The following is a 56651-nucleotide window of genomic DNA, read 5'->3' on the forward strand; positions in this document are numbered from 1 at the left end:
GAGCCGCACGCCGTGTTCCCGCACCGTGCCACCTACGTCTTCTCGAACTTCGAGGAGGCGATCTCGATGGACTGCTACTGCGACGAGGGCGCCGACCACTTCGGCGTCTACCCGTTCTACGACGAGGTCATCAAACCGATCATCGACGATCTGACCCGACGCGTCCGGCGCCGGTTCGGGAAGGAAACCCCGTGAACACCGCACACCCCACCACCCCGACCACCGCCCGGCACCGCACCCGCCGGACCGCCGCGACGGCCCTCGCCGTCGGGCTGCTCGCGGCGGGCATCGCCCTGCCGACCTCGGCGGCGAACGCCGATCCCATGCCCACGTCCGCCGAACCGACGGGTTCCACGATGACCATCTCCCACGACGGTTCCCGTCCCGCGGCGTCGACGGCACAGCTCGACACCATCGGCACGCTCATCCTCCGACGGCTCGAGCTCGCCGACCCGGTGGCGGAGTCGAAGTGGCTCAGCGGCAAGCCGGTCGCCGACCCGGTGCGCGAACAGGCCGTCGTGGACGAAGCGGTGACCCTGGCGGAGCAGCAGGGCGTCGACCCCGTGCTGGTGACCCGGGTGATCCGCGCGCAGATCGCCGCGAGCAAGGTCGTCCAGCGCGGCCTCATCAACCACTGGACGCACAACCCGTGGACCGCCCCCACGACGGCACCGGACCTGACGACCATCCGGCCCCAGCTCGACGCCATCGACACCGACCTGGTGACGGCGCTCGGCCAGGCTCAGACCGTCGCCCAGGACCACCGATGCGCACACCTGGTGGACGCGGAGCGGAAGCACCTCGACGTCGGACTCGACTCGCTGCACCGGAAGGGGATCGACGTGGCCTGGCACACGTTCTGCGCCGCCTGACGCGGGCAGGGGACGGGCCGTCATCATGAGCGGCCCTAAGATGTGGTGTTCACTGATCGCTCAGCTCCGGGCGAGGAAGGACACCGCGCCAGATGAACCAGCGGCAGCTCGCCATGGAGGCCTCTCGACGAGCCATCATCGACGCCGCAGGGCAGCAGTTCGCGGCCTTCGGCTACGAGGCGACCACGTTCTCCCGCGTCGCCGAGGCGATGGGGAAGCCGAAGTCGGCGATCGGGTACCACCTGTTCCCGTCGAAGAAGGACCTGGCGACGGCGGTCATCGAACTGCAGCAGCAGCGCTGGCGTGCACTCTTCGACGCACTCCCCGCGCAGCCGGGCATCGAGCGACTGACGGTGTTCCTCCTGACCACCGGGATGGACGTCCGCCGGGGCTCGGTCGCGGGCGGCGCGGTGCGGCTCCTGCACGAACTCGGCAAGGCCGGCGTGCCGGTGCCGCGCGGCTTCGACTGGTTCGAGATGACGCGGGGCGAACTCGTCAGCGCCGGGGTCGCGGCGGCGGACGTCGACGCGGCCGCGGTCCAGCCGTCCGTCCTGCTGCTCCTCAACACGACGCTGGGCATGGTGGACGGTTCGACGCAGCTGACCGACGACGAACTCGTGGCGCAGCTCAAGGCGCTGTGGGCACCGCTCTTCACGTCGTTCGGCATCGCCGGTGCATCCGAGGTCATCGCGGCGGCCCAGCCGTACACGCCGGCCACTTCGTGAGCAGGAACGGTCGAGTCCGTCTCGGGGACTCGACCGTTCCTGCTCACGAAGTCGCACGGAGCTGACGCGCGACGGACGGACCCCTGCGCGCACGCCGGCCGGAACGACGAAGGGCCCCGGTGGATTCCACCGGGGCCCTTCGTCGTTCTGCTTGCCTGTGCGCTCGAAGGGACTCGAACCCCCAACCTTCTGATCCGTAGTCAGATGCTCTATCCATTGAGCTACGAGCGCGTGGCCTTGCGGCCGTGGAAGACTCTACAACAGGTGCGGCCCGGGCGCCAATCGAGGCGCTCCGGCCCCCGTGCTCGGCGTGTCGCGAACGGTCTCCGACGGCCGCACCGTCACAGCGCCGCGGGCTCCTCGTCGAACACCTCGGCCAGGAACACCCGGAGCGCCTGCCACGACCGGCGGTCGGCACGCTCCTGGTACTGCGCGCCGTGGTCCGGAGCGTCGGTGCCGGGCACGGCGAACGCGTGCATCGCACCGGAGTACGTCACGACCTGCCAGTCGACGTCCGGCGCCGCCCGCATCTCGTCCTGCCACGCGTGCACGGCCTCGTCCGGCACGACGGGGTCGGCGCCCCCGGTGAGGACGAGCAGCTTCGCCCGGATGTCCGCGGCGTCCGAGGGGTCGTGCGCGATGAGGCCGCCGTGGAACGCCACGGCACCGACCAGGTCGGCCCCGGTCCGTGCGAGTTCGAGTGCGGTGGAGCCGCCGAAGCAGTACCCCATGACGACGACGCGGGCGGGGTCGACGTCCGGGTCGGCGAGCAGTCGCTCGAGCCCGGCGGTGGCGCGGGCGCGCAGCAGGGGCAGGTCCTGGTAGAAACCGCCGGCGACCTGGGCCGCGGTGTCGTCACCGGGGCGGACGCCGGCTCCGTAGATGTCCGCGCCGAACGCGACGTAGCCGAGCCGGGCGAGCATCGTCACCCGGGCCTCGACGTGCTCGTTCACGCCGTGCCAGTCGTGCACGACGAGGACGGCCGGACGACGGCCCGCGATCGCGGCGTCCTTCGCGAGCACACCGAGCAGTTCGGTCCCCTCGTGGTCGTAGGGGACGTCGTCGACACGGATGTCGGCGCCGGCGGGTTCGGGAACGGTCTGCAGGACGTCGTCGGTGGTGTTCACGTCGCCCGACGCTACGCCGCCGCTCGGGCTCAGGCCTCGATGTTGTCCCAGCCGTCCGGGCCGACGGACCCGGCGGCGTACTCGTCGAGGGGAGCCCTGCCGGCCTTCCACGCGTCGAGGAACGGCCCGACGACCTTCCAGCCCTGCACGGCGCTGTCACCGCGCACCGACAGCGTCGCGTCGCCCTCGAGCACGCCGGCCAGCACCTCGCCGTAGGCACTCAGGCGCCCGGGGTTGAACGTCACCTCGAGGCTCGTGTGGTCGATCGTGTACGGGTCACCCGCGCCGTTGACGTTGAGCTCGAGCTGCATCTCGTCCGGGGCGATCCAGATGCGCAGCCGGTCCGGCAACTCGGTGCCGGTGAGCCCCTCGGGCACGTGCGGGGAGTCCTTGAACGTGATGACGATCTCGCGGCGCTGCGCGGCGAGCGCCTTGCCGGAGCGCAGGGTGAACGGGACGCCTGCCCAGCGCCAGTTCGCGATCTCCAGGGTGAGCTGGGCGAGGGTCTCGGTGCCGAGCGACGGGTCCACGCCGTCCTCGTCGACGTACGACGGCAGCTGGCGGTCCCCGACGGTGCCGGCGGTGTACCGGGCGCGCTTGCCCGCGGTGACGACGTCGCCGCCCCACGGTCGGACGGCCCGCAGCACGAGCTCCTTCTGGGTGCGCAGGTCGTCGGCCTTGATCGAGGCGGGTGCCTCCATCGCGACGACGGCCATCACCTGCAGCAGGTGGCTCTGGATCATGTCGGTGAGCGCCCCGGCCTTGTCGTAGTAGCGCGCCCGGCCCTCGAGCCCGAGGGTCTCGTCGTAGACGATGTCGACCCGCTCGACGTGCTGCGACGAGAGCAGCGGTTCGATGATGCGGTTGGCGAAGCGCAGCCCGAGCAGGTTGAGCACGGTGGAGCGGCCGAGGAAGTGGTCGACGCGGTGGATGCGCTCCTCGGGGATGAACGAGTGCAGCAGGTCGTTCAGGTGCGAGGCGCTCTCGGCGTCGGTGCCGAACGGCTTCTCGAGCGCCAGGCGGGTGCCGGCGGGCAGGTCGAGGTGGGCGAGCTGCTCGCAGCTCTTCTCGGTGACCGCGGGCGGCAGCGCGAAGTAGATCGCGGGGTCGTGCTCGCACGCGGCGAGCAGTGCGCGCAGGTCGTCCGGGTCGGTGACGTCGGCCTTCCGGTAGGTCGAGGCGTCGACCACGGCCTGCAGTCGGTCCGGCAGCGACGTCGCACCCGAGGCGCCCTCGTCCTCCTCGTTCTTCGACGCCTGCGCGTTCTCGAAGGACTCGCGCACCTGCGCCTTCCAGTCGGCGTCGGACAGGTCCTCGACACCGGCCCCGACGAGCTGGACGTCCCAGTCGTCCTTCACCTGGAGCAGGGTGGCGAGGCCGGGCAGGAGCAGGCGCTTGGACAGGTCGCCGCTGGCTCCGAGGATGAGCAGGCTGGTCTGGAGGCTCGACATGCAGCAGACGGTACTCATCGGCCCCGGTGGATGACCGGGCCGCTACGGTGGTGTCATTCCGGCGCGAGGGAGCACCATGAGCAGTGGGTACGAAGGGCGACGCCTCCGTGTCGCCGTGGTCGGGACGGGCATGATCGCCGGCGTCCACGCCCGGGCGGCCCGGGCCTCCGGTGCCGAGGTCCTCGGTGTGCTCGGCCGGAACGCCGCCCGGTCCGAGCAGGTGGCGGCGCAGCTCGACCTGCCCCGTGGCTACGCCTCCCTCGACGAGGTCATCGCCGACGCCCCCGACGTCGTGCACATCTGCACCCCGAACGACCAGCACCACCCGCAGGCGCTCGCGGTGATCGCGGCCGGCATCAACGTGGTGTGCGAGAAGCCCCTGGCGATCGACCCCGCGCAGGCCGCCGAGCTCGTCGCCGCCGCTGCCGAGGCCGGTGTCGTGGCCACCGTGCCGTTCGTGTACCGGTACCACCCGATGGTCCGCGAGATCCGGGCGCGCATCGCCGACGGGGAGCTCGGCCGGCTGCTCGCGGTGCACGGCCACTACCTGCAGGACTGGATGCTCGACGAGGACGCCTCGAGCTGGCGGGTCGACCCGACCTCGAGCGGGCTGTCCCGCGCGTTCGCCGACATCGGCTCGCACTGGTGCGACCTGGTCGAGTTCGTCACGGGTGAGCGCTTCGCCTCGGTGTCCGCCGCGACCGACATCGTCTACCCGACGCGGCCTGCGGCGTCCGGTCCGTCGTTCTCCGGCTCCCCCGACCCGGACCCGGTGGCCGACGCGGCCGAGCGTGCCGAGGTCACCACCGAGGACACCGCCGTCGCCACCTTCCGCACCGCCACGGGCCGCATCGGGAACGTCGTGATCTCGCAGGTCGCGTCGGGCCGGAAGAACCGCCTGTGGTTCGAGGTCGACGGCACCCGCGGCAGCGCGGCGTTCGACCAGGAGCAGCCCGAGTCCGCGTGGTTCGGCAACGAGCGCGGCGCCCAGATCGTGGTCCGCGACCCGTCGCAGGGGTACCCGGACCAGCGCCGGCTGGCGATCGTGCCGGCCGGGCACCCGCAGGGGTACCTCGACGCCTTCGCGGCCTTCGTCGCCGACACCTACACCGCGGTCCGCACCGGAGTGGCCCCCGACGGACTGCCGACGTTCGCGGACGGCGCCCGCTCCGCCGACATCATCGAGGCCGTGATCGGCAGCGCGGCCGAGACGACCTGGCGGGAGATCCGGTGAAGCTCGGCATGCTGACCGCCTGCCTGCCCGGCTGGTCGCTCGACCGGATCGCCGGGTTCGCCCAGCAGCAGGGCTACGAGCGGCTCGAGGTCGCCGTCTGGCCGGGCACCGGCGGCCGCGACTTCGAGGCGGCGCACCTGCCGGTCGCCACGTTCACGGACGAGGACGCCCTGGCCACCCGCGCCCTGCTCGACCGCACCGGCCTCGAGGTCTCGGCGCTCGCGTACTACGAGAACAACCTGCACCAGGACCCGGAGCACCGGGCAGCGGTGCGGACCCACCTCAAGCACGCGATCGACACCGCGCAGACGCTCGGCATCCCGTACGTCGGCACCTTCATCGGGCGCGACACCACGAAGTCCGTCCGCGAGAACATGGCCGAGGGGAACCGGGTCCTGCCCGAGCTCGTCGACTACGCCGGCGAGCGCGGCGTGCGGCTCGTCATCGAGAACTGCGTGATGGAGGGCTGGCACCCCGACGGGTACCCCGGCAACATCGCGTACTCCCCCGAGCTCTGGGGCTGGGTCACCGGTCTGGGCTTCGGCCTGAACTGGGACCCGTCGCACCTGACGTGGATCGGCATCGACCCGGTCGAGACGATCCTGCCGTTCGCCGAGCACATCGTGCACGCCCAGGCGAAGGACCTGGAGCTGTTCCCCGAGCGGCGCAACGAGTACGGGTTCTTCGGCAAGGTCGACAAGGGCGACGACCCGTGGGACATGGGCTGGTGGCGGTTCCGGGTGCCGGGCCGCGGTGTCGTGGACTGGCCGCGCGTCGTCGACCGCCTCTACGAGGCGGGCTTCGACGGCACGCTGAGCGTCGAGCACGAGGACCCGCTCTGGGGCGGCACCGACGACCGGGTGCTCGAGGGGCTGCGCATCGCGCACCGCACGCTGCGACCGTTGATCGCGCAGGAGCAGTAGCCGACACACACCGGGCACTGGCCTGGAGGCCCGGATCACGTGACCGACGTCGGTCACGTGATCCACGCCTCCAGTCCGGTGCCTGTGAACGGACCCGTGCGCGCCCGCGCACGCTGGTGCCATGAGCACGACCGTGAGCGACTTCGTCATCGACCGCATCAAGGCGTGGGGGGTCTCCCGCGTGTTCGGGTACCCCGGCGACGGGATCGGCGCCTTCGACGGCGCGCTCGGCAAGGCGGCGTCGAAGGGCGACGGCCTGGAGTACGTCCGCCCGACGCACGAGGAGATCGCGGCGCTGATGGCGACCGCGCACGCGAAGTTCACCGGCGAGGTCGGGGTCTGCGTGGCGACGTCGAGTCCCGGTGCCTTCCACCTGCTGAACGGTCTGTACGACGCGCAGATGGACAACCAGCCGGTGGTGGCGATCGTCGGCCAGCAGGGGCTCGCGGCGATGGGGTCGTTCACGCAGCAGGAGTCGAACCTGGAGCGCGTGTTCGCCGACGTCGCCTGCTACGTGCAGACGGTGGCCACGCCCGAAGCCGTCGGCGTGGTGCTCGACACCGCGTTCCGCACCGCGTCGCTGCGCAAGCAGCCGGCCGTCGTCGTGCTGCCCCACGACGTGCAGGCGATGGCGTACGACGCACCGCCGCTCGAGCACTGGGCCTCGCGGTCGAGCGACGTCCCCGCGTCCACCCGGATCACGCCGCCCGCCGACGAGGTCCGGAAGATGGCGGAGATCATCAACGCCGGCTCGAAGGTGACGTTCCTGGTCGGTGCGGGTGCGCGCGGTGCGACGGCCCAGGTGCTCGCCGCCGCCGAGAAGGCGGGTGCGGGGATCATCACGGCACTCCGCGGCAAGGACGTGATCCCGTCCGACGTGCCGTACCACTCGCAGCAACTCGGGCTGCTCGGGTCGCTGCCGTCGCTGCACCAGATCCGCGACTGCGACACCCTGGTGCTGCTCGGCACGAACTACCCGTACGGCGAGTACATGCCGAAGACGGGGCAGGCCCGGGGCATCCAGGTCGACATCAAGCCGGAGCAGCTCGGCCTGCGGTACCCGACCGAGCTGAACCTGTGGGGCGACGTCGGCTCAACGCTCGACGCGGTGCTCCCGCTGCTCGAGCAGAAGACCGACAGGTCCTTCCAGCAGACCGTCGCAGAAGAGATGCGCGAGTGGGAATCGGAGATGCGCGCCCAGTCCGAGGTCGCCTACGACGACGGGGTGAACCCGCGCCGGGTGATCCAGGCCGTGAACGACCGGCTGCCCGACGGCGTCACGGTCACCGCGGACGCCGGCACGACCGCCGACTGGTACGGCCACCACATCCGGCTGCGCGAGGGCATGCGCGGCGACATGTCCGGCCGCCTCGCGACGATGCTCGCAGCCATGCCGTACGCGGTGACGGCGAAGTTCGCGTTCCCGGACCGTCCGGCGGTGTGCACGATCGGCGACGGGGCCTTCCAGATGCTCGGCATGAACGAGCTGATCACCGTGAAGAAGTACCTGGCGGCCTGGCCGAACCAGCAGCTCGTCATCGTGGTCATGCACAACGACGACCTCGGTCAGGTGTCGTGGGAGATGCGCACCGAGGACGGCAACCCGATGTGGCGCGGCTCGCAGGACGTCGAGTCGATCGACTACGCCGGGTACGCGACGCTGCTGGGGTTCCAGGGCATCGCGGTGCACGAGGACTCCGAGGTCGAGGCGGCGGTCGAGCGGGCGTTCGCGCACCAGGGAGTGACCCTGATCGACGCGTACGTCAGCCGGAGCGTCCCGCCGCTGCCCCCGCACATCACGAAGGAGTACGCGATCAACACGGCGAAGAGCCTGCTGAAGGGTGACCCGGTCGAGTTCGACGTCGTGAAGGACTCCGCCAAGGCGATGGCGACCGAGGTCACCGAGCGGGTGAAGGGCGCCCTCGGCCGCGATTGAACCGGGTCGGGCGGGCGGAGGGGACGGCCGTGTGAACGTCGTGTGACGACTTGCGCAGGGGTCTGGCGAGTCGCCTGTGCGTCTTCGTAGGTTCGACGGCGATGAACACTTCCCACACCACCGGAACCGCCGGTGCGACGACCCGACGACGCCTCGGCGCCGGCGCGGCCCTCGCCACCGCCGGGGTCCTGGTCGCGCTGTCCGTCCCGTCCGCAGCCGTCGCCGCCGAGGGCGACACGACGATCGACATCATCGACGTCAACGACTTCCACGGTCGCATCGAGTCCGAGGGCACCGCCGCCGACAAGGCCGCCGGCGCCGCGAAGCTCGCCGGCGTCGTGCAGTCCTACCGCGAGGCCAACCCGAACACGATCTTCGCCAGCGTCGGCGACAACGTGGGCGCCTCGACCTTCACCTCGCTCATCCAGCAGGACTCCCCCACGATCGACGCCCTGAACGCCATGGACCTCGACGTCAGCGCGATCGGCAACCACGAGCTCGACAAGGGCCAGGACGACCTGACCGGCCGCATCGAGGACCGCGCCGACTGGCCGTACGTCTCGGCGAACATCGTCAAGGCCGGCACCACCGACCCCGCCTTCACGCCGTACTCCATCGTGGAGAAGGGCGGCGTCAAGGTCGGCTTCATCGGTGCCACCACCGAGGACCTCATCCCCGGGCTCGTCAGCCCCGGCGGGGTCGAGGGCCTCGCGATGGCCCCGATCGTCAGCCAGGTCAACCGGTACGCCGAGCAGCTCACCGACGGCAAGGACGACAACGGCGAGGCCGACGTGCTCGTCCTGCTCGTGCACGAGGGCGCCACCACGAGCGCGCTCACCGACGCCACGGGCACCGGCGCGTTCGGCAAGATCACCTCGGGCGTCTCGTCGAAGGTCTCGGCCATCGTGTCGGCGCACACCCACGCGACGTACAACCACTCCATCGCGGGCCCCGACGGCACGAAGCGTCCGGTGATCCAGGCCGGGTCCTACGGGGTGAACCTCGGACACCTGCAGCTCACCGTGGACGCCGACAAGCAGCTCACCGGCATCACGTCGTCGGTCACCTCCGTCAACGAGGACAAGCGTGTCCCCGCCGACACCACCTCGGTCAACGCCGTGAGCGACATCGTGACCGCCGCGAAGGCCGTCGCCGACGTCAAGGGCGGCGAGAAGCTCGGCGAGATCACGGGTGACCTGCGTCGCGCCGTGCAGTCCGACCGCAAGGCCGAGAACCGCGGCGGCGAGTCCGTCCTGGGCAACTACATCGCCGAGGTCCAGCGCAGCGCCACCGAGCGGAACGGCTCGCAGGTCGCCTTCATGAACCCGGGCGGTCTCCGCACCGACATGGTCTACGCGTCCAGCGGCGCCGGCGACCCGGACGGCACCGTCACCTACAAGGAAGCCGCGCTCGTCCAGCCGTTCGCCAACACCCTGGTGACGAAGGACATGACCGGCCAGCAGATCAAGAACGCCCTCGAGCAGCAGTGGCAGCCGGACGGCCTCGAGCGTCCGTTCCTGAAGCTCGGCGTCTCGGACGGCTTCGCGTACACCTACGACCCGTCGAAGGGTCGCGGCGAGCGCATCACCGGCATGACCCTCGACGGCAAGGCGATCGCGCTGACCGACACCCTTAAGGTGACCGTCAACTCGTTCCTGTCGACCGGTGGCGACAACTTCGCCGCCTTCGCGACCGGCACGAACGTCGCCGACTCCGGCCAGGTCGACCTGCAGGCCCAGGTGGACTACTTCCTCGCCAACCCGAAGGTCACGCCCCCGGTCGACCAGCGCGCCGTCGGCGTCACGGTCACGCCGACCCCGGCCGGTGGCTTCCAGCCCGGTGACGCGATCGAGCTCGACCTGTCGTCGCTCGTGTTCAGCAGCGAGGACCCGGCGAAGGCCGGCTCCGTCTCGGTCACCGCGGACGGCAAGGAGCTCGCATCGTCGGCGATCGACCCGACGATCACCGACAAGAACGACGAGCAGGGTCGCGCGACCCTGACCGTCACGGTCCCCGAGATCGAGGCGCCGGCCGCACGCGCTTCCGCCCGCACCGCCGGCTCCGTCTCGCTCGCCGCGGTGGCCGAGCCGGTCGCCACGACGGACGCGCCGCTCGTCGTCACCCTGCCGGGTGGCCAGACCGTCACCCTCGCCGTGACGATCCCGGTCGCCGCAGCGGTCGACCCGACCGACCCGACGGACCCGACCGACCCCACGGACCCGGTCGACCCGACCCCGGCTCCGACCCCGAACCCGGGTGGCGGGGTCATCCCCGGCCCCGGCGCGGGTGACGGTGACGACGCCGGCATCGGTGGCGTCGGCGGGACCGACGACGACCCGCGCGCCGGTGGCGACCTCGCCTACACGGGTGCGGACCTGACCGCTCCGGCGATCGCGGCGGGCCTGCTCCTGCTCGCCGGGATCACGGTACTCGTGGTCCTCCGCCGCAACCGCGCACGACGTGCCGCTACGGTCCTGACGGACTGACCCACAGCCTGCGGGCACACACGCGAACGGGCCGTCTCACCCTGGTGAGGCGGCCCGTTCGCGTCGGTCAGGAGGCCCGGAGCACGTCCGGCGCACACCTCGCGCGACCCGGCGGTCACGGTTGCTGTCCCATCCCGGTCGATCACTGCGGATCCGCGGATCCGCGGGGTACTCTCGGGGTTGTCGCACCGCGACGCGTCGTGCCGGGTCGCTTTCAGCAAGTCGACGGTGGTTCCGTTCGGCGAGACTCCGCGACGCGGGCGTCCTCCGCCTCCAGGGAAACGGCGGAGGGCGCCCACCCTTCCGGGTCAGCGACTCAGGTCAGCGGAACAGCTGCTCGCCGATGTACGACCCCTTGCGCGGCGCCGGCGGGACGGCGAACACCGCGGAGCCGATGTGCGAGACGTACTCGTTCAGCCGGTCCGAGGCGCCGAGCTTCCGCTGCAGCCGCGTGAAGTGGTCCGGGTCGTTCACGTAGGCGATGAACAGCAGCCCGGCGTCGAGCTGGCCGTACTCGTTGAGCCCGTCGGTGTAGTTGTACGGCCGGCGCAGGATCTTCACGCCGCCGTTCGCCTCGTGCGCGGCGAGGGCGATGTGCGACGTCGCGTCGATCTTCGTCGCACCGTCGTCGTCCTTGGCGTGGAAGTCCGGGGTGGTGTGCTCCTGCCCGCCGGAGAGCGGTGCGCCCTGGATCTTCGTCCGCCCGAACACCCGCTGCTGGTCGCTGACGACGTCGGCGTCCCAGGTCTCGATGTTCATCCGGATCTTCCGCACCACCTGGTAGCTGCCGCCGGCCATCCACCCGGCGTCGCGGTCGAGCCAGACGAACCGGTCGTGGTCGGCGTCGGTCGTGATGTTCCGGGTGCCGTCCTTGAACCCCATCAGGTTGCGGGGCGTGCTCTGGTTCGGCCCCGCCGATGCTCGGCCGAAACCGAGCACGGTCCAGCGGACGGTCGCGGTGCCGCGGGCCATCCGCGCCAGGTCGCGCACCGCGTGGTACGCCACCTGGGGGTCGTCGGCGCAGGCCTGCAGGGACAGGTCCCCACCGGTCAGGCCCTCCTGCAGGTTGTCGCTCGGCAGCGTCGGGATGTCGGCGAGCGAGGCCGGACGGCGGTCGGCAAGCCCGAAGCGCTCGTCGAAGACGCCGGGTCCCAGGCCCACCGTGACGGTCAGGGACGCCGGCCCGAGGTCGAGCGCCTCGCCGGTGTCGGCACCGACCCCGTTGCCGTGCGCCGGCTCGACGCTGCCGACGGTCTTGCCGGCCTGCAGCTGGGCGATCGCGGCCGACCAGCGGGCGAGGAGCACCTGCAGCTCGGTCGTGACGGTCGTCGACAGGTCGAACGTCATGTAGACGCAGTACCGCTGCGGGGTGGTGCGGATCCCGCCCTGCGGCTGCCGTGCCGCGGTGGCGTAGAACGGCTGGCTCTGCGACAGGTCGATCGACTCGTCGCCGTTCGTCGCCGCCGTGAACGGGTTCACGCCGGTCGCCGCGGTGGCACCGCCGATGCCCGCTGCCGCGCCGACCCCGGCACCGGCCACGGCCAGGCCGGCGCCGAACAGCCCACGGCGGGAGACGTTCGCCCGGGGTGCCTCGTCCGGCTCGGTCACGCGGTCGCGACCTTCTCGGCCAGACGGGACAGCGGGTCCTGCAGCGCCTGGATCTGCTGCGAGATCGTGTTCGCGTCGGACTTCTTGGTGGCGGCGTCCCACGTGGCGAAACCACCCAGGTCGTCGGCGTCGCGGTAGCCGTCCATCATCGTGTTCGTGGCGTCGAACTGCTTGGCGATCTGCTTCGTCAGGGTCGGGTCGAGCTTGGTCAGCCCCGGCTTGAGGTACGCGAAGGCCTGACGGGCGCCCTCGACGTTGGCGGCGAGGTCGACGAGGTCGATGTGGCTGTACGCCTCTTCCTCGCCGGTGATCTTGTTCGACTGCACCTCTTCGAGCAGGCCGGCGGCACCGTTCGCCAGGTCCTCCGGCTTGTAGTCGAGCGTCGGCACGAGCTTCGCGAGCAGCTGCACGTCCTCGGTCAGGTCCGCGGCGGTCCGCTTGGTCGACGCGGTGATCTTCCCGGCCTGGAACAGGTCCTTCTCGACGGCGTGGAACCCGCTCCAGCCGACGGCGGGGTCGAGGTTCGAGGCACGCATGTCGATCAGGTAGTCGAGGTTGCCGGCGTTGTCGGTGGCCTTGAAGCCCTTCTTGACGAAGCCGTCGACGTCGCTCTCGACGTGCTCGTAGAACGGACGGGCGTTCGCGTAGTCGGTCTTCGCCGCGTCGAGGTCGCCGGCGTCGATGTGCTCCTGCATCTGCTCGACCGCGGCGACCATGTCGGTGACCTGGCCGTCGACGTAGGTCGCGTAGCCCTTCGTCCCGTCGCGGAGCAGGGTCGAGGCACTGCTGTTCGCGGTCGACGCGGCCTTGCCGGTGACGGTGAAGTCCGTCAGCTCGGTCTCGGCACCGGGGCAGTACACCTGGTACTTCCCGCCGGTCAGCGTGGCGGTGAAACGGACGGCGTCGAGGCCGGGCGCCAGGTTCTCCTTCTCGCCGAGGATCCGCTGGTCCTGCAGCAGCTCGACCTCGGTGATCGCGGTCGACGACTCGTTCTTCACCGTGAAGGTGACGGGGCCCGCGGGGACCTTCGTCGAGGACACCGCGCAGGCGTCCTGCCCGTCGTTGGTGAGCGTGATGGTGACGCGGGAGACCTTCGCGTCGCCGGAGCCGGAGCCGTCGGCTCCGGTGGACCCGCCGGCGCACCCGGTGAGTGCGAGGGCGGTGACGGCGCCGAGGGCGCCCAGGGTGATCAGGGGTCGGACGGGCTTACCGAAGGACATGGTCGGTGCTCCTTGCAGGGTCCGCGGCCGGAGGGCCACGAGCGGGGACGGGTTCGGGGGTGGGGGTGGTGGGGAGTCGCCGGCGACGGCGGTCACGGAGGGCCAGCAGCGCCTGCGCGGCGGCAGCGATGCCGAGGGCGATCGGCAGCCAGGCCTTCCAGAGCAGCAGGTCGGCGGACCGCGAGTCCGCTGCGGCCACCGAGGCGGCCGACCGCTCGACGCGGGCGTCGGGGACGGACCAGACGGTGCGGTCCAGGGTCGTGGTGCGCGCGGACGGGAGGCCCCCACCGCTGAGCGTCAGCACCTCGCGTTCGTCGCGGGTCGCGTCCAGAACCCCACCGCGGACGGTCCACAGGGTCACCGTGTCGCGCACGGCCCAGCGCGCCGCGAAGGGGCCGGGGTTCGTCGACGGGGAGACCCCGACGGGCAGGCGACCGAACAGGGTGACGAGGTCGTCGAGCGTCAGCGTCGACGGACGGTCGGCGCCGCTCCCCTGCTCAGTGGTTCCGTCCTGCACGACGCGCCACCGGTCGGCAGCCACGCCCGCGCGGGTGACGCGGCGGTGGGCCGACGTCGGCAGGGTGATCCGGGCCTCCTGGCCGGTTCCGGTGCCGGCCACGCGGAGGACGCCGGACGCACCGTCGACGCTGGCCGAGACGGAGCTGGCGTCGCCGCTGACCGCGGTGGTGCGGGGCAGGTCGACCCCGCCCGTCGGCACGGCGATCGCGAGTGCCACTGCCGCCACGGCGAGTGCGCCGGCGACGACGGCGCGCACCCGGGGCACGCGGTCCGGCGACGGACGCCAGGCGCGCGGCCAGAGCGTCAGGGCCAGCACCGGGACGACGTAGAGGAACCAGCCGAGCACCTCGATGACCCGCGGGTCCGGCGGGATGCCGAGCACGCCGGTGACCAGGGCACCCTGCACCGAACCGTTCGGCGCGAGCCACGCCAGGTCGACGGTGCGCTGCTGGCCGATGACGATCCAGCCGGCCTCGTGCGCGCGGCGGAGGACGGTCAGCACCAGGCCGCCCGCGACGAAGACCAGGAAGACCCCGGTGCCGGTGAAGAACCGCGACAGGTTGAGGCGGACGCCACCGGTGTAGATGCCGAAACCGACGACGACCGCGGCCGCGATGCCGATCACTGCACCGAGCGCGGCGAGGCCGGTGTCCGACGACGCCTGGAACGTGGCGAGGAGGAACACCGAAGTCTCGAAGCCCTCCTTCAGGACGGCGAGGAACGCCATGCCGGCGAGGGCCCAGGCGGTGCCGCGGCCGAGGGCTGCGGTCGCACTGGCCTCGAGGTCGGCGGTCAGGGTGCGCGCGTGCGTGCGCATCCAGACGATCATGCCCGTGACGAAGACGACGGCGACGATGCCGATGACCGCCTCCATGCCCTCCTGCTGGGCCTGCGGCAGTGCCTGCTCGACGGCCTGCAGCCCGAAGCCGACGGCGATGCTGAGCAGCACCGCGAGCCCGACGCCCGACCACATCGGGGTGAGCGGGACGCGGTTGCGACGCAGGAACGCGGCGATGATGCCGACGATGAGCGTGGCTTCGAGGCCTTCACGAAGACCGATGACGAGAGTGGCGAGCATGACGAAGGTGAGGCTAACCTAACCGCCGAACGGCCCGCCAGTCGTGCGACGTGATGTTTGATGGTTCTCATGAACCTGCTGTCCGTCGACGGCCTGGCGTCGGTCACGAACGTGCTCGACCTCGCCGGGGTCTTCGCGTCCGCCCTGCTCGGCGGCTCCATCGCCCGCGCGATGGACTTCGACCTGTTCGGGTTCCTGGTCGTCGGGTTCGTCTCCGGACTCGGCGGCGGGATGCTCCGCGACACCCTGCTGCAGAACGGACCACCCGTCGCGCTCGTCGACCCGCTGTACGTGCCGGTCGCCGTCGCCGGGGCGCTCATCGCGTTCCTCGTGTCGTTCTCCGAGCTCACCTGGGACCGGCTGTTCACCGTGCTCGACGCCGCCGTGATCGGGTTCTGGGCCGTGGTCGGCGTGCAGCGCACCTACGACGCCGGGCTCGACTGGCCCGCCGCGATCATCATGGGGACCATCACCGCGGTCGGCGGCGGGGCCATGCGTGACCTGCTGCTGCGGCGGGTGCCGGCGGTGTTCGGCGGGAACGCGCTGTACGCCACCGTGGCCGTCGCCGCGTCGGCCGTGATGGTGATCGCCTCGGCGCTCGGGTCGCCGTCGCTCGGCATCCTGCTCGCGATCACCCTGTCGCTCGGGCTCCGCTGGGGAGCGGTCCGGCGGGGCTGGGGGCTGCCGAACGGCCGTGACTGGCAGCCGAAGTCGACCCTCGGTTCGCTGCTGCGGCGGGGTCGGAGCCTGCGGCCGGACGCGCTCCGGTTGCTCCGGCGCCCGGGCCGTCGGACCGGTGCCGGCAGTGTCCGAGAAGAGCACGAGGACTGAGGGGCTGTCCTCCGCGGCCCCGCGACGCTACGATCAGTACCGCCGGGTATCGTCCTGGCAGTTCTGCCGGGGATGATCCCGGTGAACGCTGTCCGCACAGCACCGACGCGACCCGAACGCGCCGGTTCCGAGCAGACGTGGGGATGGGGGCTTCGCTGATGCCGCGCGGGATCAGACGCGCGGCGCGGCAGGTCTCCACCACGATGCTCTCCCCGACGACCACCAGCACAGGTCGGAGCAGCAACCGATGAGCGACGACGCTTCCCCCACCCAGCGCATCCCGCGCGCCGAGGTCCGGGAACGCCTGCTCGCCGCCGGAGCCGCGGTCTTCGCCGAACAGGGTGTGTACGGCGCGCGGCTCGACGACGTCGCCGCGCGCGCGGGGTTCAGCAAGGGTGCGGTCTACTCGAACTTCTCGTCCAAGGAAGACCTGCTCGCCCAGGTCATGCAGCGGTCCACGAACGTCGTGCTCGCCTCACTGCAGGAACTCGTGCACGCGGACATCGCCGCCGTCGACGTCGGGGACGTCCTGCGCGCCGCGTTCGGGCAGAACGACCAGAGCGAGCAGTTCGCGCTGCTCTCGGCGTTCCGCGGGTACGCCGTCCGGCACCCGGAGCTGCTGCCCGAGTTCATCCGGCAGCGCCGGATCCTGCAGGACGGGGTGCTCGAGCTGGTGCGGCTGTGGCTCGGTGCCCACCCCGAGGTCGAGGTCGGCATGACCCCGGAGGAGTTCGCGACCGTGCTCATCGGGGCGAACGTCGGCCTGGTGTTCGACGCGCCGGCGCTGCCCGGCGTCGATCCGGGCGAGCTCATCGCGACCCTGGTCGAGGCCGTCATCCGCCGGCGCTGACGCGGGGCGCCCCGCTCGAACGGTGCGAGGTTCCGTAGTCCGTGCGAGGCCGCGCCGGTCGCACGGAGTACGGAACCTCGCACCACTCGGCGCACCCTCGCGCCCGCGTCAGGCCGTGCGACGATCCCGACGGCGGGGCTTCGGCCCGTCGTGGGACCAGGCGGACGACGGCAGCAGGCTCGGCGGCAACAGGCGCGACCGCACGACGCGCACCGTGGGGACCGAGGCGTCGAGAGCCCCGCGAGCGTCGCGGACGTGACGTTCCAACGCCGCCGTGTCCACCGATGCGGCCCCGTCGGCGGCGAAGCGCTCACGATCGACCGCATCGACCGCGGCCTCCAGGTGCGGCACGACCGACTCCGGCAACCCGGGCCGCAGGCGTCCGAGCACGGCTCGGGCGGTCCGGGCCACGGCGGCGGCGTCACCCGGCGGCGCGAGGCCCGGGGCGTACCCGTGGTCGGCGACGTCGTCGAGCAACTCGCGCCACGCCTGCACGGCAGGTGAGCGCCCGGCGGCGATCGCCGACAGCCTCGACCGACGGCGAACAGCACGCACGAGGCCCGGGGCGACGAGGACCGCGAGCACGAGCAGCAGGCCCACGAGCAGCCCGACCGGTCCTCCGCCGCCGCCGGTGCCGGAGGCACCCGTGGCACCCGGAACCGGGGACGCCGACGGGGTCGGTGACGCTGACTCGTCCGCCGGGGTGGTCTGCTCGGGCGCCGGCAGCGGGGTCTCCGGTGCCGCCGCGGTCGGCGAGGCCGAGGGCTCCTCGGACGGCGCGGCCTCGTCGGAGTCGGGCGTCGGCTCGAAGGCGACCCACCCGGCGCCCTGGATGTAGAGCTCCGGCCAGGAGTGCAGCTGCCGGTTCGACACCGCGTACTCGCCGTCGGGCTGCGGCGACCCGGCACGGTACCCGACCGCGATGCGCGAGGGGATGCCGAGCGTGCGGGCCATCACGGCCATCGCGGACGAGAAGTGCACGCAGTACCCGTCGCGGACCTTCAGGAACGTCGAGACGACGTCCATGCTGTCGCCGTCGTAGCCCTGCTCGACGGGGGCGGTCTCGGAGTACGTGAACAGGTCGCTGCGGAACCACTGCTCGAGTGCCCGCGCCCGCCCGTAGTCGTCGGTCGCGGCGGCGGCGACCCGGGTCGCGGTGGTCGAGATGTTGGCGGGCAGGTCGTCGGGCAGGGCGAGGTCGGTGCGCAGCTGCTGGCGGCTGGGCTCCCGGAAGCCGCGGCCGTCGGAGCGGGCGAGCACCCCCGAGGCGGCGACCGCGTCGAGGTAGTCGTTGGCGAACGTCGAGGCCCCGTACACCTCGTACATCGCGCCGCGGGCGGTCGCGGCACCCGTCGACCGGACGGTGCTCGAGTTCCCCATCCACCGCCACTGCGACAGGTCGAGGTTGGTGGACTGCGACTCGATCGACACCGCACCCGACGGCACCGGCAGGTAGGTACTGGACAGCCCGGTGATCCGGACGGTCACGTCGCCGCGGCTCGCCAGGCGCGGGTTGACGCCCTCGGCCCACTGCTGTTCGTCGGCGGTGTCGGCTTCGGCCGCGTTCGTCACGGTCGGCACCCAGTCCCCCGTGCCGAACTCGTCGAGGTCGGCGAGCTTGAGGTACTCAGGCTGCCCGTCGGACGAGCGGTACCGGAACACCTCGAGCTCGCTCGGACGGCGCAGGTCGTTGCCGAGTTCGAGCAGGGTGCCGGGCCGTCCGGGCTGGATCGGCGACTGGATCGCACCGGTCACGCCGGACAACCAGCTGGCGTTGAGCGGCACGATCGTCGGCAGCCCGATGGCGACGACGAGCCCGATCGCCCCGACGACCGCGGCCGGCAGTGCACGCTGCACCGGGCGCACGGACAGCCAGAGCAGGGCGAGGAACGCCACCGCCGTGGTGATGACGAGCGGGGTGCCGGCGGGCTGCCCGGTGATGACACCCGGCACGATCAGGATGACGAGGGCCGGCGCAGCGGCGAGCGACGGGATCCGCGCGATGGCGGCGAGGAACAGCGAGACGGCCGCCACCCAGCCGATCGACGCGGTGACGACGAGCCGGATCGCGTCGGTCTGCGGCAGTGGTGCGGGGTTCAGGCGGATCGCGGCGAGCGTCTCCCCGAGAGCCCCGTCGGCGTCGAGCCACCCGAGCGGTTGGATGTCGTTGACGAGGGCTGCGGCGCACGAGCAGGCGATGACCGTGCCGACCAGGACGACGAAGCGGATGCCGGGCGTCTGGCGGCGCACCGCGAGCATCACGGCGACGAGCACGGCGACGACGACGACGCCCGATGTCCACCAGGCGATGCCCTGCACGAGCGGCCGGATGGCGAGGGCAGCGAGGAGCACGGGCACCGGTGCGAGGGCCACGACCCAGGCACTCGGGACGTCACGCAGGTCGTCGTCGCGGTCGAGGATCTCGCGCACGTCGGCACGGCCACGCGCCGGTGCGCTCACCCCGGTCACCGGGCGGCTCCGGACGGCGTCGCGCCGACGACCGGCACCACGAGGGTCCGCCAGCCGCCGCGGTCGAGGATGCCCCGCACGGCGGGGTCCGGCGGCACGATCGTCGCCAGGATGCCGCGGCTCGACCCGCTGGTCGCACTGACGAGTTCGGCGGCTTCCTCCGCGGTGCAGGTGCCCGTCACGACGGCGGTCATGCCGTGCACGTCGCGGCCACGGACCTCGGGCAGGACGTCGGTGACTTCGCGGGCGTCGGAGCGGAGCCGGACGTCGGCGAGCCCGACGAGCACGTCGGTCAGCCCGCCGACGTCGCCCGCGTGCCGGGTCGCGCCTTCGGGACCGTCGAACACGAGCACGACACGAGAGGTCCGGGCGGCGAGCGCCCGGGCAACGCTGGCGGCCACCACGACGGCGTGCTCGAAGGCCTGGTCGCCGCCCAGGTCGGAGAGCTCGGCGAGGTCCTCTCGACCGAGCCGCTGGTAGGACTCGCGCCGGACGTCGAGGGCGATCACGGCCTCGGGCGGCTGGGCCTGGGTGGTCTGGCGGACGTGGAGTTCCCCGCGCCGTGCGCTCTGGGCCCAGTGCACCCGGCGGATCGGGTCGCCCGGTCGGTACGGGCGGAGTTCGCTGTCGTCGGCGGAGCCACCCTGTCCGACCCGGCCCTCGTCGGCCGAGACCGCACCGGCGAGCGCCCCGGCGTCGATCGCCCCGAGGGGTGCCGAGGCCGGGACGACGACGACCTCTTCGGCCGGGACGACGGGACGGTCGATGCGGAGCAGGCCGAACGGGTCCTCGACCCGGATCGTCACGGGTCCGACCAGCGAGCGGCCACGGTGCATCGCGAGTGCCTCGACGTCGAGCACTGCCGGCGGCAGGTTCGGCCCGACCTCGGCGTAGGTCTCCGCCTCGGCCAGGCTGGCGAAGGCGTCCTCGAGTTGTTCGCGCACGAGCAACGTCGCCCGCGGGCCGATCGGCAGGCTGGTGCTGCCGAGGGTGATGCGTTCCCGGTAGACCTCGCCCACCTGCACGATCGCCCGTGCGGTGCTGCGGCTGCCGCGGAGCGGGGTGGCGACGACGAACGCCATCACGATGCCGAGCACGACCAGCACGAGCAGCAGCAGGCCGGCCGTGACGGCCACGCTCGTGGTGCCGACCAGACCGCCGCCGACCAGGCCGATGCCGACGGCGATGACCGTCCAGCCCCGGATCGTCGGGCGCGGGAACGGGGTGCGTCGGGCCAACGACAGCCCCCGGCGGCCGAATCGTGCCGCCGTGGACCGTGCGGCACCGACGCGTCGCAGCAGCGACGGCGGTGCCGATGGACCGGCCATCAGGAGCGGACGGGGGTGGCCGTGAACGGGATGGCGGTGTCGGAGACGATGCGGACGACGATCTCGCGCACGGTGTCCTCGCCGGTGCCGCCGAGCCCACGGGCGACCGGCACGAGCCGGTGCGCGAGCACGATCGGGGCGAGCGTCGCGACGTCGTCGGGGGTGACGAACGGGCGGCCGAGCAGGGCTGCGTGCGCACGGGCTGCCTGCGCCAGGTGCAGCGTCGCGCGGGGGCTCGCACCGAGCACGAGGTCGGGGTGAGTGCGCGTCGACCGGACGATCGCGATGATGTAGGCCTCGACGTCGGGGGCGATGTGCACCCCGGCGACGGTCTCGATGATCGCCCGCAGCGTGGTGACGTCGACGATCGGCCGCAGGCGCGACAGCGGGTCGCTGCCGCCGCGGTTCGCGAGCATCTGCCGTTCGGCGTCGACGCTCGGGTAGCCCATCGCGATGCGCGCCATGAAGCGGTCGCGCTGCGCCTCGGGCAGCGGGTACGTGCCCTCCATGTCGATCGGGTTCTGCGTCGCGACGATCATGAACGGCCGGTCGAGCGGACGCGTCACACCGTCGACGGTGACCTGCGACTCCGCCATCGCCTCGAGCAGGGCCGACTGGGTCTTCGGGCTGGTGCGGTTGATCTCGTCGCCGATGACCACGTTCGCGAACACCGGGCCGGGCGAGAACCGGAAGGTGCCGGACGACTGGTCGAAGATGTTCACGCCCGTGACGTCGGACGGCAGCATGTCCGAGGTGAACTGGATGCGGTTCACGGATCCGCCGACCGAGGCGCCGAGCGCCTTGGCGAGCACGGTCTTGCCGACGCCGGGGACGTCCTCGACGAGCAGGTGCCCCTCGGCGAGCATCACCGTCAGGGCCGTGCGGATGGCTTCCGCCTTGCCGTCGATCACCGTGGCGACGGAGGCCACGATGTCATCGCCCACCGCCCGCACGTGTTCGAGCGGGAAGGCGGGGTGGGTCGGCTCCGGCACGCAGGGCTCCATCGTCGGGGACAGGTGTCGTGCATGCTACATCGGGCCGGTGACAGCACCCGGTACGGGTGCACGGACTGGTCGTTCCGCGCACCCGTGGCCGATCCGCGTGTGGTGGGGCCGGGAGGCACGGCCCACCACACGCCGATCCGTCACCCGGTGCGCGGAACGGTTCACGGGCCTCCAGACAGTGACCGGGTCGGCTGACGGACCGTCAGGACCGGGGCGCCAGCGCCGCGTCCGCGGCGCGCAGCACGCGTGCGGCGACCGCGACCCCTTCTTCGCGCCCGAGCTCGGTGTCCTCGTGCTCGATGTTCACCCACATGTCCGGGTCGATCGCACGCAGGGCCTCGAGGAACGTCGTCCAGTACGCCTCGTCGTGGCCCTTGCCGAGCGCGACGAAGTCCCACGCCGACGGTTTCGGCCACTCGTTCGCCCACTCGTCGCCGCCGAGGTTCGTCCGTGATTCGTCCGGCGACAACCGGCGGAACGAGTTGTCGAGCACCCCGTTGATCGCGGCGTGCGGGTTGATCCGGACGTCCTTCGCGGCGGCGTGGAACACGAGCGGGCCGAGGTCGTGGGCGACCGCCACCGGGTCCATCTGCTGCCAGAACAGGTGCGAGGCGTCGAGCTCGACCCCCACGTTGGTCAGCCCGCCGCGCTCGACGAGCTCCCGGATCGACGCCGGGTTGAACACGAGGTTCTGCGGGTGCAGCTCGAGTGCGACCTTGACGCCGTGCTCCCGGGCCAGGGCGTCGATCTCCTGCCAGAACGGCACCGCGACGCTCCACTGGTGCTCGAGGACGTCGAGCGCAGCCGAGTTCCAGGCGTTCACGATCCAGTTCGGCCGCGTCCCGCCCGGCTCCCCCGCCGGCAGTCCGGACATCGTGACGACGCGGTCCTGCCCGAGGCGGGCCGCCAGGCGGATGCTGCGCCGGACGTCCTCGGCGTGCGCGGGACCGATCGCCGGGTCGGGGTGCAGCGGGTTGCCGTTGCAGTTGAGCCCGGCGATCTCGACGCCGGTCCCCGCGAACTGCGCGAGGAACGCGTCACGCGCCCCGTCGTCCTGCAGGATCGCGTCGATGTCGGGCACGTGCACCGGGGGCAGGAACCCGCCGGTGTTCAGCTCGATGCCGGTGAGGCCGTTGGCCGCGATGACCCGGAGTGCGTCGGCGAGGGGCCGGTCGTGCAGGATCGCGTTGTAGAGACCGAGCTTCATGCGCGGACACCACCCTCCGTGGTCGGGACGACGGCGTCGGCAACGTCGACGGACGTGCCCCCGGCCGCGGCGGACCGTGCCACCGCGTCGAGGACCTCCATGTTGTGCACGCCGTCGTCGAACGTGGCGTTCGCGGGCAGGGCATCGGGCACGGCGCCGGACAGCCCCGCGATCTCGTCGAGGAACGCCCGCGCCTGGTACTCGAACATCTGGTTCTGCCCCCAGCCGACGCCCGGGGCGTCCATCGCCATGCCACCGGCGACGTAGGGGTGGTCCGGGCCGAGCACGACCTGGCGGTACCCACCCAGACGCGAGCCGTCGGACTGCAGCGCGAGGCCGATCTCGGAGGCGCGCTCCTGGTCCCAGCGGGCGGCGCCGCGCTCGCAGAACACCTCGATGACGAGGCCGTTCGGGTGCCCGGCCGCGACGCGGGAGGCCTCGAGCGACCCGACGACCGTGCCGTCGCCGAAGCGTGCACTGAACGTGGCGTAGTCGTCGTTACCGACGGCCGCGGTCTCTCCGGTGAGCGGGACGGCCTGCCCCCGCAGGGCGTGACCGGCCGCCACGGGTCGCTCGGTGATCGACGTGGTGAACGTCCCACCGCTGACGCTCCGGACCGGGCCGGCCAGGAACTCGGCGACGTAGGACAGGTGCGAGCCGACGTCGGCGAGCGCCCCGGAGCCGGGCGCCCCCGCGAAGCGCCACGAGAACGGGACGTCGGGCGAGGCGCCGTAGTCGGTCCAGTACCGGCCGGAGACGTGCAGGACCCGGCCGAGCGTGCCGTCCTCGACGAGCTCCTTGATGGCGGCGAGACCGGGAGCTCGGCGGTAGGTGAACCCGATGCGCCCGAGCACCCCGCGCTGCTCGGCCTCTGCCGCCGCGGACGCCATCGCGCGGGCATCGTCGAGCGAGTCGGACATCGGCTTCTCGCACAGCACGTGCTTGCCGGCGGCGAGCAGGCCCTCGACGATCTCGCGGTGCAGGGTGTTCGCGACGACGACGCTCACCACGTCGATGTCGTCCGCCGCCGCGATGGCTCGCCAGTCGGTGTCGTGCCGCTCGTAGCCGAAGCGCCGTGCGGCCTCGGCGGCGAGGGGCTCGTAGACGTCGCCGACCGAGACGAGCCGGACCGGCGGCAGCGTCGAGGTGAAGAGGGAGGGTGCGTTCCGCCACGCAGCCATGTGGGCCTTGCCCGCCATGCCCGCGCCGATGACGGCGACGCCGATGCTGTCGCTCATGTTCTCTCCTTCGAGAAGGTCGCTGGATCCTGATTCTGGAACGTTCCAGAACGTGTCGGTAGACTGTAGCCGCACCAGCCCATGTCCTGTCAAGCACCGTGCCGGAAAGGCTCAGCGTGACCCCTCACCCGCCGACGATCATCGACGTCGCCGCACGCGCAGGCGTCTCGAAGTCCCTGGTGTCGATGGTGCTGCGCGACGATCCCGGGGTCTCCCCCGCCCGCCGCTCCGCGGTGCTCGCCGCCGTCGCGGAGCTCGGCTACCGCCCGAACCGCGCCGCCGCCATCCTCGCCGGCACCCGGACCCGCACCATCGGGGTCATCGTCGACGACTTCCGGAACCCCTGGTACGTCCCGATGCTCGACGGCATCCGCGAGGCCCTCGCCCCGCACGGCCTCCGCCTCACCCTCGCCGACACCCGCGCCAACGCCCACCTCGACTCATCCCCGTTCGACGACCTGGTCTCCCTGCGGGTCGACGGCGTGGTGCTCGCCGCCGAGGGCTTCCCCGACGTCGTCGTCCCCGCCGACACCCCGGTCGTGGTCGCCGGCGCACGCGAGGACGTCCCCGGCGGACTCGACGTGGTCGCCTCCGACGAAGCCGCCGGCGGGCGGTTGGCAACGGATCACCTGATCGACCTGGGTCACCGCCGCATCACCCACGTCACCGGCTCGGGAGGACCGGCTGCACTCCGCCGCGACGCCACCGTCGCGCAGCTGGTCGCGTCCGGCATCGAGCCGCTGGTCTACGGCTCCGGCCCGACCTCGGAGACGACCGGCTACGAGGGCATGCAGCTCGCCCTGCGGGAGCACCCCGACCTGACCGCGGTGTTCGCCGCGAACGACGTCATGGCGATGGGGGCGATCGCCGCCGTGCAGGAAGCCGGACTCCGCGTACCGCAGGACGTCTCGGTGATCGGTAACGACGAGACCCCACTCGCCGCGTCACCCCTACTGCGCCTGACGACGGTCGACCCGCACAACGACGAGGTCGGGCGCCTGGCGGCTGCGCGGTTGGTCGAGCGGATCGGCGCGGATGCAAGGGCGCCGGCAGATCCCATCCGGACGCTCGTGCCGCCGACGCTCGTCGTGCGGTCGACAACGGGGCCGCCGCGCGCCTGAGGGGCGACCGCCCCGGGGCCGACGCCGGCGGGGCGGAGGTGTGCCGGGCCTCCAGGCCGGGTGCGAGGTGACCCGGGGTGCTGATGGGGGCGTTCGGGTTCGCGACCGTGCCGGCCCTGCAGACGCGGGTGATGCAGTACGCCGACCACGCGCCGACCCTGGCGAGCGGGGCGAACATCGCCGCGTTCAACCTCGGCAACGCGCTCGGGGCCTGGATCGGCGGCCTGACCATCGCCGCCGGGCTCGGGTACACGTCGCCGATCTGGGCGGGGTCGGGGATCACCCTGGCGGCCGTGGTGCTGACGCTCGTGGCGATGGGCGCGGTGCGTCGGGGGCGCGCGGGAGTGCGGACCACGACGACGGGGAGCATCGCGACGGTCTAACGCGGGCGCTTCGGTGCCAGCAACGACGAAAGCCCGGTCCGATCGGACCGGGCTTTCGTGGAGTGCGGAGACGGAGGGATTTGAACCCTCGGTCCCCTCAAAGGGGACTCCACCTTAGCAGGGTGGTGCACTCGGCCGGACTATGCGACGTCTCCAAGCACTCTCGCGAGCGCTGCGACCACCATACAGGAGGACCGCGCCACTCTCGACCCGACGCACACCCGCGCGTGGCATGACGCGTCGCACTCGGTCCCCCGAAGTGGGGACACGGTGGGCTTGTCGGGGCGTACCCCACTGCATAGCATCATCGGGACGCGGCAATCACGTTCCGGGGCTCGTCCCCGTCGTCGCGACACAGCACCCGACGTCGTTCCACGTGCGGGCCCGGCGCGCCCGATCGCGTGGCGCCCGGCGGGGAGCGACTTCCCCTGGGGGCGCGGCCCACCACCGCGCCCCCGTTTCCGTGTTCGGGGGCGGGTGCACTGCTGACGTTCGGGCGCGCGAACGCACGCACGGCAACGGTCGGGCCCACGATAGCGACACTGCGCCGCCGAGCTCGGCCGTCACGGGCGCCAGGGCGACAGAGTGCCGCGAAGGTTCGGCGGCAGTCTGTCGCTTTCGCGGAAGGGGGCAGGGGCGGGAGGCGGCAAGCAAGCGACCGTCCGTCCGCCCGCGCCTCAGTACCCGAATGCCTTGGAGCAGGTCTGCTGGTCGGCGGACTGGCCCTCGAGCCCGTCGATGGTCTCGGGCGTCGCCGAGGGGGTACGCGGCGCAGCGGACGACGGCGCCGCCGGTGTCGCGGGCTCCGGCGCAGCGGCCGGCGACGACGGTGCAGCGGTCGGCTGCTGCGGACTCGGCTGCGTCGGGTTCGTCTGCGTCGGGTTCGTCTCCGACCCGATGCCCGTGCTGTCCGCCCCGAGGGAGAACGACTGGTCGGCCTTGATCTTCGCGAACAGCCGGTCGGCCAGGTACGTGGTCGGTTCGACCTTGCCCTCGTAGACACCGGTGCCGCCCGTGGTGCCCGGGTACTGCACGAAGTTCACCTGCGCCAGCGGCAGGTCGCGCAGCGCAAGGCCCATCTGCACCATCGTCCCGATGTCGTTCAGGCTCTGGGACAGCTGCATGTTCGACGCCGCCGCCCGGGCCAGCTTGTACAGGCGGGCCGGCGAACCGAGGGTGTCGTTCGACTTCACGGTGCGGAGCAGCGACGACAGGAACACCTGCTGGCTCGAGATCCGGCCGAGGTCGGATCCGTCACCGACCCCGTGCCGGGTGCGCAGGAACGCCAGGGCCTCGTCGCCCTGCAGGGTCGAGGTGCCGGCGGGCAGGTTCAGCCCGGTGTACGAGTCGGTGATCGGCTGGGCGACGCAGACCGGCACGCCGCCGATCGCGTTCGACATCTCGATGACGCCCTTGAACGACACCGCGGCCGAGTACTGGATGTCGAGCCCGGTCAGCCCGGCGACGGTCTGGGTGACGCAGTTCAGGCCGCCCTCGCCGAACGAGGTGTTGATCGGCTGCGCCGCCATCGCCGGGGCCGTGCCCGTGCCGTCGGTCTTCTTGCAGGCCGGGATCGGGGTGACGAGGTCGCGCGGGATGCTCACCGCGGTCGCGTTGGTGTGGTCGGCCGAGACGTGCAGCAGGATGTTGACGTCGTTGAGGGTCGCATCACGCTCCCCGAAGGCCGCACTCTGCTCGGGGTCGTTGTCGGTGCCGACGACGAGCATGTTGAACCCGCCCTTGAAGGCACTGATCGGCTTCGCGCCGCCCTTCGCCTGCGGTGCGGGCTGGCCCTGGATCTCGACGCCGTCACCGAGGTCGTCCGTGACCTGCTTCGCCGCGATCGCCGTGACCGAGACCGAACTCACCAGGGCCACCGCGACGACCGCGGAGACCGTCTTGGCAGCGGTCGCGAAGGGGCTCGAGCGCCGCAGACGTCCGTGCCGTGCGATCCCGGACGCTCGGTTCAAGCGGTGGGATCGATCGCGGACGTCGTTCACGGGCACTCCTGTCGTCGGTGGACACGCCGGGGACGGCAACCGGTCAAGGCTGCCACGACGTTGCCTGACGATCCAGTGCGAGGGACACCGGTGGCGCCCACTGCTCGGTGCCGCGACCTGCGGATCCACGGCGGTCCGCGCGGACCTGAGCGGATCCGCAGCCGAGGTCCGTTCAGGCGGACACGACCACCCGGAAGCGGTCCGGCAGGGCGATCAGGGCGGACGACAGGTCGAGGAGCGCGGCGGCACAGTCGTCGAGGGCGTCTCGCTCAGCAGCGGCCACGGCCCGCTCGACGATCTCGACCCGTCGTCGCCGGTCGACCACGGCATCGATCCCGTTCGCCAGGGCGACGTCGTCGGTGAAGAACATGTCGAGCACGATGCGCTGCGACAGCAACCAGTCGCCACTGACCGACGACCCGCGGCGCCGCAGGTACCAGGCGCCGAGTTCGACGAAGGCACCGGCCTCGGTCCAGCACTCCCGCAGCCACACCTTGTCGAACCGGTCGTGGTACCCGACGGAGTTCGACGGCGGATCGACGAGCAGAGCCTGGGCGATCCGCAGTCGCTCGATCATCTGGTCGACCGACCACTGCGAGATCACGACACCGACGTAGCGCTGCACGCTGGCCAGCTGCAGGGACTCGAGTGTCACGAGGGCTTCGCGCACCGGTGTGCGCGACACCCGCATGTCCGATGCCAGGGTGTCGAGCCGCAACCGCTGCCCGCGGCGGTACTCCCCCCGCAGGACGTTGTCGAGCAGTCGCAGGAACACCGCGTCGCGCAGCAGGCTGCGACGCAGGCCGTGGGGATCGAGGCCGCCGGCACCGGCTCGGATGGGGGTGTGCTCCATCAGCCCAGGCTCACGCACGGACGGCACCCCCGAGGCGAGGGCGGTCGCTGCCGTGGATCGTGGTCGCCGGTGTCGCGCTGTGGAGGAGTGCCATGCAGGCACAGTGACAGCGCTGCGACGGCGGCGCTAAACACTCTGAATACAGAATGTCAGGCCGCCGCCGCAGGGCTCACCTCCGGTCGGACTTCGCGTCCCCGGTGAGCACCGAGAGCGGTTGGGTGACGTCCTCCAGCCCCTTCCGCGCGGCGTCGACCCCGAATATCAAGGCCACCACGCCGCCGCCGATCATCACCGCGGATCCGAGCAGGTACCCCCAGAACAGCGGCTCCCGCGACGAACCGTCACCGATGAAGGCACCGTAGATCGCCGGCGCGACCGCACCGAAGATCTGCGCCAGGGCGAAGAAGTACGAGATGGCCTGCGACCGGAGCTCGAGCGGGAAGATCTCGCTGACGGTCAGGTAGGCGCTCGACGCACCGGCCGAGGCGAAGAAGAACGAGACGCACCAGAACGCGACCTGCACCGTCGCCGAGATCGCGTCCGCCCGGAACAGGAACGCGGACGTGGCGAGCACGAGGCCCGAGACCAGGTACGTCAGGAAGATCATCTGCCGACGACCCCAGGTGTCGAAGAAGCGCCCCAGGATGATCGGGCCGAGCAGGTTGCCGATCGCGAACGGGAAGAAGTAGACCGCCGTCTCCGCCGTCTTCAGGCCGAAGAAGTTCGTGAGCACCAGGGCGTAGGTGAAGAAGATCGCGTTGTACAGGAACGCCTGCGTGATCATCATCGTCGCGCCGACGAGCGTTCGGGTCGGGTACTGCTTCAGCAGCACGCGCGCGATGGCCAGGAACCCGACGCGGTCGGTCGGCGTGACGGTCATCGCCTTCGACTGGTCGACCTCCGGCAGCGGCTTGCCGGTCGCCTTCTCCACCGACGCCTCGATGCGGGAGACGGTCGCCTCGGCCTCTTCCTCGCGCCCGTGCGTCATCAGCCACCGCGGACTCTCCGGGATGTGGCGTCGCAGGAAGATGATCGCGATGCCGAGCACCGGGCCGAGGAAGAACCCGATGCGCCAGCCGATGTTCTCGGCGAAGTAGGACGTGTCGAGCAGGTAGATGTTCGCGAACGCGCCGAGCGCGGCACCGCCCCAGTACGTGCCGTTGATGGCGATGTCGACGTGCCCGCGGTACTTCGCCGGGATGAGCTCGTCGATCGCCGAGTTGATCGCCGCGTACTCGCCGCCGATGCCGAGCCCCGCGACGAACCGGAAGGCCGCAAGGAACCAGAAGTCCTGCGCGAGGCCCGCGATGCCCGAACCGATCAGGTAGATCGCGAGCGTCAGGATGAACAGCTTGCGCCGACCCAGCCGGTCGGACATGCGCCCGAACACCAGGGCACCGACGACCTGGCCGACCAGGTAGATCGTGCCGAGGGACGTCACCTGCTGCGTCGACAGGTTCAGGTCCGCCTGGAAACCCGCGTTCGAGACGATCTGGATCTCGAGACCGTCGAGGATCCAGGACACGCCGAGTCCGACGACGACGCTCCAGTGGAACCGGGTCCACGGCAAGCGGTCCATCCTGGCGGGCACCAGGCTCTTGATGGTTGCGTTCGCGCTTCTCACGAAATGGGACCGTACGCCGAGATCGCCGATGTGGTTCAGATGCGGAACGAGCAACCGGGGGCGGAGCCGGATCCCCCTACTTCGAATCCGGCTCCGTCGCCGGGATCTCAATGATCGCAAGTGCGATGGAAACCCACAAGCGGACGGGAGGCGCGGTGCGGGCCCGCCACGCGCCTCCAGTCCGACCCTGGTCGCCGTCGCGAACGCGGCGTAGCGTCGGAGAGGTGACCCGACCTGACATCCGCACGGTCGGCGAGCTCCGCACCTCTGGTCACGTCCAGAAGACGGTCCGCGCCGAGATCCGCGACAACCTGCTCACCGCCCTGCGCCAGGGCACCGATCCGTGGCCCGGCCTGCACGGCTTCGAGACCACCGTCATCCCCCAGCTCGAACGCGCCCTGATCGCCGGCCACGACGTCGTCCTGCTCGGCGAGCGCGGCCAGGGCAAGACCCGGCTGCTCCGCACCCTGCAGGGCCTGCTCGACGAGTGGACGCCGGTCATCACCGGCTCCGAGCTCGGCGAGCACCCGTACGAACCGATCACCACCGCCAGCATCCGGCGCGCCGACGACCTCGGCGACGCCCTGCCGATCAGCTGGCGACACCGCGACGACCGCTACGTCGAGAAGCTCGCGACACCGGACACGAGCGTCGCCGACCTGATCGGGGACGTCGACCCGATGAAGGTCGCCGAGGGCCGCAGCCTGGGCGACCCGGAGACCATCCACTTCGGACTCGTCCCCCGCGGGCACCGTGGCATCGTCGCGATCAACGAGCTGCCCGACCTGGCCGAACGCATCCAGGTCGCGATGCTCAACGTGATGGAGGAGCGCGACGTCCAGATCCGCGGCTACGTGCTGCGGCTGCCGCTCGACGTGCTCGTCGTGGCGAGCGCGAACCCGGAGGACTACACGAACCGCGGCCGGATCATCACGCCGCTGAAGGACCGCTTCGGCGCCGAGATCCGCACGCACTACCCGATCGAGCTCGACGACGAGATCGCCGTCATCCGGCAGGAGGCCCAGCTGACGGCCGAGGTCCCCGACGCCCTGATCGAGATCCTCGCCCGGTTCACCCGCGCACTGCGTGGTTCGAGCGCCGTCGACCAGCGCAGCGGTGTGAGCGCCCGGTTCGCGATCGCCGGTGCCGAGACGGTGTCCGCGGCCGCCGTGCACCGCGCAGCACGCCAGGGCGAGGACGAGGCGGTCGCCCGGCCGATCGACCTCGAGACCGCGGTGGACGTCCTCGGCGGCAAGATCGAGTTCGAGAACGGCGAAGAGGACCGGGCCGACGAGGTCCTCGAGCACCTGCTCCGCACCGCGACCGCCGAGACCGTGCGCTCCCGCTTCAAGGGTCTCGACTTCGCGGTGCTCGTGGACGCGCTCGACGGCGGCACGATGGTGACCACGGGCGAGCAGGTCAGCGCCCGGGCGTTCCTCGAAGGCCTGCCGTCGATCGGCGAGTCCGACCTGTACGACCAGGTGTGCGACCGGATGGGTGCCACGAACGACGGCGAACGGGCCGGCGCGATCGAGCTCGCCCTCGAGGGCCTGTTCCTGGCCCGGCGCATCAGCAAGGAGTCCGGCGGGGGCGAAGCCGTCTATGGCTAGGCAGAACCGGCGCCTGACGCGCGACACCCGGTACGGCCGGTACACCGACGGACCCGACCCGCTCGCCGCCCCGGTCGACCTGGCCGAGGCGCTCGACGCCATCGGGCAGGACGTGATGGGCGGCACGTCGCCCGAGCGCGCGATGCGGGAGTTCCTGCGGCGCGGCGGCCGGACGCAGCGCGGTCTCGACGACCTGGCCCGCCGGGTGGCCGAGCGACGCCGCGAGCTGACGAGCAAGAACAACCTCGACGGCACCCTGCAGCAGGTGCGCGAGCTCCTCGACCAGGCGCTGCTCGCCGAGCGGGGGGAGCTCGCCCGCAACGTCGACCTCGACGACGGCGACCGTGCCCTGGCCGAACTGCAGCTCGACAGCCTGTCGCCCTCCCCCGCCGCCGCCGTGCAGGAACTCGGCGACTACGACTGGACGAGCCCGACCGCGCGGCAGAAGTACGACGAGATCAAGGACCTGCTCGGCCGCGAGGTGCTCGACCAGCGCTTCGCCGGCATGAAACAGGCGCTCGAGGGTGCCACCGACCAGGACCGGGCCGCTGTCAGCGCGATGATGCAGGACCTCAACGCCCTGCTCGAGGCGCACGCCCGCGGCGAGGACACCCAGCAGCAGTTCGACGACTTCATGGACCCACACGGAGAGTACTTCCCGTCGAACCCCGCAAACGTCGACGAGCTGCTCGACGACCTGGCAGCCCGCGCGGCCGCGGCGCAGCGCATGCGCAACTCGATGACCCAGGAGCAGCGGGACGAACTCGATGCCCTCGCCCAGCAGGCCTTCGGCTCCCCCGACCTGATGGGGCAGCTGTCCCAGCTCGACCGTACCCTGCGCGCACTGCGTCCCGGCGAGGACTGGGGCGGATCCGAGCGCATGGAGGGCGAACAGGGGCTCGGGCTGGGCGACGGCACCGGGGTGTTCCAGGACATCGCGGACCTCGACGCCCTCGCCGACCAGCTCGCCCAGTCCGGGCCGGGCTCGGAGCTCGACGACCTGGACCTCGACGCGCTGTCCCGGCAGCTCGGCGACGAGGCTGCGGTCGACGCGAAGACCCTGCAGCGCCTCGAGCAGGCGCTCCGGAACTCCGGGGCGATGCGCCGCGGTGCCGACGGGCAGCTCCGGCTCACCCCGAAGGCGATGCGGCAGCTCGGCAAGAGCCTGCTCAAGGACGTCGCCCAGCGGATGTCCGGTCGCCAGGGCGCGCGGGACCTCCGTCGCTCGGGCGCCGCGGGCGAGCCCTCGGGGGCGTCGCGGCAGTGGGCGTTCGGCGACACCGAGCCGTGGGACATCCCCCGCACGATCACGAACGCCGTGGTGCGGACGGCGGCGAGCGGACGACAGGGTGCCGGCGTGCGCCTGAGCATCGAGGACGTCGAGGTGCAGGAGACCGAGGCCCGCACCCAGGCCTGCGTCGCGCTGCTCGTCGACACGTCGTTCTCGATGGCGATGGAGGACCGCTGGGTGCCGATGAAGCGCACCGCCCTGGCGCTGCACACCCTGGTGTCGACCCGGTTCCGCGGCGACGACCTGCAGCTCATCGCCTTCGGTCGCGAGGCCGAGGTGATGGACGTCGAACAGCTCGTCGGTCTCGACGCGATGTGGGACAAGGGCACGAACCTGCACCACGCCCTGCTGCTCGCCAACCGGCACTTCCGCAAGCACCCCACGGCCCAACCGGTGCTCCTCATCGTCACCGACGGCGAGCCGACGTCGCACCTCGAGCCGAACGGGCAGGTCTGGTTCGACTACCCGCCCGACCCGGTGACGATCGCGCTGACCGTGCGGGAGCTCGAGAACGCCGGACGCCTCGGCGCCCAGACGACGTTCTTCCGGCTCGGCGAGGACCCGGGGCTCGCCCGGTTCATCGACGCGATGGCGAAGCGGGTGGACGGCAGCGTCGTGGCACCGGAGAACGACGACCTCGGGGTCGCCGTGGTCGGCTCGTACCTCGGCTCGCGTCGCGGGGCCGGCGGCGCGCTCTTCCGCGACGACTGGGGGCTCTGAAGCCCACACGAGACGGACGGGAGGCCCGTGGCGGGACCGCCACGGGCCTCCCGTCCGTCCATGGGTGCGTCTAGAACAGCGGCCAGGGCACGGCGGGGCCGTGACCGGGCGGCGGCGGGAAGATCCCGACGGCGCGCAGGGCCGCGCAGCGCGCCCGGAGCGTGTCGATCTCCTCGTCCGTCAGGTGCTCGGCGAGCTCGTCGCCGAGACCGCCGCGCAGGGCGTCGGACACCCGGTCGAGGCCCTCGAGCTCGTCCGGCCCGAGCGGCTCCCCGATCCAGCCCCACAGGACCGTCCGGAGTTTGTGCTCGACGTGGAAGGTGAGCCCGTGGTCGACGCCGAAGCGGTGGCCGTCGGGCATCGCGAGCACGTGCCCGCCCTTGCGGTCGGCGTTGTTCACGACGACGTCGAAGACGGCCATCCGGCGCAGGGCCTCGGAGTCCTCGTGCACGAGCGTGACGGGCTGGTCGTGTTCGTCGATGGCCTCGAGCACGGGCAGCCAGGGCGAACCGTCCGCCTCGGCGAGATCCGGCGCCACCAGGTCGACGGCGTCCTGCTCGGGGTCGACGTCCTGCCAGCGCTGCACCATGCCGGGCCCGAACGGACCGTCCCCCATCCACGTGGGTGGGACGACACCCCAGCCGAACGCCTCGGAGACCAGGTGCGCGGCGATCTCGCGGCCGGCGAGCGTGCCGTCCGGGAAGTCCCACAGCGGGCGCTCGCCCTCGATGGGCTTGTAGACGACGGTCGCGCCGTCGAGTTCGGCGAGGAAGGTGGCGTTGGACGCCTCACGGATGCGCGCCCGGACGGAGAGCGAGCCGTCGCTCATGCGTCGCCGGGCGGACGACCGGCGGCGACGACCTCGCGCGTGCGCTCGACGAAGGCCCGGGCGGTGCCGACCGGGATCTTCACCTGGAACAGCTCGGCGGGCTCGGGGATCTCGACGACGGCCTCGATCTCGATGCCGTCCTCGCTCTCCTCGGACACGATCTCGACCTCGTCGTCGATCGGGTACGCCTCGATGACGACCTGCGCGGTGGACGGGTCGAAGCCCAGGCTCAGGGCCCCGGCGCGGAACTCGGCCTCGACGGGCTGGTCGAGCGGCTCCGGGTCGCGGAGTTCGACCGGCACCGACGGCGGCACGCTGAAGCGGTTGTCGTCGACGGTCGCCACCTCGTCGAGGAGCTCGTCGATCTTGTCGGCGAGCACGGCGGTCTGCTCCTTCTCGAGCGCGACGCTGGTGACGCGCCGACCGGAGCGGGCCTGGATGTAGAAGGCGCGCTCACCCGGACGGCCGATGGTGCCGACGACGAGGCGGTCCGGCCAGTCGAAGCCGTGGACGATGGGGGGCATACCCGCATTGTAGGAGCGCTCGGCTCCGGCCGTTCAGGGTCCGGCAGGACCCGCGGGCGCGTCGGGCGCCGGACGCCCGGTGCCGGTGTGCGCATCGGGTTCCGGATGGCCCGCGCCGCCGCCGACCGCGGCGTCCCCGCTGGGTGCCGGGGCGGTGCGCAGCCAGGACAGGTCACCGGACTCGGTGTTCGTCGCGACGACCTCGGGGCGGTGCTCGCCGTAGCGCACGACGGACACCGAGGCCGGGCCGACGCCGATGCGCTGGAACAGGTCCAGGTGCATGCCGAACGCGTCGGCGAGGACGCTCTTGATGATGTCGCCGTGGCTCACCGCGACCCAGACGGCGCCGGGTCCGTGCTCCGCCTCGACCTCGGCGTCGATGCGCCGGACGGCCGCGACGGCCCGGGACTGCATCGTCTGCATGGACTCACCGCCGGGGAACACGACGGCGCTCGGGTTCGCCTGCACCGTGCGCCAGAGGGGCTCCTTCGCCAGGTCGGCGAGCTTCCGGCCCTGCCACTGCCCGTAGTCGGCCTCGGTGATGGCCCGCTCGATCAGCGAGGCGGGTGCACCGGTCTGCCGGTCTGTCTGCCGGTCTGTCTGCCGGTCCAGGATCGCGCGGGCTGTCTGCCGGCAACGCTCGAGCGGACTCGACACGACGGCGACGACGGGCACCGCGGCGATGCGCTCCGCGGTCCGCTCGGCCTGGGTGCGGCCGACGGCGTCGAGTCGCACGCCGGCGGTGCGTCCGGCCAGGACGCCGGTGGCGTTCGCGGTGGTGCGTCCGTGACGGACGAGGAGGACGGTCGCCATGCGCCCGATCCTAAGCGCGGAACGCGGTCGCCCTTGACGGGCCGTCCGGGGACCGATCAGATGGGGGCATGGCCGGGCGGCATCGACTCGCACTCTTCGCCACGTCGACGGTGACCGGGTTCGGGATCGCGACGTGGATCACCCGGACGCCCGCGATCCGCGACGAGCTCGGAGCCTCGATCGAGGCGATGGGCCTCGTCCTGCTCGGGCTGTCGATCGGGTCGATGATCGGGATCCTCGGCGCCGGGGCGCTGGTGCGACGGACCGGCAACCGCCCGCTCATCCTGCTCGGGGGCGCGCTGCCCGTCGTCGGCATGGTGCTCGTCGCGCTGCTCGCCCCGGCGCAGGTCGCCGCCGGGGTCTGGGTCGGGCTGTTCCTGATCGGCTTCGGGGCGGGCGTCGCCGAGATCGGGCTGAACGTCGAGGCCGCCGCGGTCGAACGGCAGATCGGACGACCGGTCGTGCCGGTGCTGCACGCCTGCTTCAGCCTCGGCAGCGTGGTCGGTGGGGTCGTCGGCATCGCCATGACGGCGGCGGGGACCCCGGTCCGGGTGCACCTGCTCGTCGGCGCCGCGGTGATGGCCGCGCTGGCGGTGTTCGCGGCGCTGAACCTGCGGCCGGTGCCCCGTGAGACACCGAGCGATGCGCCTGCCGTTGCCGGCGGCACCCGTCGGGGAGCCCGCCGCTCCGTCCTCACCGTGCAGCTCGCCATGATCGCCGTGATCACGCTGGCGATGGCCTTCGCCGAGGGTGCCGCGAGCGACTGGCTCCCGCTGCTGATGACCACCGACCACGACGCCCCCGAGTCCGTCGGGTCCCTCGTGTTCACCGGGTTCGCCCTCGCCATGCTCATCGGTCGCGCGGCCGGCACCCCGCTCGTCGCCCGGTTCGGTCGCGCCCCGGTCGTCCGGGTCTGTGCCGCGGTCGGTGGGGTGGGGGTCCTGCTCGTCGTGCTGTCACCGAGTCCGGTCGTCACCGCGGCGGCCGCCGGCGTCTGGGGTCTGGGCATCGCCCTCGGGTTCCCGCTGTCGATCTCCGCCGCGGGCGACCACCCCACCGACGGCGACCGCCGGGTGTCGGTGGTGGCCACCGCCGGGTACATCGCGTTCCTGGTGGGGCCGCCGCTGCTCGGGTTCGTCGGGGAGCACCTCGGCCTGCAGACGGCGATGCTCGTGCCGCTCGTCCTGCTGGTCGCGGCGTTCCTGGTCGCCCCGGCGACGCGGGGACAGGACACCGGTCGGACGATCGAGCCGTCGGAACCGGCGCGGCGGCCGTCCGGTCGGTAGCGTCTCCGGCATGCCGTTCTTCCGCGACGCTCCGCGCCCGACCACCCCAGCCCCGCCGTCCAGGGTCCAGGCCGCGTGGTCCGACTCCGCCGGGCACTTCGCGACCCGGTGCCTGCAGCTCATCATCGTCGTGGTGGTCGTCGCCGGCATCGTCTGGGCGAGCAACATCCTGAGCGTCGTCACGATCCCGGTGCTCCTCGCGCTCATCATCGCGTCCGCCATGCACCCGGTGGTGTCGTGGCTCCGCAAGCACCGGGTGCCGTCGGTGGTGGCCACCCTCGCGGTGCTCATCGGCGTCCTCGTGATCCTGGGGCTGATCGGCTGGCTCATCGTCGTCGCGGTCGAGAACCAGTGGGCGCAGCTGCAGAAGTCGGCAGTCGACGGGTTCCAGCAACTGCAGGAGTTCGCGAAGAACCTGCCGTTCTCGATCTCGGACAAGCAGATCGACGACGCGGTCGCGTCGGCGTCCGACTTCGTCACGAGCGCCCAGTTCGGCTCGGGTGCGCTCGCCGGCGCCTCGGCCACCGCGAACTTCCTGACCGGACTCGTCCTGATGATCGTCGTGCTGTTCTTCTTCCTGAAGGACGGCCCGAGCATCTGGGAGTTCCTGCTCCGCCCCTTCACCGGTGAGCGCTACGCCCGAGCACGTCGCGTCGGCGACCGGGTCGTCTCGACCCTCGGCGGGTACGTCCGCGGTACGGCCACCGTCGCTGCCGTCGACGCGATCGGCATCGGTGTCAGCATCGCGATCGTCGGCGTCCCCCTCGCCCTGCCGCTGGCCGTCATCGTGTTCATCACGGCGTTCATCCCGATCGTCGGCGCCACCGCCGCCGGCATCCTCGCCGCCCTGGTCGCGCTCGTGGCCCTCGGCCCGCTGCAGGCACTCATCGTGATCGGCATCGTGATCGTCGTGAACCAGCTCGAGGGCAACTTCCTGCAGCCGGTCCTGATGGGTCGCACCCTCAAGCTGCACGGCCTCGTCATCCTGATCGGGCTGACCGCCGGCACCGTCCTCGCCGGCATCACCGGCGCGATCATCTCGGTGCCGCTGATCGCCGCCGCCTGGGGCGCGATCCTGGTGTGGGACGGCCCGAACACCCCGGCCCGTCCGTGGCGGAAGAAGCGCAACGAGGACGTCACCGCGCACGAGCTGCCGCAGGGCTGATCCTCGGCGCCGATCCGCGGGGCGCGTTGCGGACATCCGCTTCGCGCAGCGGCCTTCCACCCAGCAGGATGGAGGAGTGCTCGTCTCCATCGTCTACATGAGCCGTGCCGTCGTCCCCTTCGACGACCAGGCCATGGCGGTGCTGCTCGCGGAGTCCCGGCTGCGCAACGAAGCGCTCGGGGTCTCCGGGCTCCTGCTCGCCAAGGGCGGCCGGTTCATGCAGCTGCTCGAGGGGCCGGCGTGGAGCGTACAAGACCGGTACGACGTCATCGCGAAGGACCGCCGTCACGGTGAGGTCAAGTCCCTCGTGCGCGAGGACATCGAGCGCCGACGGTTCGACGGCTGGTCGATGGCCTACCGCGCGCTCGACGACTCGGACCTCCGCTCCGAGGAGGGCTTCAGTCCCTTCCTGTCCGGCACGATGGACTTCCCGCGCTCGTTCGACCGGACCAGTGCGGCCTGGCTGCTGAAGTGGTTCCGCGACCGCGAGCTGCACGACCTCTGAACCGACGCTGCACGCCGTCGCCGGGTCAGCCTTCGCCGAACGCGTCCTCGACGACGGCGAGCAGCCGGTCGCGGTGCTTCGGGTCCGCCGTCGCCGCGATCACCACGCGCCACATCGTCGCCACGGCCGGCATCAGGTCGGTGCGCCGCGTCCGGACGTCGGACACGAGCTGCACGCCGGTGAAGTAGGGCACCACCGTCGACCCGAGCTGCTCCGCGGTCAGGTCCGTCCGGAGTTCCCCGCTCGCGACCGCCAACCGGAACACGTCGACGATCCCGCCGATCCACTGCTCGTAGAAGCTCAGCGTCGCGGTCTGGAACTCGCCGCGCTCCAGCGACAGCCGGATCCCCGCCCGCACGATCGGGTCGGTCCGAAGCAGGTCCGCGATGCCGTGCGACGCTCCGATCAGCGCGGCGACCGGCGAGCTGTCGGTGTGGCTGACGACGTCGAAGGTGCGGGCGTTCTGCTCGCCGATGACGCCGAGCGCCAGGGCGAGCTTCGTCGGGAAGTGGAAGTGCAGCGTGCCCTGCGAGACGCCCGCCGCGCGGGCGATGCCCGCGATCGTCGCGCCGGCGAAGCCGACGCGGTCGAACTCCTCCGCCGCGGCCACCAGGATCTGCTCACGTCGTTCCACGGGACCAGTCTCACAGTCTGGAGGGACGGTGCCAGCTGGCACCGCGCCTCCAGTCCGAGGGGTGGTGCGGCACAGGCCGCGTGCCGGCAGTCCGAGGTGTGGTGCGGCTCAGGCCGCGTGCCGGCCGAGCGTGATGCGCTCCTCGGGCAGGTCCTGCAGGTCGCGCCCACGGAACCAGCGGAGCAGCCAGTCGGCGGGCGTGCCCGCCACCCCGGTCGGCAGACCGGTGCGGTCGCTGAGGAAGGTACTGAACCCGGGCTCGTCACGGAGCTCGTCCCCGGTCGGGCTGCCGAACGCCATCGCCCAGCCGTCGAACCGACGCGTGCTGATGGACTCACGCGACAACGACTTCACGCCGGTGTGCCGCGGGTCGCGCTCGATCGCGGCGAAACGGTCCTCGACGCTCCAGACCGGACCCTCGAGCACCTGCATGAAACGGCCGCCCTTGGCGAGCAGGAGCCCGGAGACGCCGAGCGCGTGGTTGCGGAGCCGCGCCTCACGCAGCATGGCGACCAGCTGGTCGTCGGTCAGGTCGTCGACGGCGACGGACATGTAGACGAGGGAGGTGAGGGAAGTCATCCCCTGCAGTCTGGGTCGTGGTCGGCGGCACGGTCAACGCGTCGTCCGCACACCGCACCGGACGGTGCGGCATGCGGACGACGGGCGGGGTGTCGGGTGTCGGGTTTCGGGTCTCGGGTTTCGGGTTTCGGGTTTCGATCAGGTGAGGGCGAGCAGGTTGTTGACCTGTTCGTTGACCCCGGTCAGCGTCGAGATCGGCTTGCCGTTCGCGTAGACGTCGTCGAAGGCGGGCTGCAGCAGGGCCTGCACGTCGGCGGGGTTCTTCGTGACCGGGAACAGGAACGTGGTGTCCTCCTCGACCTGCCGGGTGAACGCCGAGACGTCGAGCCCGCGCTTCCGGAACGACGCCACCGCGGCCTCGGTGCCCGCGGGACGGGCGGGGAACACGATCCCGCTCTCACCGACGATCCGCTGCGCCTCGTCGCTGCCCAGGAACGCCACCCACTTCGCGGCGGCCTCGGGGTCCTTCGCCTGCTTCGTGATCGAGTCGCCGAGCCCGTTGAACATCGACGCACGGTGACCCGACGGGCCGATCGGGGTCGGGGCGACCGCGACGTCGAGGTCCTCCATGCCGAGGTACGAACCGATCATCCACGAGCCGTTGAACGACAGCGCGCACTTGCCGGCGCCGAGCTGGACCTCGGGCCCGGTCGTGGTGGAGAACACCCCGTACTTCGCCATGTAGCCCTTCTCGGCCAGCCGGTAGTACCAGGCGAGGGTGTCCTGCACGACGCGCTCGTCGTAGCGGAACTTGTCGCCCCAGGGGTTCTCGTTCGTGTAGAACCAGTCGACCGATCCGGTGAACGGTGACCACTGGGTCTGGCCGAAGCCGTCACCGCCCGAGCCGTTCGACGAGATGCCGTAGACCGCGACGTCGTCCTTGTCGAAGCCGTCCTCGTCGCCGCGTCGGCCCTTCGAGTCGACGGTCAGCCGCGCGAGCATCCGTTCGAACGTGCCGCCGTCCTCCGGGTTCCACTCGAGCGACCCGAGTTCCTCGGCGGAGACCCCGGCCTTCGCCATCGCCTTCTGGTCGTAGAACATCGCGACGGTGTCCCAGTCCTTCGGCGAGCCGTAGCGGTGGCCGTCCTGGCCCTTCCACAGTTCGGCGAGTCCGGACTGGTAGTCGTCGTCCCGGATGCCCTTCGTGGCGTCGAGCTCGTCGAGCTTGTAGAGCACGTCGAGGTCGGCGTACTGCGGGAACTTCGTCAGGTGGTCGGTGAAGACGTCGGGCGCGGTGCCGGCGATGAAGCCCGCGGTGAGCTTGGTCCAGTAGTCGTTCCACCCGAGCTGGGTGATCTTCACGGTGATGTCCGGGTTCGCGCGGTGGAACGCGTCGGCGACGGCCTGGTACGCGGGCTGCTGGTTGGCGTCCCAGAGCCAGTAGCTCACGGTGCGCGCACCCGGCCGGTTCGTCGTGCGGCGACCGGGCGACGAGCAGGCGGCGAGCGCGCCGAGGGCCAGGGCGGAGGCACCGCCGGCGAAGAGCGTGCGGCGGGTCAGTTGGTTCGTCATGGTGTTCGTCCTGTCCGACAGCCGGGTCACTTGATCCCGGAGAAGCCGATGGAGTTGACGATCCGCTTGGCGAAGACGCCGAACAGCAGGATCATCGGGAGCGCCGCCACCAGGGTCGCGGCCATGAGCCCGGCCCAGTCGGTGCCGGACTGCGGGGTCTGCGACTTGAAGACGCCGAGCGCGACGGTCAGCACCCGCGAGCTGTCGGTGTACGACACCATGAGGGGCCAGAAGTAGTCGTTCCAGCTCGTGATGTACGTCAGCACGGCGAGGGTGGCGATCGGGGCCGCGGCCATCGGGATGACGAGCCGGAAGAACACGCGGACCTTGCCGGCGCCGTCGATGAGGGCCGCTTCTTCGACCTCCTTCGAGATGCCGAGGAAGAACTGCCGCAGGAAGAACACCGCGAACGGGGTCATGAACATCGTCGGCAGGGCGATGCCGAGCAGGTTGTCGACGAGCCCGAGCTGCTTGATGAGCGTGAAGTTCGGCAGCAGCGTGAAGATCGCGGGGACCATCAGTCCGGCCAGGAACACCCCGAACACCTTGTCGCGACCGGGCCAGCGCAGCCGGGCGAAGGCGTAGGCGGCCGCTGCCGAGAAGAACACCTGGCCGACGGTGACGAGCGTCGACACCAGGATCGAGTTGAGCAGGTACCGCCAGAAGTTCAGCGCGGCGCCGGAGCCGCCCTGCGCCAGTGCCTCTTCGGTGGACTGCAGGCCGAAGACCCGCTCGAACCCGCCCAGGCTGAACCCGACGGGCAGCAGCGAGGTGGGGTCGGAGTTGATCGCGGTGTTGGACGACAGCGCGGTGCGCAGGATCCAGTAGAACGGGAACAGGGTGACGACGATGACGAGGATCATCGCGACCCAGGCGAGCACCCGGCCGAGCGACGGGCGGCGGCGGTGGCCGGCGCCCATCCGCGGCGGGCGGGACGTGGTGACGGAACGGGTGAGTGTCGTGGTCATGGCGCTTCCGTTCAGTCCAGGTCGGACTCACCCGAGCGGGTGAGGCGGTACTGGATGATCGTGATGATGCTGAGGACGATGAGGAGCGCGACCGAGACCGCGGACGCGTAGCCGAACTGGAACCGGCCGAACGCCAGGTTGTAGATGTAGTTCTGCACGACGTTCGTGGCGTTCGCGGGGCCGCCCTGCGTGGTGACGGCGACGGTGTCGAACACCTGGAACGACCCGATCACGGTGATGATCAGCACCAGGGACAGGATCGGGCGGAGCAGCGGCACCGTGATGCGCCAGAACATCTTCCACTCGCTCGCACCGTCGATGCGTCCGGCCTCGTACACGGTCTCGGGCAGCGACTGCAGGCCGGCGAAGATGAGCAGTGCGGTGTAGCCGACGTGCCGCCAGACGTTGATGAGCGCGATCGAGGGGATGCCCCAGACGTCGCTCTGCAGGAACGGGATGCGGTCGAGCCCGAGTGCGGCGAGCATCTCGTTGCCGATGCCGAGCTGGGTGTCGAGAATCCAGAGCCAGACCAGGGCGGCGACGACGTTCGACACCAGGTACGGCGCGAGCACGATGCCGCGCACGAAGGTCGACTTCGTCAGCCGGTGCATCATCACGGCGATGAACAGCGCGACGACGGTCTGGATGACGATGTTGATGAGGACGTACTCGACCGTCACCACCATCGAGTGCCAGAAGATCGAGTCCTGCACCAGGCGGGCGTAGTTCTGCAGGCCGGTGAACTCGGGCTCGGTGAGCAGGTTGTAGGACGTGAAGCTCAGGTAGATGCCCCGCACGGTCGGCCAGGCGAGGAACACCGCGAACCCGACGGCTGCCGGGGCGATGAAGACGAGCGCGAGCCACAGGTCGTTCCTGGGGCGGCGCCGTGGTGCGGTGGTGCGGGCACGGGCGAGGTCGGCGGACCGACTCCTCCGTCTCGTGCTGGCGGTCGTCAAGGGTGACGACACAGGGCTCTCGGTTGCCATCGCGACTCCTTCGTCTGCGGTGGACTGACGTGCAGCAGTCCGTGAGCCGGGAATCTACACGTGGGGACCACTGCTGGCAAGAGGCTCTTTTCGGGCCGTCGACGGGGGTTGTCACGTGTAGACAGGGTGTGTCAGGATGGCGCTCGATCGCATCGGAGCGACCCGCTCGGCGACGCATCCCACACCCCTGGAAAGGTCACTGATGATCTCTGTCGGAATGGTCGGCGCGGGCCAGTTCGCCCCCCAGTTCGCCAAGCTGTTCAAGCTCCACCCCGACGTGGACCGGGTCTACGTCACGGACCTCGTCGACGAGCGCGCGTCCGAACTCGTCGAGACGCAGCACCTCGACGGCACGTTCCCGGACTTCGACGCCGTCCTCGCCTCGGACGTCGACGCCGTCGCGATCTTCACGCAGCGCTGGACCCACGGCCCGCTCGTGGTCAAGGCCCTGCGCGCCGGCAAGCACGTGTACTCCGCCGTGCCGATGGCGATCTCCGTCGACGAGATCCGCGACATCATCCAGGCGGTCCGCGAGACCGGCCTGACCTACATGATGGGCGAGACGAGCTACTACAACCCCGCGACGGTGTTCGCCCGCAAGCAGGTCGCCGCCGGTGCCTTCGGCCGGGTGTTCTACGCCGAGGGCGACTACGTGCACGACATGGACCTCGGCTTCTACGCCGCGTACCAGTACAGCGGCGGCGACGAGTGGAAGCGCACCGCCAGCTACCCGCCCATGCTCTACCCGACGCACTCGGTCGGCGGGGTCCTCGGCGCGATCCCCGGGCATGCGGTCAGCGTCAGCTGCATCGGCGTGAAGGACGACCGCGGCGACGGCGTCTTCGACAAGGACGTCAGCCAGTTCGACAACGACTTCTCGAACGCCACCGCGCTGTTCGAGCTCGACAACGGCGGGGTCATGCGCATCAATGAGATGCGTCGCGTCGGCTACCCGTCGCACATCCGTGAGTCGCGCTTCCGCTACTTCGGCACCGAGGCCAGCTTCGAGCAGCTCGCGAAGACCAGCGTCTGGCAGGACAAGGAGGACTCGTACGACATCAGCGACAAGATCGACACGCAGGCGACGATGTCCCTCGACGACCCGCGCCTGGCCGACGTCGACCCGTCCCTGCGCGACGCGTTCGTCTCCGGCTACGCCGAGGTGCACGACACCGACCGTCTGCCCGCCGAGTACGACGGCGTGCCGACCGGGCACGAGGGCAGCCACCAGTTCCTCGCCGACGACTTCGTCCGTGCCGTCGTCGACCGGACCCTGCCGCCGGTGAACGCCTGGACCGCCGCGCGCTTCACCCTGCCGGGCATCATCGCCCACCAGTCCGCGCTGCAGGGTGGCGCCCGCCTCGACGTGCCGGACTTCGGTGACGCCCCTGAGACGGCGAGCACTGCGGCGACGAGCACCACGACGACGAGCGCACCGACGACGGCCGGAGCCGCACCGTCGGCTACGATCGCGTCCGAGTAACACGTGTCGTTCGGGTGCCGGTCCGTCGTGGGCCGGCACCCGAACGACGCTCCCGGACCCGACGAAGGTGGCACCCGTGACCGTCCCGACGAACCCCAGGGCGGTCACCCGTGCGGACGTCGCCCGCTACGCCGGGGTCAGCACCTCCGTCGTCAGCTACGTCGTGCACGACGGACCGCGCCCCGTCGCCGCCGCCACCGCCGCCCGGGTGCGCGAGGCCATCCGCGTCCTCGGCTACCGCCCGAACGCGAGCGCCCAGGCCCTGCGCACCGGCTCGTCGAAGATGCTCGGCCTGATCGTGCCCGAACTCGACAACCCGTTCTGGTCCGAGCTCGCCGTCGCCGTCACCCACGCCGCGGCTGCGCGCGGCTACGACGTGCTGCTCGCCAACAGCGACGGCGATGCCGCCCAGGAGCGCGAGCGGCTCCGCAGCCTCTCCGCTCGCCAGGTCGACGGCATCATCGTGACGAGCATCATGACCCACCCGGACCTGTCGACCGTCACCGACCCCGGCCTGCCGATGGTCCTGCTCAACACGTTCTTCGAGGTCCCCGAGTACGCCAGCATCGGTGTCGACGCCCTGCGCGGTGCCCTCGACGGCACGCAGCACCTGGTCGAGCACGGCTACCGCTCGATCGGCCTCGTGATGGGGCACACCGGCTCGATGGAGCTCCGCGAGCAGGGCTGGATGCGTGCCCTGCGCCAGGCCGGCCTGCCCGACGGGCCCATCGTCCGCACCGACTTCACCCGGCTCGGAGGCTACGAAGCCGGCCTCCGGATGTTCGCCGACGAGACCGGCCCCCGAGCCGTCTTCGTCAGCTCCGACATGCAGGCGATCGGCGTCATGCGCGCACTGTGGGAGCTCGGTCTGCGCGTCCCCGAGGACGTCGCGATCGTGTCGTTCGACGGCGCGGCCGAGGCGGACTACACGAACCCGCAGCTCACCACGGTCCGGCAGCCGATCGAGACGATGGCGGTCGCCGCGGTCGACCGTGTGCTCGGCCTCGACGCCGACAACCAGTGGCACCGCGACCTGGTCCCCGCCGAGTTGGTCCTCGGCGCGAGTTGCGGGTGCGACGTGCGTCGCTGACGTACCCACCGACAGCCTGGGGGCCCACGCCGCCGGTTCCGGACCGACGCGCCAGCGGCGGGCCGGCCGTGCCGGTGGGGAGGCGCGGGACGGGGCCGCCACGGGCCTCCACGCCGTCAGCTGGTCGCGTTCAGGACGCCGGCTCCATGACGGCGCGGAGGCGCGCGGTCGGGATGCGCTCCTGCGCATCCACGGTCACGGCGGCGGCCTCGACCGCCTCGCCGGTCTCCGCGTCGACGAAGCGCAGGTCCGACGCCCGCTCGGACGGCCGGTGTCGGTCTGCCCAGCCCCCGAGGGCGAGCAGCACGAGCGACAGGTCCCGGCCGGCGTCGGTCAGGACGTACTCCTCGCGGGCACGGGCACCCTCGGGCTTGTAGGTCGTGCGCTCGAGCACTCCCCCGTCGACGAGTGAGGCCAGGCGTGCGGTCAGGACCTCGCGCGGGATGCCGAGACTCTGCTGGAACTGGCTGAAGCGGGTCGAGCCGCCGACGGCGTCGCGGACGATCATGAGCGTCCACTTCTCGCCGAGGACGTCGAGGGAGCGTGCGATGGGGCAGCGCTCGTCGCCGCCGAGGATGCCGAGCATGCGTTCATCCTAGCTGGGTTCGATTTCCGGACACAACGTGCTAGGTTCGAATTCCGTACTCACCTTCTCTTGTCTGGAGCACTCATGACCGACCTCACCAACGCCGTCGTCCTCGTCACCGGAGCCAACGGCGGCCTCGGCGCCGAGTTCGTCCCCCAGGCCCTGGAGCGTGGCGCCACCAAGGTCTACGCGACCGCCCGCAACCCCCGCACCTGGGACGACGAGCGCATCGTCCCGCTCGCCCTCGACGTCACGAGCCAGGAGAGCGTCGACGCCGCAGCCCGCGCCGCAGCCGACGTGACCGTCGTCGTGAACAACGCCGGGATCGCCGGCTCCGACCCGCTCGTCGACGTCTCCGTCGAAGAGGTCGAGCGCATCTTCGCCACCAACGTCTTCGGTGCACTCCGCGTCGCCAAGGCCTTCGCCCCCTCGATCGCCAACGGTGCGCTGATCGACGTGCACTCCGCCCTGAGCTGGGTCGCCCTCGCCGGCGCGTACTCGGCGTCGAAGGCCGCGTTCTGGTCGATCACGAACTCCCTGCGTCTCGAGCTCGCACCCCAGGGCACCCAGGTCGTCGGCGCCCACCTCGGCTACACCGACACCGGCATGATCGCCGACCTCGACGTCGAGAAGTCCGACCCCGCCGACATCGTCCGGTCGATCTGGGACGCGGTCGAGGCCGGCGAGCACGAGGTCCTCGCCGACCAGGTCAGCCGCGACGTCCGTGCCGGCCTGAGCGCCCCGCTCACCGCGCTCTACCCGATGCTCGCCAGCGCCTGAGGCCGGTTCTCGTCGGGACGGTGACGGTTCTGGTTCACGAACACCCGGGTTCCTGAACCAGAACCGTCACGCGCCCCGATCAACTGCCCGCTCCCCGCCGGTACGCTGACCCGATGACGGCGGGGGAAGCGTTCGGTCAGCGGCGCAGCGGGTGGACATCGGCAGGGCGCACTGCGGTCTTCTGGGCGACGGCAGCGCTCGGGACGTTCGCTGGCTTCGCCACGTGGTTCTGGCTGTACCTGGCGTCCGACGTCGACAACCGACGTTCAGCTGACGACTTCTCGCACCCGAACGAGGGCGCGCTGTCCCTCGGTCTCCCGGTGGTGGTGGTCGCGCATGTGATCGGTTTCTGCGTCCTGCTGCTGACCGCCCGGAGTGCACGTCGCGACCGCCGGTCGGCATCGTGGTTTGCCGCGGTCGCGCTGATCACGAGCTCGCTGGTCGGGATGTTGGCGCTGATGCCCCTGACCGACGGCCACCTCCTGATGCCGTACCCGCTCCCGTTCGTGCCGTGAGTGCGGCGGGTCAACCGGCTGCGCCGCGGTCGGTGATCCGACGATTCGTGGCGGTGATGGCGGCGCGCTCGTCGTCGGTCAAGCCGCCGACGCGCAGGATCCGGCCCAGCACGTCGCTCTTCCGCTCGATGTAGTCGTCGATGTCCTCGGCCTCGGTGGCTGCCCGGCGTTTCACGGCGGCGTACTCGTCGCGCAGCGCCGGGTCGGCACGCAGCACGTCGCGGACGGCCAGGTGGTTCCGCAGCGCGAGCGATCCGGTCGTGACGACGTAGGTGTTCGTCGGGGCGAACCGCTCCGGGGCCCGGAACGCCTGCCTGTCCGGGACGCCGAGTTCGCCCCGCGGCTCGAAGCCGATCGTCGCCATCGACGCCACTGCGGCCGGGACGTCGGCAGCGTCCACCACGACGTCGACGTCGAGCACGGGCTTCGCCGCCAAGCCCGGCACGGACGTGCTGCCCACGTGCTCGATGCTCCGGAACGGCACGTCGGCGCCGTCGAGCGCGGCGGCGTACGCGTCGTGGAGCTGCCGGAACCGCTCGGGCCAGGACGACCGGTACTCGACGACCTCGATCACGGGGCCGGCGTCGGCGCGAGGAGCTGGAACATGACGTGGTCGCGCCAGACCCCGTTGATCTTGATGTACTCCGGCGCGAAGCCGTACCGGGTGAAGCCCGCCGACTCGAGCGCGCGCTGCGAGCCGACGTTCTCGGGCAGGGTCTCAGCCTGCACGCGGTGCAGCCGGAGCACGTCGAACGCGTGATCGGCGGCCGCGCGGACAGCGCGGGACGCGTGGCCCTGGCGCGTGCGGTCGGCGCGGATCCAGTACCCCATCGCGCACGACTGCAGGGCGCCGCGGACGACGCCGCTCAGCGTGATGCGGCCGAGGAGTTCCCCGTCGGTCGACTCGATGACGAACGGCACCGCGTTGCCGGCGCGCTGCGTGGCGAGGGCCTGCGTGATGACGTCCCGCTGGCCGGACTCCGTGTAGTACGACGGCGCTCGGGCCGGTTCCCACGGTCGCAGGTGGTCGGCGTTCTCGGTGATGACCGCAGCCAGGACGGCCGCGTCGTCGAGGCGGAGTGGGCGCAACCGTGTGTCCATCGCGGAGGGTGTGGGATTCGAACCCACGAGACATCTCTGCCCACCTGTTTTCAAGACAGGCTCCATCGGCCGCTCGGACAACCCTCCAGTGACGCGACCACGTGGCGAGACGTGATCGCGTCCCGGGAAGTCTACCCGGGCCTCCAGGCTGGGGTGCGCGCAAGCGCGGACTAGCGGGGCAGGGAGTCGAGCGCCGCGGCCAGGCCGTCGTCCGTGATGCCGCCGGTGAGCTCGTTGCCGGCGTCGACGACGTCGTCGGGGGCCTGGCCCATGACGACGCCGCGACCGGAGGTCGAGGCCCAGCGGAGCATGTCGATGTCGTTGCGACCGTCGCCCGCGGCGAAGACGCGGGAACGCGGGATGTCGAGCCACTCGCGCACGCGCTCCATCGCGGTGGCCTTCGTCACGCCCTCCGGAGCGATGTCGAGCCACGACGTCCAGCCGACGGAGTACGAGACCTTGTGCAGGCCCATCTGCTCGACGATCTGCAGGAAGTCCTCGGTGTCGTGGCCGGGCGAGATGACGACGACGCGGGTGGCCTCGACGCCGAGCAGCTGCTCGAACGGCACGTGCTCGCCCTCGACGGTCATCGTGTCGTCGGGGAAGTTGCCGGACAGCAGGAAGTGACCGGTCTCGTCCTCGACGCCGAACGCGGCGTTCTCGAGCGCGCCGTGGATGGTCTGCAGCACCTCGGACGGGTCGAACCGCTCGACGTGTTCGCGCACGTAGGAGCCGTCGGCGCGGCGGGCCAGGATGAGCGCACCGTTCGCGCAGACCAGGTACTTCGGCCGGATGCCGAGGGTCTCGAGCAGGGGCACGGTCATGCCCTCGCTGCGGCCGGTCGAGAGCATGACCTCGTGCCCGGCGGCCTCGGCGTCACGGACTGCCGCCACGACGGCCTCGGTGATGACACCGTCCTCGCGCATGGTGGTGCCGTCGATGTCGAGCGCGACCAGCCAGCGCTTGGTGCGGGCGGGCGCGTCGGTGCCCGCGCCCTGCTCGGTGCCGTCCACGAACCGTCCCTGGGTGCTCATCGGGGCTCGATCACCTCGACGCCACCGAGGTAGGGGCGCAGGACCTCCGGCACGACGACGGAACCGTCGGCCTGCTGGTGCGTCTCGAGGATCGCGACGATCCAGCGGGTGGTGGCGAGGGTGCCGTTCAGGGTGGCGACCGGGGCGGTCTTGCCGCTCTCGGTGCGGTAGCGGATGTCGAGGCGGCGGGCCTGGTACGTCGTGCAGTTCGACGTCGAGGTGAGCTCGCGGAACGTGCCCTGCGTCGGGACCCAGGCCTCGATGTCGTACTTCTTCGCGGCGCTCGTGCCGAGGTCACCGCCGGCGACGTCGATCACGCGGTAGTGCAGCCCGAGGTCCTGGAGCATCTGCTCCTGGTGGGAGACGAGGCGCTCGTGCTCGGCCTCGGCCTGGTCCGGGTGGACGTAGGCGAACATCTCGAGCTTGTTGAACTGGTGCACGCGGAGGATGCCGCGGTTGTCCTTGCCCGCCGACCCGGCCTCACGCCGGTAGCAGGTCGACCAGCCGGCGTAGCGGTGCGCGGTCTTCTCGATGTCGAGGATCTCGTCGGCGTGGAAGCCGGCCAGGGCGACCTCGCTCGTGCCGGTCAGGTACAGGTCGTCGGCTTCGAGCCGGTAGACCTCGGCCGCGTGCTCACCGAGGAACCCGGTGCCGGCCATCGTCTCGGGGCGGACGAGCGTCGGGGTGATGAGCGGCTCGAAGCCGGCGGCGATCGCACGGTCGAGGCCGAGCGACATCAGCGCGATCTCGAGCCGGGCGCCCATGCCGCGCAGGAAGTAGAAGCGCGAGCCGGAGACCTTCACGCCGCGGGGGATGTCGATGATGCCGAGGTGCTCACCGAGGTCGGCGTGGTCCTTCGGCTCGAAGTCGAACTCGGGCCTGGTGCCGACGGTGCGGAGCGTGACGAAGTCGTCCTCGCCGCCCTCGGGCACACCGGGGAGCACGACGTTGGGGATGCCGCGGACGACGGTGTTGAAGGTGTCCTCGGCCGCGGTGACGGTGGCCTGCGCCTCCTTCACCTTTGCGGCGAGGGCCTGGGCCTGCTGCACGAGCGCGGCCTTCTCGTCCTTCGGGGCCTTGGCGACGGTCTTGCCGAACGCGTTCTGCTCAGCGCGGAGCGACTCGAACGAGGTGATCGCACTGCGGCGGGCGGAATCGGCGGTGACGGCTTCGTCGACGACGGCCACGGAGGCACCACGCGCCTGCTGTGAAGCCTTGATGACGTCCGGGTTGTCGCGAAGCAGCTGTGGATCGATCACCGCCCCATCCTAGACGGGGCAACCGCACGCAGCCTCGATCGGTAGCGTGGACGTATGTCGACCCCTTCGGAGACCGCGCCCGCGGACCAGGACGCCCTCCCCACCGAGCAGCGGACGGCCGCGGTGGTCTACAACCCGGTCAAGGTCCACCTGCCGACCCTCAAGCGCACGGTGCAGGAACACCAGCAGCAGGCCGGCTGGGCCGAGACCCTGTGGTTCGAGACCTCGGAGGAAGACCCGGGCGGCGGCATGGCCCGCGCGGCGATCGAGGCCGGTGCCGACGTCGTCGCGGCGGCCGGTGGTGACGGCACGGTCCGTGCGGTCGCCGAGGTCGTGCACGAGTCCGGTTCGACCCTGGCGCTGCTGCCGAGCGGCACCGGCAACCTGCTCGCGCGCAACATGAAGCTCCCCCTCGATGACCTGGCCGCGAGCGTCCGGACGATCTTCCACGGCGACGACCGCAAGATCGACTTCGGCATGCTCAAGGTCGAGCGTCCCGGGGGCGAGCGCGAACGCTTCGGCTTCCTGGTGATGGCGGGCCTCGGGCTCGACGCCCGGATGCTCGTGAACACCCGCCCCGAGCTGAAGAAGAAGGTCGGCTGGCTCGCCTACGTCGACTCGCTGTTCCGCTCGGTGCGCGACGCCAACGCGTTCGAGTTCCGCTACCAGCTGGACGACGACGGCAACCACTCGCTCCGAGCGCACTCGCTCATCGTCGGCAACTGCGGCATGCTGCAGGCCGGCGCGATCCTGCTGCCCGACGCCGAGATCGACGACGGCGTGTTCGACATCGCCGTGATGCGACCCCGCGGGTTCTTCGGCTGGGTGCGGATCGGTGCCCGGGTGTTCTGGGAGAACGGGATCCTGCGGGCGTTCCGCCGGTCGAACCTGGGCAAGACCGCCGTCGGCAAGAAGATCGTGTCGCGTTCGCGCGAGGAACGACCCCTGCGCTACCTGCGCGGGCAGGAGTTCACGGCGCGGCTCGAGCGGCCCGACGAGTTCGAGATCGACGGCGACCCGGTGGGCGAGGTCATCGCCTTCCGTTCGCGCATCGACCCGATGGGGCTCTCCGTGCGGGTGCCGGACTCGGCGGACGACCGCCACGGCTCGCGACAGGTGCCCTGAGCCGGTCGATCGGGCACGGGACGCACCGCGCCGCCGCGAGACGGGCTACCGCGCCCCGGGCTCGCCCGACACGATCGCGCGCAGCCAGTCCCGCGCCTCGACGAACGCGGCGTCCGAGTAGCGCGCCGGAACCTCGGGCCGGGCACCGTCCGCACGCGGGTACGACCCGAGGAACGTCACGCGCGGGCTGAAGCGGCGCAGGCCGAGCAGCGCGTCCGCGACCCGCTCGTCGCGCACGTGCCCGTCGAGGTCGATGACGAACCGGTAGCGGCCGAGCTCGTCACCGATCGGCCGTGACGACAGCAGCCCCATGTTGATGCCCCGCGTCGCGAACTGCTCGAGCATGTCGACCAGGGCGCCGGGGTGGTCGGCGGGCAGCTCGACGATGACGCTCGTCTTGTCGGCGCCGGTCGGCTCGGGCAGCGCCAGGGTCTTTGACACGAGCACGAACCGGGTGACTGCCGAGGCGTTGTCGCCGATGGACGACGCGAGCACGACGACGTCGTGGTGGTCGGTGATGCCGGGCGGCGCGACGGCGGCGTCGGCGGTGGGGTTCGCCTCGAGCAGGGCGAGGGCCGCTGCGACGTTCGACGACGCCGGGATGTGGCCGTGGCCGGGCAGGTTCGCCTCGAGCCAGTTGTGGGTCTGGGCGTAGGCGACCGGGTGGGCGTTCACGGTGCGGACGTCGGCCAGGGTGGTGCCGGGTCGGGCGACGAGCACGAAGTCGACGGGGACCAGGTACTCCCCCACGATCCGCACGCCGGGGATCCGGGCCAGGGCGTCCTGCGTGGCGCTGACCCCACCATCCACGCTGTTCTCGATCGCGATGACGGCCCCGATCGAGCGGCCGGACATGACGTCGTCCAGGGCCTCACCGACGTTGTTGACGCTCCGCCAGGGCTTGCCGGCGGCGGCCTCGACGAGCTTCAGGGCTGCCTCGGTGAAGGTGCCGGCGGGTCCGAGGTAGGAGTACGTGTCGGACGGCGCGGCGGGGTCGGTCATGCGGCGAGCCTATTGCAGGGACGCGGCCGTCAGCCCGCCTCAGTCGGTCGCCGCACCCGTCAGCCGCTGCTCGCAGATCGCGGTGTCGTCGTCCTCGCGCGGGTAGGTCAGCGCCGCGAACCGCCCCTCGGGGTCGAGCCGCGTCAGGAGCGATGCCGCGATGCCGTCGAGCTGCGCGACCTGCTCGTCGGAGAGCGCGTCGATGACCACCCGGCGGGCGGTGCGGACGTGGTCCGGGGCAGCGTCGACGATGGTGGCGTACCCGGCGTCGGTCAGCCGGACGTCGGTCGCTCGGCGGTCGGAGGTCGACGGGCACCGGGTCACGAGCCCGCGCTTCTCGAGGCGGGACACCACGTGCGACAGCCGCGGCAACGAGGCGTTCGTGGCCGAGGCGAGCGCCGACATCCGCAGGGTCCGGGTGTCGGTCTCGGAGAGCATCGCGATGACCATGTAGTCGAAGTGCGTCAGGTCGGCGTCGCGCTGCAGCTGCTGGTCGAGCGCCGCCGGCAGGAGTTCCATGACCGCGACGAGCTTCATCCACGCGCGCAACTGCTCGCGGGTGAGCCACGGGGTCTCGTCGGTCATGACCTGATCATACCGAAAGGTTGTCCCTTTAACCAGTGGTGCGCACCGCGGACGAACCGGACGAACCAGACGGCCCGCCAGCGCGACGCGACCGCACCACCCCGATGACGAGCACGACCACCACGACGACGAGCAGCGCCCCCTCGACGAGCAGCAGCCGCGTGCCGTAGTCGAACGGCAGCACGGTCGGGTTCTTCTGCCCGTGGTCCTTCGCCGCGATCTCCGGCAGGACCACCAGTGCGAGCACGCTGCCGAGCACGATCGCCGCCTGCACGACGACGAGCACCCAGGCCCGCAGCGAGCGTCCGGCCCGACGCAGCAGCAGCCCGGCACCGACCACGAACGGCGACAGGATCGCGTCGTGCAGCACCACCGCCGCGAGCAGCCACACCCCGAGCCCGCCGATGCGGTTCGGCTTGACGGACGTCACGAGCACGTACGCCCCGAACGCGATGACCAGCACGCCGATCACCACGAGCACGATCCGCGCGGCCTTCACCGGAGCACCTCGATCTTCTCGATCCACTTGGTCTGCAGCACACCGGGCCGTCCGGGAGCGATGATCCGCGCCGGGAACCCGTGGTCCAGGTCGAGCGTCGCACCGTTCAGCTCGAGGGCGACGAGGGTCGTCGGGTCCTCGGCGTACTCCGGTCCCATGTCCATGATCCGGTAGCCGCCGTGCCGCTCCAGGCTCGTCACGCGCACGTGCGACCCCTGCGGCGCCTGCACGGCGTCGAGCAGGTCGCGCATCCGCACGCCCTTCCAGGTCGCCATCTGACTCCACCCCTCGACGCACGAGATGGGCAGGTCGACCTGCGCGGTGCCGAGCGCGACGAGTTCCGCCCGGACGAACGTCCGGCTCACGTCGTGGCCGACGACGGTGAGCGTCCAGTCGGCGGCGGTCGCGGTGGCGAGGACGCCGGCCGCCCGCGCGGTGCGGTTCACCGGCAACCCGTTCGCGCCGATGCCGCGGCCGCGGGCGCCGAACACGTTGAACGGTTCCGCGAGCTTCGAGGACTGCCCCGCCGTGAGCGCGACGACGCCGACCGTCGCCGCCGTCACGCCGGCGAAGAACCCGCGTCGGGCGATGCGCTGGCGTCGTCCGGTGGCTGCTTCCGGCGTCGGCCTGGAGGCCCGGCTCGCCTCCGCCACGTCGGCCGTCGGCTGGGCGGGACTCGGCTCCTCGGACACCTCGCGGGTCTCCGGGGCCGTGTCGGGTCCGGTGGGACGGGACTCGGCGCCGCCGGGGGCGGCGTCGACGCCGTCGATCCAGCGGAACACGCGGCCCAGCAGGCCGGGGGCGGTGGACCCGGTGGTCTCGGAGACCGCAGCGCGCGGGGCGGACGCTGAATGAGCCTCCAGACCGGGTGGGAGCAGTTCACTGCCGGACGCGGGGTCCGCGATGAACCGGCCGTGCACGTCGTAGGAGTCGCGCTTCCGCCAGTAGCGGGCGATGACCGGCAGCTTGGCGGCGATGTGGATGGCCAGCGACCCGATGATCACGTAGGCCAGGGCGTTGTGCACCTGGCGGAACGGGAACGGCCACGGGTACCACTGGTACGTGTTGAGCAGGCCGGTGACGACCTGGATGATCGACGCGGACACGAGCACCGCGATCGAAAGCCGCTCGAGCAGGTGCAGCACGCCGCGCACCGGCGGCACCTGCACCAGGGCGGGCATGACGGTGTTGAGCTTGGCGAGCAGCAGCGGGATGATCGCGATGCCGGTCGTGATGTGCAGGCCCTGCGTGAACTGGTACAGCTGCGTCGGACGGGTCGGGAACCGCATCCAGCCGAGCGGTTCCTGCAGCAGGTGGCTGTAGATCCCGGTGCCGAAGCAGATCAGGAACGCGATGCCGAGCAGGCGCCCGAGCACCACGGCCGAGCGGGCGTTGCGGTTGGGGGACGCCAGAGCTGCTCGTCCGTCGTGCAGCAGGCGCTGGAGGCCGGATAGCCTCGACGGACCATGAGCGACCGACTGCGTGCCCTCCGACCGTCCCTGGCCGACGGCACCGCCGTCCGGATCGGCACGGTGCTGGCCGTCGTTGGGGTACTCGCCCTGTCGGGCGTCATCGCCGTCGGCGTCACGCATCTGGGGTTCCTCCGATCGGGCCATCGTTCTGCATTCGTTGCGTGGACGCTGATCGCTTGGACCGTCTTCGTGATCGCCGTGCTCGCGGTGCGTTTCGTGCCCGTCCGGTGGATGACCACCATGGTCATCGGCGGAGCGGTGGTGATCGGCATCGCCGCGCTGGTCGGCCCGCCCAACACGAGCACCGACTCCGCTCGGTACGCGTGGGACGGCATCGTCCAGCATGCCGGTGTCTCACCGTACGCGCACACCCCCCAGTCCGCGGCACTGTCCGGTCTGCGACCCGACTGGTTGTTCCCCGACAAGGTCGACGGCACGTGCGATCCGCTGAAGCCCCGGTTCCGCGGGCTCGGCGACGGCGCGGACGGGCACTGCACCGCGATCAACAGGCCCGACGTCACGACGATCTACCCGCCGATGGCGCAGCTGTGGTTCGCCGCGGTGCGGTTCTTCGTGCCGGCGACCGCGCAGTACCTGCCGTTCCAGGTCGC

Annotated in this window: 51 protein-coding genes, 3 tRNA genes and 1 pseudogene (2 of these 55 only partly in view); 22 read left to right on the forward strand and 33 right to left on the reverse strand. The window is 71.4% G+C overall.

Annotated elements, in window-relative coordinates:
* The 3 genes from DEJ02_RS09915 to DEJ02_RS09925 form a co-directional block, all read left to right on the forward strand.
* A protein-coding gene (locus DEJ02_RS09915) for a hypothetical protein (protein WP_071406470.1) crosses the window boundary here: on the forward strand, positions 1–195 show its 3' portion. The gene continues 27 nt to the left of window position 1, outside the view; the window shows 195 of its 222 coding nt (coding positions 28–222); its start codon lies off the left edge, out of view; its stop codon occupies positions 193–195.
* Positions 192–872 carry a gamma subclass chorismate mutase AroQ gene (gene aroQ / locus DEJ02_RS09920; RefSeq protein WP_258378713.1) on the forward strand — a complete coding sequence of 227 codons (681 nt, stop codon included), beginning with the start codon at positions 192–194 and terminating at the stop codon, positions 870–872. Before DEJ02_RS09915 ends, aroQ begins: the two co-directional genes overlap by 4 nt.
* 92 nt (positions 873–964) lie before the next feature.
* Positions 965–1597, forward strand: a complete 633-nt coding sequence (locus DEJ02_RS09925; protein WP_111032881.1) for a TetR/AcrR family transcriptional regulator — start codon at positions 965–967, stop codon at positions 1595–1597.
* A 158-nt stretch (positions 1598–1755) separates the two neighbouring features.
* On the opposite strand, the gene DEJ02_RS09930 is transcribed toward DEJ02_RS09925, so the two are convergent.
* From DEJ02_RS09930 to DEJ02_RS09940, 3 genes are all read right to left on the reverse strand, one after another.
* A tRNA-Arg gene (locus tag DEJ02_RS09930) sits at positions 1756–1828 on the reverse strand.
* A 110-nt stretch (positions 1829–1938) separates the two neighbouring features.
* Positions 1939–2724: a dienelactone hydrolase family protein gene (locus tag DEJ02_RS09935; RefSeq protein ID WP_071246870.1), complete on the reverse strand. Its 786-nt coding sequence runs from the start codon at positions 2722–2724 to the stop codon at positions 1939–1941.
* Positions 2725–2753: 29 nt separating this feature from the next.
* Positions 2754–4175, reverse strand: a complete 1422-nt coding sequence (locus DEJ02_RS09940) for a glucose-6-phosphate dehydrogenase (protein ID WP_111032882.1) — start codon at positions 4173–4175, stop codon at positions 2754–2756.
* A gap of 76 nt (positions 4176–4251) precedes the next feature.
* On the opposite strand from DEJ02_RS09940, the gene DEJ02_RS09945 reads away from it, so the two are divergent.
* The 4 genes from DEJ02_RS09945 to DEJ02_RS09960 all read left to right on the forward strand — a co-directional run bounded on the left by DEJ02_RS09945 (position 4252) and on the right by DEJ02_RS09960 (position 10754).
* The gene (locus DEJ02_RS09945; RefSeq protein ID WP_035808774.1) at positions 4252–5409 is read left to right on the forward strand and encodes a Gfo/Idh/MocA family protein; all 1158 of its coding nucleotides are present in this window, start codon (positions 4252–4254) and stop codon (positions 5407–5409) included.
* Positions 5406–6332: a sugar phosphate isomerase/epimerase gene (locus tag DEJ02_RS09950; RefSeq protein WP_111032883.1), complete on the forward strand. Its 927-nt coding sequence runs from the start codon at positions 5406–5408 to the stop codon at positions 6330–6332. Before DEJ02_RS09945 ends, DEJ02_RS09950 begins: the two co-directional genes overlap by 4 nt.
* Positions 6333–6453: 121 nt before the next feature.
* Positions 6454–8268, forward strand: a complete 1815-nt coding sequence (locus DEJ02_RS09955; RefSeq protein WP_111032884.1) for a thiamine pyrophosphate-requiring protein — start codon at positions 6454–6456, stop codon at positions 8266–8268.
* Between the two features lie 101 nt (positions 8269–8369).
* Complete coding sequence (locus DEJ02_RS09960) at positions 8370–10754, forward strand: bifunctional UDP-sugar hydrolase/5'-nucleotidase (protein WP_111032885.1); 2385 nt, start codon at positions 8370–8372, stop codon at positions 10752–10754.
* 321 nt (positions 10755–11075) lie between these two features.
* On the opposite strand, the gene efeB is transcribed toward DEJ02_RS09960, so the two are convergent.
* Genes efeB through efeU form a run of 3 tightly spaced genes read right to left on the reverse strand, consistent with a single transcriptional unit; the run spans position 11076 to position 15179 of the window.
* Positions 11076–12362, reverse strand: a complete 1287-nt coding sequence (gene efeB, locus DEJ02_RS09965) for an iron uptake transporter deferrochelatase/peroxidase subunit (RefSeq protein ID WP_111032886.1) — start codon at positions 12360–12362, stop codon at positions 11076–11078.
* Positions 12359–13582 carry an iron uptake system protein EfeO gene (gene efeO / locus DEJ02_RS09970; protein WP_111032887.1) on the reverse strand — a complete coding sequence of 408 codons (1224 nt, stop codon included), beginning with the start codon at positions 13580–13582 and terminating at the stop codon, positions 12359–12361. The genes efeB and efeO overlap by 4 nt, the downstream gene beginning before the upstream one ends.
* Positions 13569–15179, reverse strand: coding sequence for an iron uptake transporter permease EfeU (gene efeU, locus DEJ02_RS09975; protein WP_111032889.1), 1611 nt, complete (start codon positions 15177–15179; stop codon positions 13569–13571). Before efeU ends, efeO begins: the two co-directional genes overlap by 14 nt.
* Positions 15180–15248: 69 nt before the next feature.
* Here efeU and DEJ02_RS09980 point away from each other — a divergent pair, with 69 nt between their 5' ends.
* Both DEJ02_RS09980 and DEJ02_RS09985 read left to right on the forward strand, forming a co-directional pair.
* Complete coding sequence (locus DEJ02_RS09980; RefSeq protein WP_071406483.1) at positions 15249–16010, forward strand: trimeric intracellular cation channel family protein; 762 nt, start codon at positions 15249–15251, stop codon at positions 16008–16010.
* Positions 16011–16257: 247 nt separating this feature from the next.
* Positions 16258–16860: a TetR/AcrR family transcriptional regulator gene (locus tag DEJ02_RS09985; RefSeq protein ID WP_071406484.1), complete on the forward strand. Its 603-nt coding sequence runs from the start codon at positions 16258–16260 to the stop codon at positions 16858–16860.
* 108 nt (positions 16861–16968) lie between these two features.
* On the opposite strand, the gene DEJ02_RS09990 is transcribed toward DEJ02_RS09985, so the two are convergent.
* The 5 genes from DEJ02_RS09990 to DEJ02_RS10010 all read right to left on the reverse strand — a co-directional run bounded on the left by DEJ02_RS09990 (position 16969) and on the right by DEJ02_RS10010 (position 24106).
* The gene (locus DEJ02_RS09990) at positions 16969–19320 is read right to left on the reverse strand and encodes a DUF3488 and transglutaminase-like domain-containing protein (protein ID WP_181440319.1); all 2352 of its coding nucleotides are present in this window, start codon (positions 19318–19320) and stop codon (positions 16969–16971) included.
* Positions 19321–19325: 5 nt separating this feature from the next.
* Positions 19326–20567: a DUF58 domain-containing protein gene (locus DEJ02_RS09995; protein ID WP_181440320.1), complete on the reverse strand. Its 1242-nt coding sequence runs from the start codon at positions 20565–20567 to the stop codon at positions 19326–19328.
* Positions 20568–20656: 89 nt separating this feature from the next.
* Entirely contained in the window at positions 20657–21661 is a 1005-nt protein-coding gene (locus DEJ02_RS10000; protein WP_071406487.1) for a MoxR family ATPase, read from the reverse strand.
* Positions 21662–21863: 202 nt separating this feature from the next.
* Positions 21864–22868, reverse strand: coding sequence for a sugar phosphate isomerase/epimerase (locus DEJ02_RS10005; RefSeq protein ID WP_111032895.1), 1005 nt, complete (start codon positions 22866–22868; stop codon positions 21864–21866).
* The gene (locus DEJ02_RS10010; RefSeq protein WP_111032897.1) at positions 22865–24106 is read right to left on the reverse strand and encodes a Gfo/Idh/MocA family protein; all 1242 of its coding nucleotides are present in this window, start codon (positions 24104–24106) and stop codon (positions 22865–22867) included. Before DEJ02_RS10010 ends, DEJ02_RS10005 begins: the two co-directional genes overlap by 4 nt.
* A gap of 116 nt (positions 24107–24222) precedes the next feature.
* On the opposite strand from DEJ02_RS10010, the gene DEJ02_RS10015 reads away from it, so the two are divergent.
* Both DEJ02_RS10015 and DEJ02_RS10020 read left to right on the forward strand, forming a co-directional pair.
* Positions 24223–25227 (forward strand): LacI family DNA-binding transcriptional regulator, encoded by a 1005-nt coding sequence (locus DEJ02_RS10015; RefSeq protein ID WP_111032899.1) that lies wholly within the window; start codon positions 24223–24225, stop codon positions 25225–25227.
* Between the two features lie 77 nt (positions 25228–25304).
* A pseudogene (locus DEJ02_RS10020) lies at positions 25305–25610 on the forward strand (MFS transporter); the annotation flags it as partial.
* A 65-nt stretch (positions 25611–25675) separates the two neighbouring features.
* On the opposite strand, the gene DEJ02_RS10025 reads toward DEJ02_RS10020, so the two are convergent.
* The 4 genes from DEJ02_RS10025 to DEJ02_RS10040 form a co-directional block, all read right to left on the reverse strand.
* A tRNA-Ser gene (locus DEJ02_RS10025) sits at positions 25676–25765 on the reverse strand.
* A 522-nt stretch (positions 25766–26287) separates the two neighbouring features.
* On the reverse strand, positions 26288–27610 hold the full coding sequence (locus DEJ02_RS10030; protein ID WP_111032954.1) for an LCP family protein: 1323 nt from the start codon (positions 27608–27610) through the stop codon (positions 26288–26290).
* A 172-nt stretch (positions 27611–27782) separates the two neighbouring features.
* Positions 27783–28463 (reverse strand): GntR family transcriptional regulator, encoded by a 681-nt coding sequence (locus tag DEJ02_RS10035; RefSeq protein WP_111029874.1) that lies wholly within the window; start codon positions 28461–28463, stop codon positions 27783–27785.
* Positions 28464–28632: 169 nt separating this feature from the next.
* The gene (locus tag DEJ02_RS10040) at positions 28633–30042 is read right to left on the reverse strand and encodes an MFS transporter (protein ID WP_181435862.1); all 1410 of its coding nucleotides are present in this window, start codon (positions 30040–30042) and stop codon (positions 28633–28635) included.
* A 269-nt stretch (positions 30043–30311) separates the two neighbouring features.
* On the opposite strand from DEJ02_RS10040, the gene DEJ02_RS10045 reads away from it, so the two are divergent.
* Complete coding sequence (locus DEJ02_RS10045) at positions 30312–31697, forward strand: AAA family ATPase (RefSeq protein WP_027466108.1); 1386 nt, start codon at positions 30312–30314, stop codon at positions 31695–31697.
* Positions 31690–33708 (forward strand): VWA domain-containing protein, encoded by a 2019-nt coding sequence (locus DEJ02_RS10050; RefSeq protein ID WP_111032901.1) that lies wholly within the window; start codon positions 31690–31692, stop codon positions 33706–33708. The genes DEJ02_RS10045 and DEJ02_RS10050 overlap by 8 nt, the downstream gene beginning before the upstream one ends.
* 70 nt (positions 33709–33778) lie before the next feature.
* On the opposite strand, the gene DEJ02_RS10055 is transcribed toward DEJ02_RS10050, so the two are convergent.
* The 3 genes from DEJ02_RS10055 to DEJ02_RS10065 are packed head-to-tail and all read right to left on the reverse strand — an operon-like array spanning position 33779 to position 35874.
* Positions 33779–34537, reverse strand: coding sequence for an SCO1664 family protein (locus tag DEJ02_RS10055; RefSeq protein WP_111032903.1), 759 nt, complete (start codon positions 34535–34537; stop codon positions 33779–33781).
* Positions 34534–35061 carry a DUF3090 domain-containing protein gene (locus tag DEJ02_RS10060; protein ID WP_111032905.1) on the reverse strand — a complete coding sequence of 176 codons (528 nt, stop codon included), beginning with the start codon at positions 35059–35061 and terminating at the stop codon, positions 34534–34536. The genes DEJ02_RS10055 and DEJ02_RS10060 overlap by 4 nt, the downstream gene beginning before the upstream one ends.
* Positions 35062–35094: 33 nt before the next feature.
* Positions 35095–35874, reverse strand: coding sequence for an MSMEG_4193 family putative phosphomutase (locus DEJ02_RS10065; RefSeq protein ID WP_111032907.1), 780 nt, complete (start codon positions 35872–35874; stop codon positions 35095–35097).
* Positions 35875–35942: 68 nt separating this feature from the next.
* Between DEJ02_RS10065 and DEJ02_RS10070 the strand changes: the two genes are divergently transcribed.
* From DEJ02_RS10070 to DEJ02_RS10080, 3 genes are all read left to right on the forward strand, one after another.
* A complete protein-coding gene (locus DEJ02_RS10070) occupies positions 35943–37160 on the forward strand; it encodes an MFS transporter (RefSeq protein WP_111032909.1) in 1218 nt (405 codons plus the stop codon).
* A 10-nt stretch (positions 37161–37170) separates the two neighbouring features.
* A complete protein-coding gene (locus DEJ02_RS10075) occupies positions 37171–38325 on the forward strand; it encodes an AI-2E family transporter (RefSeq protein WP_111032910.1) in 1155 nt (384 codons plus the stop codon).
* Positions 38326–38401: 76 nt separating this feature from the next.
* Positions 38402–38830: a BLUF domain-containing protein gene (locus tag DEJ02_RS10080; RefSeq protein WP_027466101.1), complete on the forward strand. Its 429-nt coding sequence runs from the start codon at positions 38402–38404 to the stop codon at positions 38828–38830.
* 25 nt (positions 38831–38855) lie between these two features.
* On the opposite strand, the gene DEJ02_RS10085 is transcribed toward DEJ02_RS10080, so the two are convergent.
* The 5 genes from DEJ02_RS10085 to DEJ02_RS10105 all read right to left on the reverse strand — a co-directional run bounded on the left by DEJ02_RS10085 (position 38856) and on the right by DEJ02_RS10105 (position 43509).
* Complete coding sequence (locus DEJ02_RS10085) at positions 38856–39464, reverse strand: ScbR family autoregulator-binding transcription factor (protein ID WP_146250700.1); 609 nt, start codon at positions 39462–39464, stop codon at positions 38856–38858.
* A 108-nt stretch (positions 39465–39572) separates the two neighbouring features.
* The gene (locus DEJ02_RS10090; RefSeq protein WP_051596847.1) at positions 39573–40043 is read right to left on the reverse strand and encodes a BLUF domain-containing protein; all 471 of its coding nucleotides are present in this window, start codon (positions 40041–40043) and stop codon (positions 39573–39575) included.
* A gap of 138 nt (positions 40044–40181) precedes the next feature.
* A complete protein-coding gene (locus DEJ02_RS10095) occupies positions 40182–41555 on the reverse strand; it encodes a sugar ABC transporter substrate-binding protein (RefSeq protein WP_220038378.1) in 1374 nt (457 codons plus the stop codon).
* A gap of 26 nt (positions 41556–41581) precedes the next feature.
* Complete coding sequence (locus DEJ02_RS10100; protein WP_027466099.1) at positions 41582–42523, reverse strand: carbohydrate ABC transporter permease; 942 nt, start codon at positions 42521–42523, stop codon at positions 41582–41584.
* Positions 42524–42534: 11 nt separating this feature from the next.
* Positions 42535–43509 (reverse strand): carbohydrate ABC transporter permease, encoded by a 975-nt coding sequence (locus DEJ02_RS10105; protein WP_228516654.1) that lies wholly within the window; start codon positions 43507–43509, stop codon positions 42535–42537.
* Between the two features lie 202 nt (positions 43510–43711).
* On the opposite strand from DEJ02_RS10105, the gene DEJ02_RS10110 reads away from it, so the two are divergent.
* Both DEJ02_RS10110 and DEJ02_RS10115 read left to right on the forward strand, forming a co-directional pair.
* The gene (locus DEJ02_RS10110) at positions 43712–44992 is read left to right on the forward strand and encodes a Gfo/Idh/MocA family protein (RefSeq protein WP_375342366.1); all 1281 of its coding nucleotides are present in this window, start codon (positions 43712–43714) and stop codon (positions 44990–44992) included.
* Positions 44993–45068: 76 nt separating this feature from the next.
* Positions 45069–46082, forward strand: coding sequence for a LacI family DNA-binding transcriptional regulator (locus DEJ02_RS10115; RefSeq protein ID WP_258378714.1), 1014 nt, complete (start codon positions 45069–45071; stop codon positions 46080–46082).
* A gap of 130 nt (positions 46083–46212) precedes the next feature.
* Here DEJ02_RS10115 and DEJ02_RS10120 read toward each other — a convergent pair whose 3' ends face one another.
* Complete coding sequence (locus DEJ02_RS10120; RefSeq protein WP_111032919.1) at positions 46213–46668, reverse strand: helix-turn-helix domain-containing protein; 456 nt, start codon at positions 46666–46668, stop codon at positions 46213–46215.
* Between the two features lie 84 nt (positions 46669–46752).
* Here DEJ02_RS10120 and DEJ02_RS10125 point away from each other — a divergent pair, with 84 nt between their 5' ends.
* Together DEJ02_RS10125 and DEJ02_RS10130 are read left to right on the forward strand one after the other, a co-directional pair.
* On the forward strand, positions 46753–47448 hold the full coding sequence (locus tag DEJ02_RS10125) for an SDR family oxidoreductase (protein ID WP_111032921.1): 696 nt from the start codon (positions 46753–46755) through the stop codon (positions 47446–47448).
* Positions 47449–47561: 113 nt separating this feature from the next.
* Positions 47562–47963, forward strand: coding sequence for a hypothetical protein (locus DEJ02_RS10130; protein WP_111032923.1), 402 nt, complete (start codon positions 47562–47564; stop codon positions 47961–47963).
* A 10-nt stretch (positions 47964–47973) separates the two neighbouring features.
* On the opposite strand, the gene DEJ02_RS10135 is transcribed toward DEJ02_RS10130, so the two are convergent.
* The 5 genes from DEJ02_RS10135 to serS all read right to left on the reverse strand — a co-directional run bounded on the left by DEJ02_RS10135 (position 47974) and on the right by serS (position 51357).
* On the reverse strand, positions 47974–48537 hold the full coding sequence (locus DEJ02_RS10135) for a GrpB family protein (RefSeq protein ID WP_111032924.1): 564 nt from the start codon (positions 48535–48537) through the stop codon (positions 47974–47976).
* Positions 48534–49064, reverse strand: a complete 531-nt coding sequence (locus DEJ02_RS10140) for a GNAT family N-acetyltransferase (protein WP_111032926.1) — start codon at positions 49062–49064, stop codon at positions 48534–48536. Before DEJ02_RS10140 ends, DEJ02_RS10135 begins: the two co-directional genes overlap by 4 nt.
* A 2-nt stretch (positions 49065–49066) precedes the next feature.
* A tRNA-Ser gene (locus DEJ02_RS10145) sits at positions 49067–49151 on the reverse strand.
* Between the two features lie 83 nt (positions 49152–49234).
* Positions 49235–50098: an HAD family hydrolase gene (locus DEJ02_RS10150; protein ID WP_084741461.1), complete on the reverse strand. Its 864-nt coding sequence runs from the start codon at positions 50096–50098 to the stop codon at positions 49235–49237.
* Entirely contained in the window at positions 50095–51357 is a 1263-nt protein-coding gene (gene serS / locus DEJ02_RS10155; RefSeq protein WP_111032927.1) for a serine--tRNA ligase, read from the reverse strand. Before serS ends, DEJ02_RS10150 begins: the two co-directional genes overlap by 4 nt.
* A gap of 54 nt (positions 51358–51411) precedes the next feature.
* Here serS and DEJ02_RS10160 point away from each other — a divergent pair, with 54 nt between their 5' ends.
* Positions 51412–52482 carry a diacylglycerol kinase family protein gene (locus DEJ02_RS10160; RefSeq protein WP_111032929.1) on the forward strand — a complete coding sequence of 357 codons (1071 nt, stop codon included), beginning with the start codon at positions 51412–51414 and terminating at the stop codon, positions 52480–52482.
* A gap of 45 nt (positions 52483–52527) precedes the next feature.
* Here DEJ02_RS10160 and pheA read toward each other — a convergent pair whose 3' ends face one another.
* Genes pheA through DEJ02_RS10180 form a run of 4 tightly spaced genes read right to left on the reverse strand, consistent with a single transcriptional unit; the run spans position 52528 to position 56160 of the window.
* Entirely contained in the window at positions 52528–53484 is a 957-nt protein-coding gene (gene pheA, locus DEJ02_RS10165) for a prephenate dehydratase (protein WP_071406510.1), read from the reverse strand.
* A gap of 39 nt (positions 53485–53523) precedes the next feature.
* Positions 53524–54069: a MarR family winged helix-turn-helix transcriptional regulator gene (locus tag DEJ02_RS10170; protein WP_017888293.1), complete on the reverse strand. Its 546-nt coding sequence runs from the start codon at positions 54067–54069 to the stop codon at positions 53524–53526.
* Between the two features lie 28 nt (positions 54070–54097).
* Positions 54098–54568, reverse strand: a complete 471-nt coding sequence (locus tag DEJ02_RS10175) for a hypothetical protein (protein ID WP_111032931.1) — start codon at positions 54566–54568, stop codon at positions 54098–54100.
* The gene (locus DEJ02_RS10180) at positions 54565–56160 is read right to left on the reverse strand and encodes a molybdopterin-dependent oxidoreductase (protein ID WP_181440321.1); all 1596 of its coding nucleotides are present in this window, start codon (positions 56158–56160) and stop codon (positions 54565–54567) included. The genes DEJ02_RS10175 and DEJ02_RS10180 overlap by 4 nt, the downstream gene beginning before the upstream one ends.
* A gap of 111 nt (positions 56161–56271) precedes the next feature.
* Here DEJ02_RS10180 and DEJ02_RS10185 point away from each other — a divergent pair, with 111 nt between their 5' ends.
* Positions 56272–56651, forward strand: partial view of a glycosyltransferase family 87 protein gene (locus tag DEJ02_RS10185; protein WP_181440322.1) — the 5' portion only. Its footprint extends 823 nt past the window's final position; the window shows 380 of its 1203 coding nt (coding positions 1–380); it begins with the start codon at positions 56272–56274; the stop codon falls past the right edge of the window.

The sequence above is a fragment of the Curtobacterium sp. MCLR17_042 genome (assembly GCF_003234695.1).
GTDB lineage: Bacteria > Actinomycetota > Actinomycetes > Actinomycetales > Microbacteriaceae > Curtobacterium > Curtobacterium flaccumfaciens.

Coding starts and splice junctions, on each gene's coding strand:
- DEJ02_RS10060 (WP_111032905.1), bottom strand. CDS start 35,061: ATGCCCCCCATCGTCCACGGCTTCGACTGGCCGGACCGCCTCGTCGTC.
- DEJ02_RS09945 (WP_035808774.1), top strand. CDS start 4,252: ATGAGCAGTGGGTACGAAGGGCGACGCCTCCGTGTCGCCGTGGTCGGG.
- DEJ02_RS10070 (WP_111032909.1), top strand. CDS start 35,943: ATGGCCGGGCGGCATCGACTCGCACTCTTCGCCACGTCGACGGTGACC.
- DEJ02_RS10095 (WP_220038378.1), bottom strand. CDS start 41,555: ATGACGAACCAACTGACCCGCCGCACGCTCTTCGCCGGCGGTGCCTCC.
- DEJ02_RS10120 (WP_111032919.1), bottom strand. CDS start 46,668: ATGCTCGGCATCCTCGGCGGCGACGAGCGCTGCCCCATCGCACGCTCC.
- DEJ02_RS10075 (WP_111032910.1), top strand. CDS start 37,171: ATGCCGTTCTTCCGCGACGCTCCGCGCCCGACCACCCCAGCCCCGCCG.
- DEJ02_RS10150 (WP_084741461.1), bottom strand. CDS start 50,098: ATGAGCACCCAGGGACGGTTCGTGGACGGCACCGAGCAGGGCGCGGGC.
- DEJ02_RS10010 (WP_111032897.1), bottom strand. CDS start 24,106: ATGAGCGACAGCATCGGCGTCGCCGTCATCGGCGCGGGCATGGCGGGC.
- DEJ02_RS10180 (WP_181440321.1), bottom strand. CDS start 56,160: ATGCGTGACGCCGACGGCGATGACGCCCGACAGGGCGAGTACCCCAAC.
- DEJ02_RS09980 (WP_071406483.1), top strand. CDS start 15,249: ATGAACCTGCTGTCCGTCGACGGCCTGGCGTCGGTCACGAACGTGCTC.
- DEJ02_RS10130 (WP_111032923.1), top strand. CDS start 47,562: ATGACGGCGGGGGAAGCGTTCGGTCAGCGGCGCAGCGGGTGGACATCG.
- DEJ02_RS10090 (WP_051596847.1), bottom strand. CDS start 40,043: ATGACTTCCCTCACCTCCCTCGTCTACATGTCCGTCGCCGTCGACGAC.
- DEJ02_RS10160 (WP_111032929.1), top strand. CDS start 51,412: ATGTCGACCCCTTCGGAGACCGCGCCCGCGGACCAGGACGCCCTCCCC.
- DEJ02_RS10050 (WP_111032901.1), top strand. CDS start 31,690: ATGGCTAGGCAGAACCGGCGCCTGACGCGCGACACCCGGTACGGCCGG.
- DEJ02_RS10125 (WP_111032921.1), top strand. CDS start 46,753: ATGACCGACCTCACCAACGCCGTCGTCCTCGTCACCGGAGCCAACGGC.
- DEJ02_RS10140 (WP_111032926.1), bottom strand. CDS start 49,064: ATGGACACACGGTTGCGCCCACTCCGCCTCGACGACGCGGCCGTCCTG.
- DEJ02_RS09925 (WP_111032881.1), top strand. CDS start 965: ATGAACCAGCGGCAGCTCGCCATGGAGGCCTCTCGACGAGCCATCATC.
- efeO (WP_111032887.1), bottom strand. CDS start 13,582: ATGTCCTTCGGTAAGCCCGTCCGACCCCTGATCACCCTGGGCGCCCTC.
- DEJ02_RS10100 (WP_027466099.1), bottom strand. CDS start 42,523: ATGACCACGACACTCACCCGTTCCGTCACCACGTCCCGCCCGCCGCGG.
- DEJ02_RS10040 (WP_181435862.1), bottom strand. CDS start 30,042: ATGGACCGCTTGCCGTGGACCCGGTTCCACTGGAGCGTCGTCGTCGGA.
- DEJ02_RS09960 (WP_111032885.1), top strand. CDS start 8,370: ATGAACACTTCCCACACCACCGGAACCGCCGGTGCGACGACCCGACGA.
- DEJ02_RS10065 (WP_111032907.1), bottom strand. CDS start 35,874: ATGGCGACCGTCCTCCTCGTCCGTCACGGACGCACCACCGCGAACGCC.
- DEJ02_RS10005 (WP_111032895.1), bottom strand. CDS start 22,868: ATGAAGCTCGGTCTCTACAACGCGATCCTGCACGACCGGCCCCTCGCC.
- DEJ02_RS10000 (WP_071406487.1), bottom strand. CDS start 21,661: ATGGAGCCCTGCGTGCCGGAGCCGACCCACCCCGCCTTCCCGCTCGAA.
- pheA (WP_071406510.1), bottom strand. CDS start 53,484: ATGACCGACCCCGCCGCGCCGTCCGACACGTACTCCTACCTCGGACCC.
- DEJ02_RS10110 (WP_375342366.1), top strand. CDS start 43,712: ATGATCTCTGTCGGAATGGTCGGCGCGGGCCAGTTCGCCCCCCAGTTC.
- DEJ02_RS10035 (WP_111029874.1), bottom strand. CDS start 28,463: ATGGAGCACACCCCCATCCGAGCCGGTGCCGGCGGCCTCGATCCCCAC.
- DEJ02_RS10055 (WP_111032903.1), bottom strand. CDS start 34,537: ATGAGCGACGGCTCGCTCTCCGTCCGGGCGCGCATCCGTGAGGCGTCC.
- DEJ02_RS09955 (WP_111032884.1), top strand. CDS start 6,454: ATGAGCACGACCGTGAGCGACTTCGTCATCGACCGCATCAAGGCGTGG.
- DEJ02_RS10170 (WP_017888293.1), bottom strand. CDS start 54,069: ATGACCGACGAGACCCCGTGGCTCACCCGCGAGCAGTTGCGCGCGTGG.
- DEJ02_RS10105 (WP_228516654.1), bottom strand. CDS start 43,509: ATGGCAACCGAGAGCCCTGTGTCGTCACCCTTGACGACCGCCAGCACG.
- DEJ02_RS09940 (WP_111032882.1), bottom strand. CDS start 4,175: ATGTCGAGCCTCCAGACCAGCCTGCTCATCCTCGGAGCCAGCGGCGAC.
- efeU (WP_111032889.1), bottom strand. CDS start 15,179: ATGCTCGCCACTCTCGTCATCGGTCTTCGTGAAGGCCTCGAAGCCACG.
- DEJ02_RS09985 (WP_071406484.1), top strand. CDS start 16,258: ATGAGCGACGACGCTTCCCCCACCCAGCGCATCCCGCGCGCCGAGGTC.